General features: G+C 72.4%; 43 protein-coding genes (2 of these 43 cut by a window edge). 30 read left to right on the top strand and 13 right to left on the bottom strand.

Annotation, left to right across the window (positions count from 1 at the left end):
• The 3 genes in view from ACZ6S6_RS12865 to ACZ6S6_RS12855 are tightly spaced (at most 58 nt apart) and all read right to left on the bottom strand, a layout consistent with a single transcriptional unit that may run on beyond the window.
• A protein-coding gene (locus ACZ6S6_RS12865; protein ID WP_362959975.1) for a sugar phosphate isomerase/epimerase family protein crosses the window boundary here: on the bottom strand, positions 1 to 233 show its 5' portion. It extends 610 nt beyond the left edge of the window; the window shows 233 of its 843 coding nt (coding positions 1–233); it begins with the start codon at positions 231 to 233; its stop codon lies beyond the left edge, outside the window.
• Entirely contained in the window at positions 230 to 1,378 is a 1,149-nt protein-coding gene (locus tag ACZ6S6_RS12860; RefSeq protein ID WP_469705472.1) for a dihydrodipicolinate synthase family protein, read from the bottom strand. Before ACZ6S6_RS12860 ends, ACZ6S6_RS12865 begins: the two co-directional genes overlap by 4 nt.
• A 58-nt stretch (positions 1,379 to 1,436) precedes the next feature.
• A complete protein-coding gene (locus ACZ6S6_RS12855; RefSeq protein WP_362959969.1) occupies positions 1,437 to 2,588 on the bottom strand; it encodes a Gfo/Idh/MocA family protein in 1,152 nt (383 codons plus the stop codon).
• A 129-nt stretch (positions 2,589 to 2,717) separates the two neighbouring features.
• Between ACZ6S6_RS12855 and ACZ6S6_RS12850 the strand changes: the two genes are divergently transcribed.
• The 5 genes from ACZ6S6_RS12850 (at position 2,718) to ACZ6S6_RS12830 (ending at position 12,500) form a co-directional block, all read left to right on the top strand.
• Positions 2,718 to 3,824: a LacI family DNA-binding transcriptional regulator gene (locus ACZ6S6_RS12850; RefSeq protein WP_362959966.1), complete on the top strand. Its 1,107-nt coding sequence runs from the start codon at positions 2,718 to 2,720 to the stop codon at positions 3,822 to 3,824.
• Between the two features lie 109 nt (positions 3,825 to 3,933).
• Entirely contained in the window at positions 3,934 to 7,029 is a 3,096-nt protein-coding gene (locus tag ACZ6S6_RS12845) for a type 2 lanthipeptide synthetase LanM family protein (protein ID WP_469705468.1), read from the top strand.
• Positions 7,030 to 7,178: 149 nt separating this feature from the next.
• On the top strand, positions 7,179 to 7,373 hold the full coding sequence (locus tag ACZ6S6_RS12840; protein ID WP_362959962.1) for a hypothetical protein: 195 nt from the start codon (positions 7,179 to 7,181) through the stop codon (positions 7,371 to 7,373).
• 70 nt (positions 7,374 to 7,443) lie between these two features.
• Positions 7,444 to 10,362, top strand: a complete 2,919-nt coding sequence (locus ACZ6S6_RS12835; protein ID WP_469705466.1) for a helix-turn-helix transcriptional regulator — start codon at positions 7,444 to 7,446, stop codon at positions 10,360 to 10,362.
• A gap of 221 nt (positions 10,363 to 10,583) precedes the next feature.
• On the top strand, positions 10,584 to 12,500 hold the full coding sequence (locus tag ACZ6S6_RS12830; RefSeq protein WP_469705463.1) for an AfsR/SARP family transcriptional regulator: 1,917 nt from the start codon (positions 10,584 to 10,586) through the stop codon (positions 12,498 to 12,500).
• A 145-nt stretch (positions 12,501 to 12,645) separates the two neighbouring features.
• Here the strand turns inward: ACZ6S6_RS12830 and lanKC are convergent, their stop codons facing one another.
• The 3 genes from lanKC to ACZ6S6_RS12815 all read right to left on the bottom strand — a co-directional run bounded on the left by lanKC (position 12,646) and on the right by ACZ6S6_RS12815 (position 16,820).
• The gene (lanKC, locus tag ACZ6S6_RS12825) at positions 12,646 to 15,210 is read right to left on the bottom strand and encodes a class III lanthionine synthetase LanKC (protein WP_469705461.1); all 2,565 of its coding nucleotides are present in this window, start codon (positions 15,208 to 15,210) and stop codon (positions 12,646 to 12,648) included.
• Between the two features lie 24 nt (positions 15,211 to 15,234).
• Entirely contained in the window at positions 15,235 to 16,500 is a 1,266-nt protein-coding gene (locus ACZ6S6_RS12820) for an MFS transporter (protein ID WP_469705459.1), read from the bottom strand.
• A 161-nt stretch (positions 16,501 to 16,661) separates the two neighbouring features.
• Positions 16,662 to 16,820 carry a hypothetical protein gene (locus ACZ6S6_RS12815; RefSeq protein ID WP_362959948.1) on the bottom strand — a complete coding sequence of 53 codons (159 nt, stop codon included), beginning with the start codon at positions 16,818 to 16,820 and terminating at the stop codon, positions 16,662 to 16,664.
• Positions 16,821 to 17,171: 351 nt separating this feature from the next.
• Here ACZ6S6_RS12815 and ACZ6S6_RS12810 point away from each other — a divergent pair, with 351 nt between their 5' ends.
• From ACZ6S6_RS12810 to ACZ6S6_RS12780, 7 genes are all read left to right on the top strand, one after another.
• Positions 17,172 to 18,278: a radical SAM protein gene (locus ACZ6S6_RS12810; protein WP_469705456.1), complete on the top strand. Its 1,107-nt coding sequence runs from the start codon at positions 17,172 to 17,174 to the stop codon at positions 18,276 to 18,278.
• Positions 18,279 to 18,337: 59 nt separating this feature from the next.
• Positions 18,338 to 19,057 carry an iron-containing redox enzyme family protein gene (locus tag ACZ6S6_RS12805; RefSeq protein WP_469705627.1) on the top strand — a complete coding sequence of 240 codons (720 nt, stop codon included), beginning with the start codon at positions 18,338 to 18,340 and terminating at the stop codon, positions 19,055 to 19,057.
• A complete protein-coding gene (locus tag ACZ6S6_RS12800) occupies positions 19,054 to 19,254 on the top strand; it encodes an aroma-sacti cluster domain-containing protein (protein WP_362959942.1) in 201 nt (66 codons plus the stop codon). The genes ACZ6S6_RS12805 and ACZ6S6_RS12800 overlap by 4 nt, the downstream gene beginning before the upstream one ends.
• A gap of 100 nt (positions 19,255 to 19,354) precedes the next feature.
• A complete protein-coding gene (locus tag ACZ6S6_RS12795) occupies positions 19,355 to 22,552 on the top strand; it encodes an adenylate/guanylate cyclase domain-containing protein (RefSeq protein ID WP_469705453.1) in 3,198 nt (1,065 codons plus the stop codon).
• Between the two features lie 3 nt (positions 22,553 to 22,555).
• Positions 22,556 to 23,437 carry a S8 family peptidase gene (locus ACZ6S6_RS12790; protein WP_362959935.1) on the top strand — a complete coding sequence of 294 codons (882 nt, stop codon included), beginning with the start codon at positions 22,556 to 22,558 and terminating at the stop codon, positions 23,435 to 23,437.
• Complete coding sequence (locus tag ACZ6S6_RS12785; protein ID WP_469705452.1) at positions 23,421 to 24,026, top strand: GAF domain-containing protein; 606 nt, start codon at positions 23,421 to 23,423, stop codon at positions 24,024 to 24,026. The genes ACZ6S6_RS12790 and ACZ6S6_RS12785 overlap by 17 nt, the downstream gene beginning before the upstream one ends.
• 50 nt (positions 24,027 to 24,076) lie before the next feature.
• Positions 24,077 to 24,865, top strand: a complete 789-nt coding sequence (locus tag ACZ6S6_RS12780) for a sugar phosphate isomerase/epimerase family protein (protein WP_469705451.1) — start codon at positions 24,077 to 24,079, stop codon at positions 24,863 to 24,865.
• A 5-nt stretch (positions 24,866 to 24,870) separates the two neighbouring features.
• On the opposite strand, the gene ACZ6S6_RS12775 is transcribed toward ACZ6S6_RS12780, so the two are convergent.
• The gene (locus tag ACZ6S6_RS12775) at positions 24,871 to 25,782 is read right to left on the bottom strand and encodes an EamA family transporter (RefSeq protein WP_362959927.1); all 912 of its coding nucleotides are present in this window, start codon (positions 25,780 to 25,782) and stop codon (positions 24,871 to 24,873) included.
• A 100-nt stretch (positions 25,783 to 25,882) separates the two neighbouring features.
• Between ACZ6S6_RS12775 and ACZ6S6_RS12770 the strand changes: the two genes are divergently transcribed.
• Both ACZ6S6_RS12770 and ACZ6S6_RS12765 read left to right on the top strand, forming a co-directional pair.
• Positions 25,883 to 26,815, top strand: coding sequence for a LysR family transcriptional regulator (locus ACZ6S6_RS12770; RefSeq protein WP_469705450.1), 933 nt, complete (start codon positions 25,883 to 25,885; stop codon positions 26,813 to 26,815).
• A gap of 171 nt (positions 26,816 to 26,986) precedes the next feature.
• Positions 26,987 to 28,837 carry a glycoside hydrolase family 3 protein gene (locus ACZ6S6_RS12765; RefSeq protein ID WP_469705449.1) on the top strand — a complete coding sequence of 617 codons (1,851 nt, stop codon included), beginning with the start codon at positions 26,987 to 26,989 and terminating at the stop codon, positions 28,835 to 28,837.
• Positions 28,838 to 28,892: 55 nt separating this feature from the next.
• Here ACZ6S6_RS12765 and ACZ6S6_RS12760 read toward each other — a convergent pair whose 3' ends face one another.
• Complete coding sequence (locus ACZ6S6_RS12760; RefSeq protein WP_362959919.1) at positions 28,893 to 30,365, bottom strand: S28 family serine protease; 1,473 nt, start codon at positions 30,363 to 30,365, stop codon at positions 28,893 to 28,895.
• Between the two features lie 118 nt (positions 30,366 to 30,483).
• On the bottom strand, positions 30,484 to 30,924 hold the full coding sequence (locus ACZ6S6_RS12755) for a hypothetical protein (protein ID WP_469705625.1): 441 nt from the start codon (positions 30,922 to 30,924) through the stop codon (positions 30,484 to 30,486).
• A gap of 163 nt (positions 30,925 to 31,087) precedes the next feature.
• Between ACZ6S6_RS12755 and ACZ6S6_RS12750 the strand changes: the two genes are divergently transcribed.
• Positions 31,088 to 31,585, top strand: coding sequence for a hypothetical protein (locus ACZ6S6_RS12750; RefSeq protein WP_469705448.1), 498 nt, complete (start codon positions 31,088 to 31,090; stop codon positions 31,583 to 31,585).
• A 30-nt stretch (positions 31,586 to 31,615) separates the two neighbouring features.
• Here ACZ6S6_RS12750 and ACZ6S6_RS12745 read toward each other — a convergent pair whose 3' ends face one another.
• From ACZ6S6_RS12745 to speB, 4 genes are all read right to left on the bottom strand, one after another.
• A complete protein-coding gene (locus tag ACZ6S6_RS12745; RefSeq protein WP_469705447.1) occupies positions 31,616 to 35,356 on the bottom strand; it encodes an ABC transporter ATP-binding protein in 3,741 nt (1,246 codons plus the stop codon).
• A 141-nt stretch (positions 35,357 to 35,497) separates the two neighbouring features.
• Positions 35,498 to 36,382, bottom strand: coding sequence for a serine hydrolase (locus ACZ6S6_RS12740; RefSeq protein WP_469705446.1), 885 nt, complete (start codon positions 36,380 to 36,382; stop codon positions 35,498 to 35,500).
• A gap of 236 nt (positions 36,383 to 36,618) precedes the next feature.
• Complete coding sequence (locus tag ACZ6S6_RS12735; protein WP_362959908.1) at positions 36,619 to 38,304, bottom strand: thiamine pyrophosphate-binding protein; 1,686 nt, start codon at positions 38,302 to 38,304, stop codon at positions 36,619 to 36,621.
• On the bottom strand, positions 38,301 to 39,284 hold the full coding sequence (gene speB, locus ACZ6S6_RS12730) for an agmatinase (protein ID WP_469705445.1): 984 nt from the start codon (positions 39,282 to 39,284) through the stop codon (positions 38,301 to 38,303). The genes ACZ6S6_RS12735 and speB overlap by 4 nt, the downstream gene beginning before the upstream one ends.
• A 179-nt stretch (positions 39,285 to 39,463) precedes the next feature.
• Here speB and ACZ6S6_RS12725 point away from each other — a divergent pair, with 179 nt between their 5' ends.
• The 15 genes from ACZ6S6_RS12725 to ACZ6S6_RS12655 form a co-directional block, all read left to right on the top strand.
• Positions 39,464 to 40,918, top strand: a complete 1,455-nt coding sequence (locus tag ACZ6S6_RS12725; protein ID WP_469705444.1) for a PucR family transcriptional regulator ligand-binding domain-containing protein — start codon at positions 39,464 to 39,466, stop codon at positions 40,916 to 40,918.
• Between the two features lie 98 nt (positions 40,919 to 41,016).
• Positions 41,017 to 41,325, top strand: coding sequence for a hypothetical protein (locus ACZ6S6_RS12720; RefSeq protein ID WP_362959899.1), 309 nt, complete (start codon positions 41,017 to 41,019; stop codon positions 41,323 to 41,325).
• Between the two features lie 172 nt (positions 41,326 to 41,497).
• Positions 41,498 to 42,838: a type VII secretion integral membrane protein EccD gene (gene eccD / locus ACZ6S6_RS12715; RefSeq protein ID WP_469705441.1), complete on the top strand. Its 1,341-nt coding sequence runs from the start codon at positions 41,498 to 41,500 to the stop codon at positions 42,836 to 42,838.
• Between the two features lie 62 nt (positions 42,839 to 42,900).
• A complete protein-coding gene (locus ACZ6S6_RS12710; RefSeq protein WP_362959893.1) occupies positions 42,901 to 44,061 on the top strand; it encodes a nucleotide-binding protein in 1,161 nt (386 codons plus the stop codon).
• 127 nt (positions 44,062 to 44,188) lie between these two features.
• Complete coding sequence (gene eccCa, locus ACZ6S6_RS12705; protein WP_469705438.1) at positions 44,189 to 48,196, top strand: type VII secretion protein EccCa; 4,008 nt, start codon at positions 44,189 to 44,191, stop codon at positions 48,194 to 48,196.
• A gap of 67 nt (positions 48,197 to 48,263) precedes the next feature.
• A complete protein-coding gene (locus ACZ6S6_RS12700; protein WP_469705435.1) occupies positions 48,264 to 49,685 on the top strand; it encodes a DUF6177 family protein in 1,422 nt (473 codons plus the stop codon).
• A gap of 127 nt (positions 49,686 to 49,812) precedes the next feature.
• On the top strand, positions 49,813 to 50,145 hold the full coding sequence (locus ACZ6S6_RS12695; RefSeq protein ID WP_123471228.1) for a hypothetical protein: 333 nt from the start codon (positions 49,813 to 49,815) through the stop codon (positions 50,143 to 50,145).
• A 106-nt stretch (positions 50,146 to 50,251) separates the two neighbouring features.
• Positions 50,252 to 50,572: a pore-forming ESAT-6 family protein gene (locus ACZ6S6_RS12690; protein WP_123471229.1), complete on the top strand. Its 321-nt coding sequence runs from the start codon at positions 50,252 to 50,254 to the stop codon at positions 50,570 to 50,572.
• A 97-nt stretch (positions 50,573 to 50,669) separates the two neighbouring features.
• Positions 50,670 to 51,095, top strand: a complete 426-nt coding sequence (locus ACZ6S6_RS12685) for a DUF6507 family protein (protein WP_362959881.1) — start codon at positions 50,670 to 50,672, stop codon at positions 51,093 to 51,095.
• Positions 51,092 to 53,881 (top strand): hypothetical protein, encoded by a 2,790-nt coding sequence (locus ACZ6S6_RS12680; RefSeq protein WP_469705432.1) that lies wholly within the window; start codon positions 51,092 to 51,094, stop codon positions 53,879 to 53,881. The genes ACZ6S6_RS12685 and ACZ6S6_RS12680 overlap by 4 nt, the downstream gene beginning before the upstream one ends.
• Before the next feature lie 2 nt (positions 53,882 to 53,883).
• Positions 53,884 to 54,732: an immunity 49 family protein gene (locus tag ACZ6S6_RS12675; RefSeq protein ID WP_469705623.1), complete on the top strand. Its 849-nt coding sequence runs from the start codon at positions 53,884 to 53,886 to the stop codon at positions 54,730 to 54,732.
• 1,016 nt (positions 54,733 to 55,748) lie between these two features.
• Positions 55,749 to 56,246, top strand: coding sequence for a hypothetical protein (locus tag ACZ6S6_RS12670; protein WP_469705430.1), 498 nt, complete (start codon positions 55,749 to 55,751; stop codon positions 56,244 to 56,246).
• Positions 56,247 to 56,257: 11 nt separating this feature from the next.
• Positions 56,258 to 56,545: a hypothetical protein gene (locus ACZ6S6_RS12665; RefSeq protein ID WP_469705428.1), complete on the top strand. Its 288-nt coding sequence runs from the start codon at positions 56,258 to 56,260 to the stop codon at positions 56,543 to 56,545.
• Between the two features lie 200 nt (positions 56,546 to 56,745).
• Positions 56,746 to 57,255, top strand: coding sequence for a hypothetical protein (locus ACZ6S6_RS12660; RefSeq protein WP_469705426.1), 510 nt, complete (start codon positions 56,746 to 56,748; stop codon positions 57,253 to 57,255).
• Positions 57,209 to 57,671, top strand: partial view of an immunity 49 family protein gene (locus ACZ6S6_RS12655; RefSeq protein WP_469705423.1) — the 5' portion only. It continues 353 nt past the right edge of the window; the window shows 463 of its 816 coding nt (coding positions 1–463); the start codon lies at positions 57,209 to 57,211; its stop codon lies beyond the right edge, outside the window. The genes ACZ6S6_RS12660 and ACZ6S6_RS12655 overlap by 47 nt, the downstream gene beginning before the upstream one ends.

Raw genomic sequence — 57,671 nt, 5'->3', positions numbered from 1 at the left:
GGGTCGAGGGCGGTGAGGAAGCCGCCCCGGCAGAGGCTGGTGACGGACAGGCCCGAGTCGGAGAGGAGTCGGGCGGTCCGCTCGACGCCGTACTCCTGGACGGGGGCCCGCCACAGGCCGACCTGGCCGATGCCCGCCTTCACGCAGCCCTCGGCGAGCTCGGGCAGCGACCACTGCTTGATGGTCTCCTGGTTGAGGGAGAGCCGGGAGAGGTTGGCAGGGGTGTCGGTCATCGAGAGCCTCCTTGCACGGCGAGCAGGGCGCGCATCCGGGATTCGGCCAGCTCCGGGTCGGGGAACAGGCCCAGGCGGTCGGCCAGTTCGTAGGCCTTCGCCAGGTGCGGCAGCGAGCGGGCCGACTGGAGGCCGCCCACCATCGTGAAGTGGTCCTGGTGGCCGGCCAGCCAGGCGAGGAACACCACGCCCGTCTTGTAGTAGCGGGTCGGCGCCTGGAAGAGGTGGCGGGACAACTCGACCGTGGGGTCGAGGAGTTCGCGGAAGCCCTTGGTGTCGCCCGTGTCCAGGACCCGGACCGCGTGCGCGGCCAGCGGGCCGAGCGGGTCGAAGATGCCCAGCAGCGCGTGGCTGAAGCCGCGATCGTCGCCCGCGATCAGCTCGGGGTAGTTGAAGTCGTCGCCCGTGTAGCAGCGCACCCCGCTGGGGAGGCGGCGCCGGACGTCGATCTCGCGCTCCGCGTCGAGGAGGGAGATCTTGATGCCGTCGATCTTGTCCGGGTGTTCCGCGATGACGTGGAGGAAGGTGTCGGTGGCCGCGTCGAGGTCGGCGGAGCCCCAGTAGCCGTCCAGCGCCGGGTCGAACATCGGGCCGAGCCAGTGCAGTACGACCGGCTCGGTGGCCTGGCGCAGCAGATGGGCGTACGTCTCCAGGTAGTCCTGCGGCCCGTTGGCCGCGGCGGCGAGCGCGCGGGAGGCCATCAGGATGGCCTGGGCGCCGCTCCCCTCGACGAGGGCGAGCTGCTCCTCGTACGCGGCCCTGACCTCGGCCAGCGAGGCGGGGCCGGGCGGGAGCTGGTCGGTGCCGACGCCGCAGGCGATGGCACCGCCGACGGACTTGGCCTCGGCGGCGGAGCGACGGATCAGCTCGGCGGCGCCCGCCCAGTCCAGGCCCATGCCGCGCTGGGCGGTGTCCATGGCCTCGGCGACACCGAGGCCGTGCGACCAGAGGTGGCGGCGGAAGGCGAGGGTGGCGTCCCAGTCGACGGCGGCCGGGGAGTCGGGGCTGATGTCCGCGTACGGGTCGGCGACGACATGGGCGGCGGAGAAGACCGTACGGGAGGCCAGGGCCGCCCCGCCGGGGGCGAGGTCGAGCGGGGTGGCTCGGGGCTCGTACGGCCCCTGCGGGAGGTGGATGGTGGTCACGGTGTCTGCTCCCATGCGACGGCGACGGCGACGGGGGCGACGGGGGTGGGGCGCGGCGTCACAGGGTCAGCTCCGGGACGTCGAAGCGGCGGCCCTCGGCGGAGGACTTGAGGCCGAGCTCGGCGAGCTGGACGCCGCGGGCGCCGGCCATCAGGTCCCAGGCGTAGGGCTCGTCGAGGACGATGTGGCGCAGGAACAGCTCCCACTGGGCCTTGAAGCCGTTGTCGAAGACCGCGTTGTCGGGGACTTCCTGCCACTGGTCGCGGAAGGACTCGGTGACCGGGAGGTCGGGGTTCCAGACCGGCTTGGGGGTGGCCGAGCGGTGCTGGACGCGGCAGTTGCGCAGGCCCGCCACGGCGGAGCCGTGGGTGCCGTCGACCTGGAACTCGACGAGTTCGTCGCGGTTGACGCGGACCGTCCAGGAGGAGTTGATCTGCGCGACGGCGCCGCTCTCCAGCTGGAAGATGCCGTACGCGGAGTCGTCGGCGGTCGCGGCGTACGGCTTGCCGTGCTCGTCCCAGCGCTGCGGGATGTGCGTCTGGACGTGCGCCTGGACGGTGCTGACCCGGCCGAACAGCTCGTGGAGCACGTACTCCCAGTGCGGGAACATGTCGACGACGATGCCGCCGCCGTCCTCCGAGCGGTAGTTCCAGGAGGGGCGCTGGGCCTCCTGCCAGTCGCCCTCGAAGACCCAGTAGCCGAACTCGCCGCGCACGGAGAGGATCTCGCCGAAGAAGCCGCCGTCGATGAGGCGCTTCAGCTTCAGCAGGCCCGGCAGGAAGATCTTGTCCTGGACGACGCCGTGCTTGATCCCGGCGTCCCGGGCGAGCCGGGCCAGCTCCAGGGCGCCCTCGACGTCGGTGGCGGTGGGCTTCTCGGTGTAGATGTGCTTGCCCGCCGCGATGGCCTTCTTGATCGCGTCGACGCGCGCCGAGGTGACCTGGGCGTCGAAGTAGATGTCGATGCTCTCGTCGGCGAGGACCGCGTCGAGGTCGGTCGACCACTCGGTCAGGCCGTGCTGCTCGGCCAGCGCCTCCAGCGCGTGGGCCCGGCGGCCGACGAGGACCGGCTCGGGCCAGAGCACGTCGCCGTTGCCGAGGTCGAGGCCGCCCTGCTCCCGGATCGCGAGAACCGAGCGCACCAGGTGCTGCCGGTATCCCATGCGACCCGTGACGCCGTTCATGGCGATGCGCACTGTCCTGCGTGTCACGAAAGTTCCTCCATACAGCCGTAGCAAGCGCTTTCTATCCGGGATGACGCTAGCCTGCCGACAGCGGCCTGGACAAGAGGGGGCACGCTGATTGGCTCCGCTCCCCTCATCACTCCTCGGAGGAATGCGATGACAGTCACCCTGGCGGACGTGGCGGCTCGCGCCCGGGTGTCCCCGGCCACCGTCTCCCGAGTGCTGAACGGCAACTACCCGGTGGCCGCGTCCACTCGGGAGCGGGTCCTGCGTGCGGTGGACGACCTGGACTACGTACTCAACGGGCCCGCCAGCTCGCTCGCGGCCGCCACCTCCGACCTGATCGGCATCCTGGTCAACGACATCGCCGACCCGTTCTTCGGGATCATGGCGGGCGCGGCCCAGACGGAGATCGGCGGTCCGGGCGACGGTTCGGGCCGGGCGGGCGGCGAGAAGCTCGCCGTCGTCTGCAACACCGGCGGCTCCCCGGCCCGCGAACTCACCTATCTCACCCTGCTCCAGCGCCAGCGCGCCGCCGCCGTCGTCCTCACCGGCGGCGCGGTGGAGGACCCGGCGCACCGGGCGGCGATGTCCGCGAAGCTGGCGAAGCTCGCGGACGCGGGAACCAGGGTGGTGCTGTGCGGGCGGCCCCCGCTGCCGGACAGCGAATCGGTCCTGGCCGCGCTCGCCTTCGACAACCGGGGCGGCGGCCGGCGCCTGACCGAGCACCTGATCTCGCTGGGCCACCGCAGGATCGGCTACGCCGCGGGACCCGAGGAGCGGACCACGACCCGCCACCGGCTGGAGGGCCACCGCGACGCGATGAGGGCGGCGGGACTGTACGGGGGCGGTACGGGCACGCGGGAGCGGCCCGCGCACGCCGGTGACGAGGAGCGGCTCACCGTGCACGGCTCCTACGACCGCAGTTCCGGCTACGACGCCACCGTCGAACTCCTGCGCCGCGAACCGGAGATCACGGCGGTCGTCGCCGCCAACGACACGGTGGCCCTGGGCGCGGCCGCGGCGATCCGCGACCGCGGACTGCGCATCCCCGAGGACATCTCGGTTGCGGGCTTCGACGATCTGCCGTTCTCGGTGGACGTGGTCCCGGCGCTGACGACCGTACGGCTGCCGCTCTTCGAGGCGGGGGCGCGGGCGGGCCGGCTGGCGATGGGCAAGGAGATCCCGCCGCCGGGCGGCATCGCGACGATCCCGGCGGAGCTGATGGTGCGGGGGTCGACGGCGGTACCGCGGGTGGGGTGAGCGCCAGGGGCAGGAAGATGGGGGCGCTGCCCCCATGTCCGCCGGGCGCCCCGCCGGGAGTATGGGTCGCGGCGGACCGGTGGTGCCGGCGCCGGACCGAGGAGGTGCGATGGCGGAGAACGATCCGGGCGGCCGCGAACGGGTGCGCGTCGCTTCCCCGGCAGGCCCGGCCACCGCACGTACGACGGCCCCGCATCCGGCCGCGGCCCTTCCGGGCGCCACACCTTCCGCCCCCGGCCCCGCCCCGGCCGACGGCCCCTGGTGGCGTCCGGCGCTGGCCTTCGAACCGTCGCCCGCCGGTACCCCGGACTGGGTGGAGTTCATCGAGGACGTGATCTCCACCGCCCCAGAGAAGGCGGACATCGAGAAGGCGGACGCCGAGAAGGCGGACGTCGGGGGCGGGGACATCCGCGACGGAGACATCCGCGACGGGGAGGCCGGGGACCGGGACGGGCGTCCGGGGCTGCGCGGGTTCGCACGCGTCCTCGCCCCGCTCACCGCCCGCGCGGCGGTGCGGATGCTGGACGTCCTGCCCGAGCGGCTTGGCCGCTGCGCCGACCTGGACACCGTACGGAACGACTTCGAGCGGCACCTGGCCCGGCGGCTCGCCCGGCTCGCCGCCCGCACCCTGGTCCTGGAACTGCACCTGGCTCGGCGCTCCGGGCGGCTCGCCGGGGAGGACTCCGAGGGCCGGTTCACGGACTTCCTGCGGCAGACCGGCGCCCGGCCGGGGCTGGCCGCACTCCTCACCGGCTACCCCGTGCTGGCCCGGATCCTGGCGCGGACCGCGCTCGACGCCGCCGCGGCGCTGGCCGAGATGCTCGTCCGGTTCGCGGCGGACCGGCCGGCGCTGCCGAGGGGCCACGCCGCTTCGGCAGCGGCGGCGGACGATGACCGGGGCCCCCGGCTGGTGGGCGTGGAGCCCGGCGCCGGAGACAGCCACCGGGGCGGGCGGACCGTGATGCTGCTCCGCTTCGACGACGGCTCGCGGCTGGTCTACAAGCCGCGGCCGCTCGCCGCCCACCGGCACTTCAACGAGCTCGTCAACTGGTTCAACGCACTGCCCGGCACCCCCGGACTCCGTTCGCTCGCCCTGCTGGACCGGGGGTCCTACGGCTGGGTGGAGTTCGCCTCGGAACGGCCCTGCCGCTCGGCCGGCCAGGTCGAGTCCTTCTACCGGCGCCAGGGCGCCCTGCTGGCCCTGCTGCACGCGCTGGACGGAACCGACCTGCACCACGAGAACCTGATCGCAGACGGGGAGCACCCGGTGCTCGTCGATGTCGAGACGCTGTTCCACCCGCCGCTGCCCGCCTCGGCCTCGGACGATCCGGCGGCCCGCGCCCTGCACGACTCGGTGCACCGGGTGGGTCTGCTGCCGCAGTTGCTCGTCGGGGAGGAGACGGCGCTCGACATGTCCGGGATCGGCGGCGGGCAGGCCGCCGCCTCACCGGTGCGCAGTGCCGACTGGGCGGACGCGGGGACCGACCGGATGCGGCTGGTGCGCCGGACGGCGCAGTTCGGCGAGTCCGCGAACCGGCCCCGGCTGGCCGGGGCACCCGCCGACCCGTCCGCCTACGTCGGCCCGCTGTGCGAGGGGTTCAGCGCCGGGTACACCGCGGTCAAGGAGGCCCGCGCCGAACTCCTGCGTCCCGGCGGGCTGCTGGAGCGGTTCGCGCACGACGAGGTGCGGGTGGTGGCCCGGCCCACCTGGGTCTACACCTCGCTCCTGGACGAGTCCACGCACCCGGACCTGATGAAGGACGCCGCCGCGCGGCACGAGGTGCTGGCGCTGCTGGGCACCGATGTCATGGGCGCCGCCGCGCTGCCCGGCCTGCTGGACGAGGAACTCGCCCAGCTGTGGTCGGGGGACGTGCCCCTGTTCACGGCCCTGCCCGAGCGCACCGACCTGTGGAGCGGGGGCGGCCGGCTGCTGTCCGGACCGCTCGCCCGGACCGGACTGTCCCTGGTCCGGGAGAAGCTGGCGGGCCTGGACACGGTGGACCGCCAGGACCAGGAACGGATCATCTGCGCCGCGATGGTGACCACCTCGCGCGAGCCCGCCCACACGTGCGGATCAGGGCCGCGCCGGGTCCGTACGGCCGCTACCGCGCCGGAGCCGGAACAACTGCTCGCGGCGGCCAGGTCGGTCGGTGACGAACTGGTGTCGCAGGCGTACTCCGGACCCACCCGGCTGAACTGGATCGGCCTGGAGCTGCTCGGGGAGCGCTACTGGCGGCTGGGGCCGATGGCCGCCGACCTGGCGAGCGGCTACACCGGTACGGCGCAGTTCCTGGCCCAGCTCGCCTCGCTCACCGGGGCCGACCGCTACGCCACCGCCGCCCGGGACGCGCTGGCGCCCCTGGCCGGACTGCTGGAGGTGCTGCACTCACGCCCGGACGACCTGGGGCCCGTGGGCTCCGGCGCGTTCGCCGGGCTCGGCGGGATCGCCTACGCGCTGATCCAGGTCGCGGAGACGCTCGACGACCGCCGTCTGCGCGAACTGGTGGTTCCGGCCCTGCGGTTGACGGGTGCGGCGGCCGTCGCGGAGAGCGAGCACGGGGTGCGCGGGGGCACGGCCGGCGGGCTGGTCAGCCTGCTCGCCGGGTACCGGGCCACCGGACGGGCCGACGTGTGGCGGCGGGCGGAGCACTGCGCCGGGCTGCTGCGCGAGGCGCCGCTGCCGGACACCGCGGGATTCGCCGACGGGGCCGCCGGGATCGGCTGGGCCCTGCTGCGCTTCGCGGAGGCGGGCGGCGGCGAGCCGTACCGGGCTCCGGGGCTCGCGGCACTGCGGTCCGCGACCGGCGCCGTGGACGCCAGGGTCTCCTGGTGCCGGGGCCGGACGGGCGTGGCACTGGCCGTGCTGGACAGCGCGGCCGCCCGCGCCGATCCGCTGCTGTCCGCCTGGGCACGCGAGGCGGTGGCGGACATCGCGCGGGCCGAGCCGCCGCTCGACGACAGCCTGTGCCACGGGGAGCTCGGGGTCCTCGAACTCCTGGGCCTGGCAGAGCCGTTCGGCGCCCGCACCCGGTGGGTGGAGCGCGCGGGGGCCCTGCTCGCGGCGGCCGACCGGGCCGGTCCGCGCTGCGGGACACCGGGCCTGGTCCCCCATCCGGGGCTGCTGACCGGACTCGCCGGGATCGGGCACGGGCTGCTGCGGGCCGGCTTCCCCGACCGGGTGCCGTCACTGCTGCTGCTCGCCTGACCGGCCGCGCCCCCTGATTCACACGCACCGAAGGCACCTCCCGGTTCTCACGCATCACGAACGCATCACGAACGCACCACGAACGCACCACTGACGCACCACCGCTCGGCACACCGCACCGGCACCTCCCACGAGAAGAGACAGAAACCATGCAGAGCAACGACGCTTCGGCCTTCCTGACCACCGAATTCACGGACGACTCCGCCACCGAGCACCCCGCCGGACAGATCGCGCTGGGCGCGGTCGGCGGACTCGGGCTGCGCAGCAGAATCCTCAGCGCCGCGGACGGGAACACCGGATACACGCTGGATCTGCCGTTCACCACGATGACCGCGCCGTTCTGAGCCAAGTCGGTTACCGCCCAAGCGATTTGGTGCACTACCCGGCGGGGTTCCGCTCAAGTAACCTGCGCCCATGCGTGCCACTTCGTCGGTGATGATCGGGCGAGCCGCCGAGACCGGTCTGCTGAGCAGCGCCCTGGACACCGCGTCGCGGCGTTCGGGGCGTGCGATCTTCTTCGTCGGGGACGCCGGCATCGGCAAGTCCCGGCTGGCCGGGGAGTGCGCGTACCGGGCGTACGAGCGGGACATGCCGGTGCTGCGCGGCAGAGCCACCTCGACCGGCCTCGTCGTACCGTTCCGGCCACTGGTCGAGGCGCTGTCCTCACGGTTCCGGGCGGCCGGCACACCCACCGACCCGGAGCTGGACCCGTACCGCCCGGCACTGGCCCGGCTGGTGCCCGAGTGGCGCCAGGGGCCGTCGCCCGGCTACCCGGAGACCGTCGTCGAACTGGCGGAGGCACTGCTGCGGCTGCTGTCGGTGCTCGGGCAGGAACACGGCTGCGTGATCCTGCTGGAGGACCTGCACGACTCCGACACCGAGACGATCGCGGTGGTGGAGTACGTCATCGACAACGTGGCGGACCTGCCGGTGCTGCTGCTGGGCACACTGCGGCCGGAACCCGGCGTCGCCCTGGACCTGGTGCGCTCCGCGGAGCGCAGGCAGGTCGCCACCGTGCGTGAGCTGGCACCGCTCAGCGACACGGAGGTGCGCGGGATGACCGCGTCGTGCCTGGAGGCCACGCCGGACGAGGTGCCGCAGGCCACCCACGAGCGGCTGGTCGACCGGGCGGGCGGCAATCCGTACCTGATCGAGATACTCCTGGCCGACCTGCTCGACTCCGGTCAGCTGCGGCGCACCGGCGACCGCTGGCAGGCGTACGGGAACCCGGACGCGGCGGTGCCCACCGGAGTCGTACGCAGCTGGTCACGGCGGCTGGACCGGTTCGACGAACCGGTACGCGAGTTACTCCTGTGCGCGGCCACGCTGGGCAGTCAGTTCTCGGTCAGCGTGCTGCAGACCGTCACCGGGTTCGACGACCGCACGCTCTTCAGCCACCTGCGCTCGGCCGTCGAGGCCAGCATCATCGCCCCCGACGGCGCCAACCCCGACCGGTACACCTTCCGGCACGCGCTGACCGCCGAGGCGCTGGTGGCCTCGCTGGCCCCGGCGGAACGGGCCGCGACCGCCCGCCGGGCGGCTGCCTCGCTGGCCGCGGTGAAGGACGAACTGGGTGACGAGCAGCTCCAGTTGATGGCGACCCTGCAACTGGCCGGGGGCGACGGTCACGGCGCCGCCCGGCAGTTCGCCGCGGTCGGCCGGCGGATGCTGACCGCGGGCGCCTCCGGCTCGGCCGTCATCCTGCTGGAACGGGCCCGCTCCCTGGCGCACGCGAGCGATCTGAGGGGCGTCACCGAGTCGCTCGCCGTCGCGCGGGCCGAGGCCGGCGAACTCGACACGGCCCTGGCGCTGACCGCGGAACTGCCCCCGGTGCCGCCCCGGTCCGAGGCCGCCGAACAGCGCGGCGAGACCCATGTCCGGATCGCCTGGGCGGCGGTGATGGCGGAGCGCGTGGACGAGGCGGCCGAGCAGATCCGGACCGCGCGGAGCCTGCTCGGTACGGCCGTCCGCCCGGAGCAGGAGGCCGCGCTCGATGTGGTGGACGGCCATCTGGCTCTGCTGCCCGGCCAGGTACCGCGCGTACAGCAGCGGTCCGCGCAGGACGCGGCACGACGGGCGGCCGCCGTCGCGGAGGAGCACCACCTCCCCGTGGTCGCCTGCCAGGCCTGGCAGTTACTGGCCCTGCTGTCACGGGAGCGCGGCTTCGACGAGGCGGACGCCTGTCTGGAGCGGATGCTCGCCGTGTCCGAGCAGCACGACCTGCCCGTGTGGCGGGTGGAGGCGCTGGTCCGGCTCGGGGCCAACACGTTCATGCGGACCGGTGACCCCGCCCGGCTGGAGACCGCCCGGACGGCCGCGCTCTCGCTGGGCGCGCTGGTGCCGACGCAGACCGTGGACGGGCTGCTCGCCATGAACGCGGTGATGCGCGGCGCCTGGGACGGGGCGCACGAGATCATCGAGCGGTCGGTGGCCGCCAGCGCACGGGTCCGCAATCTGGGGGCCCACCGGTATCTGCTGCTGGCCTCGGCGGCCCTGGCGGCGCACCGGGGGCGAAGACGGGAGCTCGACCGGGCGCTGGTCCGGTTCCGCCGGGCGGGCGGCGAGGAGTCCTTGCTCGTACCGCTGCAACTGGGCCTGTGCCGCGCCTTCGCGGCGCTGCTGGAGGAGGACCGCGGCCGTGCGCTGGCCGATCTGGACTGCTCGCTGGCCTGGGAGCGCGAGCACCCCAGTTTCTTCTATCTGAGCGGGCGCTACGGGCTGCGCCCGCTGCTGCGGGTCCTCGACGGGCAGGACGGCCGGGCGGAGCTCTCCGCCGCGCTGGAGAGCCCCGGCGCCGACCTGGCCTGGAACCAGTTGTTCCTGCGGCTGGCCGATGCCGTCCTGCAAGGCCGGGAGGGCGATTCGGCGGCGGCCGCCCGGTCGGTCGGCTCCGCGTTCGCCGACGCCGCCGCCTTCCCGCTCGCCCGCCACCTGGGACTGCGGCTGACCGCGGGGGCGGCGCTCGCCGAGGGCTGGGGCGAGCCGGTGAACTGGCTGCGGGCGTCGGAGGAGTACTTCTACGGGGCGGGCATCCAGCCGGTCGCCGCCGCGTGCCGGGCAGCGCTGCGGCAGGCGGGGGCCAGCGTCGGACAGCACCGGGGTGGCTGGGACCGTATCCCGGCCCCGCTGCGGACGAACGGGGTGACGCCGCGCGAGTACGAGGTCTTCGTCCTGCTGCCGGAGCGGCCCGGCAACCAGCAGATCGCCCGGCGGCTCTCCATCTCGCCGCGCACCGTCGAGAAGCACATGGCGAGTCTGCTCAGCAAGACGGGGCGTCAGGACCGGTCCGCGTTATGCGACTTCGCCGCCGAGTACGCGGTGGAGGCCGACTGACCGGCGACGGCCTCCCCCCGGCGGGCGGGATACGGGGCGGCGTACGAGGCGGAGTACGGGTCCTGCGTGCCCAACATGGGGGTGCGGGGCGGATTTGGTCGGGTCGTGGGACGGAACATGCGGGCCCGGCACCGATGCGGGGGCGCCGTCCCCGGCGGACGATCCAAGGGTGCGACCGGCAGACCGCCACCCCCGTCCCCCGGTTCTTCGGAGGCTCGCCCATGACCCGACCCCCCACTCGCACACCTTCGCCCGGTGCGCTGAGCCTCTCGCTGCTCGGCCCGCTCTCCGGATGGGCCGACGGGCGGCCGCTGCCACTCGGGCCGCGCAAACAGCGGCTGGTCCTGGCCATGCTGCTCAGCCGCCCCAACACACCGGTGCCGGTGGACGTCCTCACCGACGCGTTGTGGCCGGACGCGCCACCCAGGACCGCGCGCAAAAACCTCCAGGTGTACGTCAGTTCGGCCCGGACGCTGCTCGGTACCCGGTGTCCCGACGGGCCGGACGGCGGCCAGGAACGGCTGGTGCACTCCTGCGGCGGCTACCTGCTGCGGATCGGCCCGGCCGAGCTGGACACCCTGCGCTTCCGGTCCCTGGCGGCGGCGGGCCGGCGGGCCGCCGACGACGGTGATCCGCGCGCCGCCGCCGGTCTGCTGCGCAGGGCGCTGGACCTGTGCCAGGGCCCGCCGCTGCACGATCTGCGCGACTCGCCCGAGGTGGCCGCCGAGGCGGAGCGGCTGGAGGCCAGGTGTCTGACCGTGCACGAGGACTGGGCCGAGACGGAGATCTCGCTGGGCCGGGCGTCCGCCGTGGTGGACGGGCTGCGGGACCTCGCCGAACGGCATCCGCTGCGCGAGCGCGTCCGGGCCGCGTGGATGGACGCGCTGCACCGGACCGGCCGCCGGGCCGAGGCCCTGGCCGTGTACGACGACTACCGTCAGCTGCTGGCACGGGAGTTGGGGCTGGAGCCCGGGGCGGCCATCGTCGCCAGGCAGCGCGCGATGCTGACCGGCCGGGACGGCGCGGAACGCCCCCGCGCGGACGGGACCGCGCAACGGACACCCGCCCTGCGGGCGGTACTGCCCGCTGCCCTCCCCGACTTCACCGGCCGCGGCGAACAGCTGCGGGAGCTGCTCGACGTCCTGGGCGGGGCGGACGGCCGGGTGGTGGCGGTCACCGGGGCCGCCGGAACCGGGAAGACGGCCCTGGCGGTACAGGCGGCGCATCTGCTGGCGGACCGGTACCCGGACGGCCGCATCCACATCCGGGTCCGCGACGAACTGGGGGCGGTGCGCCCCGCCCCGGCGGTCGTCGGCGAGCTGGCCCGGCTGACCGGCGGCCCGCACGGGGCGGAGCTGATGGCGGACGCGGAGCACTGGCGGCACTGGCTGGCCGGGCACCGCTCGCTGGTCGTGCTCGACGACGTACCGGACGAGGCGGCGGTGCGGGCCCTGCTGCCGGGCACCGGCGGCAGTTCCTTCGTACTGACCGCGCGGAAACAGCTGGCGGGGCTGTCGCCCGTGCACCGGATCGCGCTGCCGCCGCTGGCCCCGGCCGAGGCGCTGGAGCTGCTGGGGCGGCTGATCGGCGCGGGGCGGGTGGGTCTGGACCGGGCCGCCGCCCTGCGGATCGCCGACGCCTGCGGGCTCCTTCCGCTGGCGGTACGGGTGAGCGGGATGCGGCTGGCGGTGCTGCGCCATCTGCCGCTGGCCGAGTACGCGGAACGGCTGGCCGATCCGGCCGGGGCGCTGGACGAACTGGTGGCCGGTGACATCTCGGTGCGCGCCCGGCTGATGTCGGGCTGGCAGGACCTCTCCGCGGGGAGCGGGCTGGCGCTGACCCGGCTGGCGTCCTCGGTCCGCGAGGGGCTGTTCACCCTGCCGGAGGCGACGGCGGCGCTCGGCTGCGACGAGCGGCAGGCGCTGCGGACGGTGGAGTCGCTGATCGACGCGGGGGCGGTGACCTCCCCCAGCGGTGAGGTCACCGCGCACTCCGTGCTGTACGAACTGCCCCGCCTGGTGGGCCTGTACGTCCGCGAACTGATGGCCCTCCCGGCGGCGGCCGTCGACGGGACGGGGGCTCACCGCACGGCGCTGCCGGCGGGCGTGGCGACGGTGATCGGCGCGACGGGCGCGTAACCGCCGTACCCGCCGTACCGGCGCACGTGAATGCGGCACTTCCGGGGGCCCGGAAGTGCCGCATTCACGTGGTGCCGCCGTGCCCGTAGGGCCTGTGCGGAGTTGTCACGGCGACGCCGCGTGACAACTCCGCACAGGCCCTGGGTCACCCCAGGGTCAGCACGTCCAGCAGGTCCGGCCGTTCTTCCGGTGCGGCCGACAGCGTGTGCAGGGCGAGCAGCACTCCCGCCGCCCCGGTCGCGAGATCGGCGGAGAAGCGGCGCAGCCGCGCCCCCGGCACCAGCAGCCGGTCCCCTTCGGCGACCAGGTGCCAGGAGAGGTTGCGCACGGAGTCCAGCACCTCGGGGTCCGGCCGGCCGCCGGACAGCTGGTGGGCGGTGGCGACCAGTCCGGACCGGCCGGTGAAGAGCCCCGGTTCCCGGATGAACTCCAGGACGCAGCCCTGCCGGACGCCGGGCAGCAGCGCGGCGAGCGCGGGGGCCTCCCGGTGGGCCAGATAGCGCTGGGCCACCAGGGCGACGCCGCCGCTGCCCTGGTCCAGGTAGAGCAGGTGGCGTTGGCCGTCCTTGACCTGCACGCTGCCGCCCTCCATGGTCACGCAGTGCTCGGCCTCGCGGGCGAGCGTCGTCCCGGCGGCGTCGAGCAGCCACTCCTCACCGGTGTGCGCGTGCAGTTCGAGCTGGAGCAGCGCGGCCCCGGCGAAGCCGCGCAGCAGTCCCGCCGAGGGCGGGGCGGGCGGGCCGCCGGTGGCCTCGCCCCGGACCAGCGCGTCGAGTTCCCAGGCGGTCCGCAGGGCCCGCTCCAGCAGTTCCCGGTCGGGCGGTCCGTCGCCGTCCGTGGCGAGGCGGAGGGCCGCCAGCGCCGTTCCCGCGGTGCCCGTGAGCAGGTCGGCCGATGCGGGGGCGGCTGCGCGGAGGGCCCGGTCGAGCAGTTCGCGGCCCTCCTCGCGGCGGCCGAGCCGGGCCAGTACCACTGCGACGCCGGGCAGTCCGTCGAACAGCCCGCCGGGGGCGTCCGGGTCGCGGCGCAGGGCGGTCCGGGCCAGCCAGTCGACGTACTCGGCGGGGACCGGGGCGCCGACGCGGTGCAGGGCGTACAGCACCCCGGCGGCGCCGTGCGCGGCGCAGATGCCGCCGGTGGCGAAGCCGGCCAGGTCGCCGGGGAAGAGCCGGTCGGTGCGGTCCGGGGTGGCGTCGGCGTGGATGCCGGCCAGGAGCCGTTCCCGGATGCCGGTCCAGTCGGGCTCCGGGCCCCGCAGCAGCAGGTCCACCGTCGGCTCGCCGCTGTCCGCCGGGAGCCCTTGGGAGAGGGCGGCCGGCCGGGGCGGTCCCGCGTCGGGGCCCAGCCGGTAGCGGGCGCGGGCCCAGCGTTCGGTGGTGAGGGCCTTGCCCCGGTCGTGCTCGGACACCTCCATCAGCGGCATCAGGATGTGCAGCCAGATCGCCCAGAGCGCGTAGTCGTCCGCCTCGGCTCCCCCGGTGCCGAGCGGCGCCTGGAGGCCGGGGGCGCCGGCCTGCGGGGTGTCCTCGTCGTCGAGGTCGGTGGCGTACTCGAAGTCGATCAGGGCCACCCGGCCGTCGGGGCGCAGGATGACGTTGGCGGGGTGGACGTCCGCGAACCGCAGCCCACGGGCGTGGATCCGGTCGAGGGCGCGGCCGAGGCCGGCCGTCACGGACTCGGCCCACCGGGAGTAGGCGTCGAGTTCGGCGGGGGTGCGTTCGCCGCGCACCAGCACGAAGCGGTCGACGATCTCGTCGAACAGGGTGGTGCCCTCGATGTACTCCTCGATCAGGAAGTGGTGTTCCCAGACCGTGCGGACGCCGTACACCTCGGGCACGCAGTCGAGTCCGGCGAGCCGGGTCAGGGCCCGGTGCTCCCGGTGCAGCCGGGTGACGGCGTCGTGCCCTGCGGGGTCGAGTCCACAGTGCGGCCGGGCCTCGCGCAGGACCACCCGCTGCCCGGTGGTGCGGTGCTCGGCGAGGTAGATGCCGCCCGCGTTGGAGAACTGGAGCGCCTTGGTGACGACGTAGGGGAAGCCGTCGTCGCGGGCGGCGGCGCGGGCGGCGAGATGGGGGCGCAGCTGTTCGGGGACGGTCACCCACTCCGGTATCCGGAAGACCACGCCCCTGGTGTCGGGGACGAGTTCGCCGGAGGGGTGGCGCATCGCGCGGACCCTGGTCCCTTCGGTGTCCTGGCACCAGAGTTCGACGAACGCGCCGTAGCGGACGTGGACGGGGGAGTTCCCGATCCGCAGATCGCTCAGGATGTACGGTCCGCTGCGCCCGTCCAGAGCCGGTGTCAGGGCGTCGAGCAGCCGCAGGAACGCGGGCTCGTCAGCGGGGTAGAGGGTGAGGAACTTCCCCGCGCCGGACCGGTTCATGTACTTGGCCGACATCAGCCGCAGGGCGCGCTCGCTGCGCAGGAACTTGAACGGCACCCCCTGCTCCAGGCAGATCCGGGCGGTGTCGGCGAGGGTGCGCTCGGCGTCCGCCGCCACGGTGGAGATGTGGATTTTCCAGCCCTGTTCGGGGAGTCCGGCGGAGTCGGGGTGGAGCGCGGTCCACAGCCCGCCCCTGCCGCGCCGCCAGCCCTCGGGCGGTTCGGCGCGGTCGAGCGGGTAGCGGGTGTCCTCGTCGGGCAGCCGGGCCGGGGTCTCGTAGTAGCGGCGGTCGGCGATGCAGTACAGCTGGGTCTCCTGGATGCCGGGCACGGCATACCTCCTGGGGGCTCGTGATCAGGGGCGGGGGCTGCCGGCCCCGGTACGGTCCGCGAGGGGCTCGTCGGCTGCGGGCTCGCCCGGTGGCGGGGCCGGCCGGGCGGACGGAGCGAACGTGACGACGGCGGCGGACACGGCGAGGACCCCGGCGATCGCCCCGAAGGCGGCGCGGCTGCCGAAGGCGGTCAGGAGCGCGCCGCCGGCCAGCGGCCCGAACGGCTGGACCAGCGAGGAGAGGAACCCGGCGGCGCTCTGTACCCGCCCGACCCGGTCGCCCGGGGTGACGGTCAGCAGGGTGGACAGGAAGCCGATGCTGGCGACCGTGGACAGGCACATGCAGGCGGCGCAGAGCAGCCCGGCGAACAGCGGGACCCGGATCCAGGCCAGCGCGAGGGCGGTGCCCACGCAGAACCAGCAGGTGGCGGCGGTGAGCGCCCAGGTCCGGCGTTCGGGGCGCAGCCGGGGGGCGAGGAGCGCGCCGGCGAGGGCCCCGACCGAGATGAAGGAGATGACGGTGCCGCCGCCGAGGCCGGACCTCCCGCCGCTGGAGAAGACGGTCAGCGCGGTGAAGGTCAGGGCGCCGAAGGCGAAGTTCATGCCGAGCCCGAAGACGAGGAGCACGGTCCGCAGATAGGGCAGCTTCCACAGGAAGGTGACACCGGCGGTCAGCTCGGCCCGGCTGAACACGGAACCGGCCCTGGCCTCCGCCCTGGAGCGGGTCCGTACCAGGGCCACGCAGCACGTGGACAGCAGCAGTCCGACCGCCTCGGCGAGGAACGGCAGCACGGGGTGCAGGCTGAACAGCCCGCCTCCGACGAGCGGCCCCACCAGCCGCGCGGTGGCCGTGCGGGCCTGGAGACGGGCGGTCGCGGTCCCCATCTCGTCGGCGGGTACGACGCTGCGCATCAGCCCGAAGACGGCGGGCCCGTAGAAGCTGCCGATGACGGCGCCCGCGCCCGCGACGAGCAGCACCAGGATCAGCGGGACATGTCCGGTCCACACGGCCACGACCAGGGCGCTGACGACGCAGAAGCTGCCCACGTCGCACAGGCGCATCAGCCTGCGGCGCTCCACCCGGTCGGCCATCACCCCGCCGGGCAGCATGGTGATCAGGACCGCGGCGACGGACACCGTGCCGATCGCTCCGGCCTGAACGGCCGATCCGGTCTCGCGCAGCACGAGCAGCGGCAGTGCCAGCGCGGTCATCTGGGTACCGAGGACGGCGAACAGTCCGCTCATCCAGAGCAGTCGGAAGTCCCGGTTGGTTCGAAGCGAGGTGGCCATCGTCGGCTCCCGGTCGGTGAGCGGGGACAGGGCCCGGACAGCGGCCCGGGAAATCGAGGCGGGGCGGTCCCCGTGGTCACGGAGCCGCCCCGTTTCGTCCGGCCGGGCGCCACGGGGAGGAGTCCCTCCCCGAGGCGGCGCCGCGGCCCGGTCGTCAGTCCTTACTGCTCCGACAGGATGAGGCTGACGGTGCTGACGCAGCTGCCGTCCAGCGAACGCTCCTGCACACCGGCGGTCTCCTGGAGGTCCAGCACCGAGTGCGCCTCGACCTCGGGGGTCTCGTTGTTGTCGTCGGCGGCGGGCTTCGTGTTCTCGGACATGGTGGTCTCCGTCCACTCGTCTGACTCGGTCATCTCCGGCCGGTCCGGGGGTGAGCCCGGTCCTTCCGGTTGCGGTCGGCGGGTGCCTTCCGCTGACCAGAAAGTTAGGAGTCCGGGCCTGGCAAACGGCTCGGCGCCGGTATGGCCCCGGTATCACGGCAGTTCAGCGGGGGGTGACACGGCCGCGCGGGCGGCCGCCGGGCCCGCCGGCGGGCCGCCGCGGACCGCCCGGCCTGCGGCCATACCGGTGGCGAACCGGTCGCGGACCGGTGCCGAACCGTGCGGACGGACGCTGTGTTCGCGCATCGCGGCCGCGCGCCGCACCCCACTACGCCCGGAGGAGACGGCCGAATGGAGCTCGCCGAACTCATCGGACTGCGGCCGGTTCCGGCCGCCGGAGTGCTGATCACTCTGACCCGGCGCTGCCCGCTGCGCTGCGCCCACTGTTCCACCGGCTCCGCGCCGGAGGTGCGCGAGGAGCCGGAGGCGGACGACCTCCAGCGGTTCGTCTCCTCGTTCACCGCGGACGACCGGCCCGAGGTGATGATGCTGACCGGTGGCGAACCCCTGCTGCGGCCGGGCCTGGTGGCCTCGCTCGCCCGCTGCGCGCGGGAGTCCGGCACCCGCACCGCGCTGCTCAGCGGAATGTTCTTCGCCCGCTCGGGCCCGCTGCCGCCCGCGATAAAGCGGGCGGTGGGCACGCTCGACCACTTCTCCGCCAGCCTCGACCTGCCGCACGAGCGGGAGGTGCCGCGCGCCGGGGTGTTCAGGGCCGTGCGGGAGATCCGCGAGCTGGGGGTGGCGGTCAGCTTCCACCTCACCGGGACCGGGCCCGACGACAGCTATCTCGCCGATGTCACCGCGGACATCCACCGGACGTTCGGCGGCACGGTGCCTGCCCTGGTCAACGAGGTGCGGCCGTTCGGCCGGGCCGCGTCCTGGGCCCGCCCCGCCCGTACCGCGCCGGACGGGGAGGGCGCGCTGCCGTGCGCCATGGCGGCCTGGCCGGTGGTCGCCTTCGACGGCACGGTCCTGGCCTGCTGCAACCAGGACACGGTGGACCGCCGCCCCGCCCCGGCCCATCTGCGGCTCGGCCATGTCGCCGAGGACGGCTGGGCCGCCGTGCGCGCGCGTACGGCCCGCTCGCCGCTGCTGCGGCTCGTGCGCACGGTGGGCCCGGCTCACCTGCGCGCGCGCTGGTCGCCGGGGACGCCCGCCGGCTCGTACTGCGGGGACTGCCGCGAGCTGAGCGACCGGCCGGAGGTGGTGGCGGCGGCCGACGCGGTGGCGGGCGGCGCCGCGGGCGCGCTGCTCGACCTGACGTCGGCCCGGCGCCAGCACGAGGACGGGCCGGTGGCCCTGGTACGGCGCCACGGCTGCGCCCCGTACGCGGACCTGGTGGCGACGCCGGACCAGGTGCGCGGCCCGCATCCGGAACCGGAAGGCACGGGACCGTGACCGCCGCCGGACAGACCCCGGGGCCGGCCGGGGGCGGCGCCGAGCCGCACGAGTGCGGGCTGCCGGCCTCCGAACGGCTGCGGGTCAAACTCGCCTTCGCCGAACCGGCGTTGCGCGCATCGGCAGCCGTGCTGTGGCGGGCCGAGGGGCTGCTGCCCCGCTACCGGGCGTACCTGTGCGCGATGCACACGGTGATCCGTGCCTCCGTACCGCTGATGGAACTGGCGGCGGAACGGGCCACGTTGATGGCGCGGCACGGCGATCCGCTGGGCGCGCCGCTGGCCGCGTACCTGCACGACCACATCCGGGAGGAGGCGGAACACGACTCCTGGCTGCTCGATGACCTGACCGCGGCCGGCAGCGGCCCGCGGGCCGCGCTGGACCCGGTGCCGTCTCCGCTCGTCGCCTCCCTGGCGGGCGCCCAGTACTACTGGATCGCGCACCACCACCCGGTGGCGCTGCTCGGCTACATCGCCGTCCTGGAGGGCCACGCCCCGGACTCCGGACTGGCCCCCCGGCTGGCCCGGCTGACCGGGCTGCCTGCCCCGGCCTTCCGCACCGTGCACGAACACGCGCGGCTCGACGACGGCCACGCCGGCGAACTGTACGCACTGCTCGACCGGTTGCCGCTCTCGCGGGGACACGAGGCGGCCGTCGCCGTCAGCGCCCTGCACACCACGGACGCGCTCACCCAGTTGTTCGTCCGGCTCGGGCGCACCGGACCGGCGCCGCCGGTGCGGGGAGCGGGGCGGTCCGTCCCGACAGGAGGCCAGGTATGAACGAACCACCGGACCGGCTCGCCGTGCTGTACGGCGCCGGGTTCGCCGTCGATCTGCTCACCGATGAACAGCGTCAGGTCCTCACCGAACTCGCACCCGAGGAACTGACGCTGCTGCTCGACATCAAGAGCCGGCTGGACGACGTCGGACCCGAGGTGCAGGCACACGGCGAGATCGCGGGCGGCGCCCTGTTCTGAGGGCCGTGCCCGCGAAGGCCCGCCCGTGGCCGCGCGGCGGGCCGGCTCCCCCGTGACCCGGCCCGCCGCTCCGGCCGGACCAAGCAGAGAGGAATCGCTGATGAACTGCACCTCGTGCCGGCACGAACTGCCCACCGCCGCACGCTTCTGTCCGGCCTGCGGCACCCCTTGCCCGGCGCCCGTCGCGGCGGCGCCGGAGGACGAACGCAAGCTGGTCACCGCGGTCTTCTGCGATCTGGTGGGCTCCACCGCGCTGTCCGGAGTGCTGGACCCGGAGACCCTGCGCACCGTGACGCTGCGCTATTTCGCGGCCATGAGCGAGCAGATCGAGGCCCGTGGCGGCACCCCGGAGAAGTTCATCGGTGATGCCGTGATGGCGGTGTTCGGGGTGCCGGTGATGCGGGAGGACGACGCCCGGCGGGCGCTCTCGGCGGCGCTCGGCATGCGCGAGGCGCTGGCGGAGCTGAACACCGAGCTCGAAACCACCCTCGGCATCCGGCTCAGCATCCGGATCGGCGTCAACACCGGTCAGGTCGTGGCGAGTTCCGATGCCAGCACCCGGCAGGCACTGGTCTCGGGCGAGACCGTGAACGTGGCGGCCCGGCTGGAACAGAACGCGGCGCCCGGCGAGATCCTGATCGGCCCGCAGACGGTGGAGGCCGCCGGGCCGACCGTCGTCGTGGAGGGGACCGGCCCACTGCGGCTGAAGGGCAAGAGCGGCAGCGTGCACGCCTACCGGCTGATCGCCCTCGGCGCCGACGACCCGGAGCTGCTGCGCCGCTTCGACGTGCCGTTCATCGGCCGCGCCGCGGAGAAGGCGGTGCTGGACGAGGCGCTGGACCGGACGGTGAGCGGGGCGGGTCCGGGGCTGGTGCGCCTGGTCGGCGACGCCGGGGTCGGCAAGACCCGGCTGGCGCGCGAGTGGCTGGCCGGGCTCGCCGGGCGGGGCGGCCCGGTCGTCGGCACCGGACGCTGCCGCAGCTACGGCGACCACGGCACCCTGACACCCCTGGCCGACGCGGTACGGGACGTGCTGGACGCCCCGGCGGCGCGGGAGGCCCTCGACGCGGCGTCCGGGCGGGCCGGGGCCTCGGTGGCGGACGCGCGGGCCCTGCTGCGTGACGGGCTGCTGCACGACGGCACGCCCAACGCCCCTTTCGAGGACATGTGCGCCGCGCTGATCACCGTGCTGGCCCGGACGGCGGGGCGTCCCCCGGCGCTGCTGGTCCTCGACGACTGGCACTGGGCCGAACCGCTGCTGGTGCGGACGGTGAACCGGCTGGCCGGACCGCTCGGCCGGGCGGGGGTGCTCATCGTGTGTCCGGGCCGTCCGGACGGGCCCTCGTCCGCCGCGGACCCGGCCGCCCGCCCCCCGCAGATCCTGCCGCTGACCGGGCTGCCGCGCGCCGAGGCGGACCTGCTGGTCCGCGAGCTGGCCGGACCCGGCACCAGGACCGCCCGGATCGACGGCGACCTGTACGACCGTGCCGAGGGCAACCCGCTCTACCTGGAACAGCTCCTGGTGCCGGCCGGTCCCGACCCGGCCGGCGCGGGGACCGAGGAGGGCGCGGCGGTGCCGCCGACCCTTCAGGCGCTGCTCGGCGCCCGGATCGGCGCGCTGGAGCGCACCGAACGCAGCACCCTCGATCTGGCCGCCGTCGTCGGCCGGGACTTCACCGCTCCGGAACTCGTCCGGCTGACGCGGGCGGTGCGCGAGACGGAGGACCCGGCCCGGCCCGCCCCGGCCGCGCCGGAGAGCTCGCCGGACGACGACCGCGGCCGGGTGGTGCGGGCGCTGGCCCGGCTGCGCCGCCGCCGGCTGGTCGAGACCACGCCCGGTGGCGATCCGGGCGCGGGGCGGCACCGGTTCAGCAGCGGTCTGGTCCAGGAGGTCGCGTACGCCTCGCTGTCCAAGCGGTCCAAGGCCGACCGGCACGCCTGGGCGTCGGAGCTGCCCAGTGTGACGGCGGCGGGCGAGGCGGCGGTGGGCGGGCATCTGGAGCGGGCCTACCGGTACCGCGCCGAACTCGGCCTCGCCGACGACCGGGCCGCCGCCCTGCGGGGCCGGGCCGCCGCCGCGCTCGCCGCGGCCGGTGCGCAGGCCCTGGCCCGTTCCGATCTGCACTGGGCGCAGGGCCTGTTGGAACGGGCCGTGGACCTGCACCCGCACGGCGACCCGGCCGCGGCGCCCGCGCTGCGCCGGCTCGGTGAGGTGCGGCTGGCGCTCGGCCGTACCGAGGACGGGGAGCGCCTGCTGCGGCGGGTCCTGGCCATCGGGACCGCCCCGGTGGAGGCCGCGCACGCCCGGCTCGCGCTGGCCGTGCTCGACCCGGCGGCGGTGAACGTCTCGGCCACGGCCCGCTCGGTGCTGCCGCTGTTCGAGTCCGCCGGGGACTCCGTCGGGCAGGCACGGGCCCGGCTGCGGCTCGCGCAGCGCTTGCAGCTGGCCGGGCGGCACGAGGAGGCGGACCGCGACCTGACGCTGGCCTTGGACCACGCGGTGCGGGCCGAGGCGGAGCCGGAGCGCGCGGCGGCGCTCGGAGCCATCGGGATCTCGCTGTGGCGCGGCCCGGAACCGGTGCCGGTCGCGGTGGCGCGCTGCCGGGACCTCCTCGCCGCGCACGGCGCCGGGCGGCCGGCCGTACGGACCACGCTGAACTGCCCGCTGGCCGTGCTCTACGCGCTCAACGGCCGGGCTGACCGGGCCGCTGAGTGCCTGGCCGAGGCGGAACGGCTCGCCGATGAGCTGGGGTACGCGGAGGCGGCGGTCTTCCTGCCGGTGTTCCGGGCGACGGTCGAGACGCTGCTCGGGCGCACCGGGCCGGCCCTTGACCTGCTCGTGCGGGCCGACCGGGCGGCCGCGCGCTCGGGCGCCCGGTCCATGCGTCCGGCCATCGGGCTGGAGGCGGCCCGGCTGCTGCTCGACGAGGGCCGGCCGGAGGGTGCCGGTCCGTGGCTCGAAGCGGTCGGGGCGCCCGAGTCGCTGCCGCACGCGGACCGGGTGGACCTGGCGGGGCTGCGTGCCCGGCTGGCGGCGGGGGCCGGTGACACGGCCCCGGCGCTGCGGCACGCGGACCGGGCCGTACGGGATTCCCTGCTGACCGACTCCCCGCTGGTGCGGGCCACCGCGTCGCTGGACCGGGCGCGGACGCTGGCGCTGCTGGGCGATCAGGCGGGTGCGACGGCGGCGGCGCGGGAGGCGCGGGACCGGTTCGCGGAGAAGGGACATCTGCCGGGTGAGCGGTGGGCCGCCCGGCTCGTCGCCGGACCGGCGGCGGCCACGACGGAGATGAGCTGACGGATGGCTACCACGGACACGACACCGGGGCCGGGACTGACGTGGAGTCTGCGCGGGCGCGGCCCGGACGACGTGGCGGTCCTCGCGGACCCCGGTCCCGGACCGGGCGACGGCGCGGCCGTACCGGGCACCGGGCGGGGGGTACGGGTCTGCGTGGTGGACTCGGGGGTCGAGCGCGATCATCCGGGGGTGGGCCCGGTCGACGGGTCCTGGGTGGTCGTCAAGGACCCGGAGACGGGTGAGACGGAGGTCAGGGCGACCGGCACCGGGGACTCCTGCGGACACGGCACCGCGTGCGCGGGCATCATCCGCCGGACGGCACCGGAGTGCGAACTGCACAGCGTCCGGGTGCTGGGCGAACGGTTCTCCGGCACCGGGGACGTACTGCTCGCCGGGCTGCGGTGGGCGGTCGAGCAGGGCTTCGACGTGGTGAACCTGTCGCTGTCCACCACCCGCGCCCGGTTCGCCGAGGAACTGCACGCTCTGGCCGACCACGCCTACTTCAACCGCACGGTCGTCGTCGCCTCGGCGCACAACTCGCCGGTGGAGAGCTATCCGTGGCGGTTCGCGTCAGTGATCTCCGTGGGCAGCCACCAGGAAGAGAGTCCGGACATGCACCTCTACAACCCCGATCCGCCGGTGGAGTTCTTCGCTCCCGGCCAGAACGTGACGGTTCCCTGGCTGGGCGGCACCTCGATACGTACCACCGGGAACAGTTTCGCGACCCCGTACATCAGCGGGCTGTGCGCGCGTCTCCTCTCGGCGCACCCGAGGATGACGGCCTTTCAGCTCAAGAACGCCCTCTATCTCTCCGCGGCCAACGTGCGCTTCGGCCCGCGGCTTTCCATCCCGGCAGGAGAGGCCTGTGATGACTCCGAGAACTGAACCAGCGTCCGCCGCGGGAACGGTACCGCCGGCGAGATCGCCCCGGCACGAGCTTCTCCAGTCCGTCGTCGACGTGGCCCGCGCGATCTTCGGCGCGGCGGCCAGCTCCGTCTTCCTGCTGGACGAGGAGACCGACGAGCTGGTCTTCCAGGCGGTCTCCGGCCAGGGCGAGGAGTTCCTGGTGGGCCGCCGGTTCCCGGCCGGGCGCGGGATCGCGGGCTGGGTGGCGACCTCCGGGGAGCCGATGGTGGTGGACGACCTCAGCGTCACCCCCTCCTTCGACCGGTCACTCGCCGAGTCCACCGAGTTCGTGCCCAGCGCGCTGATGGCGGCGCCGCTGATCAGCGAGAGCCGGGTGCTCGGCGTCCTGGAGGTGCTCGATCCGTCCCCGCGCGCCCGTACGGAGATGCGGGAGCTGGACCTGCTCGCGATGTTCGCCCGGCAGGCGGCCGCGGCGCTGCGCGTGGTGTCGTTCGCACCGGCCGACCGCGAACGGCGGGAGGGTGGCGAGCGGCTGGGGCCCCGGCAGCGGGCGGACGCGCTGAGACTGCTGGGTAACCTGGAGCAGTTGCTCCGGGAGCCCTGCTGAACCCGGCTCCACGAGCCACGGCCGGCGCAGACGACGGAAGGAACACACACGTGAAGCTCGCTTTCTCCACCCTCGGGGTGCCGGGGCTGCCGATACCCGAGGTCGTCCGGCTGGCCGCCGAGCACGGCTACCAGGGGGTGGAGCTGCGCGCCCACCCGGAGGAGCCAGTGCATCCGGGGCTCTCGATGCTGGAACGGGCCGATGTGGTCGAGGAGTTCAAGCGGGGCGGGATCGAGATCCTGACCGTGGCCGGCTATGTCCGGGCCGCCTCCGAGGGCGAGGACCAGCCGGTGCTGGACGAGCTCGCCGCTCTGGTGGAGCTGGCCCGGGACCTGGGCGCGCGGAACGTCCGGGTCTTCCCCGGCGGCGGCGACCAGGACCCCGCCACCGCGGACGCGACCGCCGCCCGCAGGCTGGCCGCCGCCGCTCCGTACGCCGCGGACATGGGCGTGCGCATCCTGCTGGAGACCCACGACTCGCACCGCGCGGGCGCGGCCGTGGCCCGTGTGGTGGGCACGGTGGGGCACGGGAGCGTCGGCGCGCTGTGGGACATCATGCACACCTGGCTCGCCGGTGAGGAACCCGCCGCGAGCCATGCGGTGCTGGCCCCGCACCTGGGCTACGTCCAGGTGAAGGACATCGCGTCGGCGCAGGCCACCGAGCCGATCGCCCTGGGCGCCGGGGTGCTGCCGCTGCGGGCCTGCCTGGACACCCTGGACCCGGACAGCTGGGTCTGCTGGGAGTACGAGAAGCGCTGGCACCCGGGGGCGGCGGAGCTGCCCGGACTGCTGAGCGCGGGGCGCGAGCACCTGCTGCGGCTGGGTGCGCCGAAGCAGTAGAGCGCTCAGGCGGCCCCCGCGGCCTGCGGCTCCGCACGCTCCGGGGCGGCGGGGCGGGGGCGCCGCGCCCCGGCGAGCGAGGTCAGCGCCACCCCGCCGACCAGCAGCGCCGCCGCGCACCACCGCAGCGGGCTCACCGACTCGTCGAGCAGCAGGGCGGCCGACGACATCCCGAAGACGGGGACGAGCAGGGTGAACGGGGCCACCGACGACGCCGGGTACCGGCTCAGCAGGAAGCCCCACGCCCCGAAGCCGAACACCGTGGTGATCCAGGCGACGTAGACGATGATTCCGGCGCCGCTCCAGTCGAGCGCGGCGAGCGCCCGCGTATCGCGGTCCCACCCCTCGAAGAGGAGCGAGAGCCCGAGCAGCGGCAGCACCGGGACGGTGGAGACCCAGACCATGAAGTTGAGGGCGTCGGGCGGGGCGGCCTTCCGGGTCAGCACGTTGGACACGCCCCAGCAGGCCGCCGCCGCGATCACCAGGACGAAGGCGAGCACGGGCCCGTCCGCCCCCTCGTCCACGGCGGCGACACCGATCCCGGCCAGCGCCACCGCCATCCCCAGCACCCTTGCCCTGCCCGGCCGTTCACCGAGTGCGAGCGCCGCGAAGAGCGCGGTGAAGACCGCCTGCACCTGGAGCACCAGGGAGGAGAGCCCGGCCCCCATGCCCCGGTCCATGCCGATGAACAGCAGCCCGAACTTGGCGACGCCCAGGGCCAGTCCCACCCCCACGATCCACTTCCGGGCGACCTTCGGCCGGCCGACGAGGAACACCGCTGGCAGTGCCGCGACCAGGAAGCGCAGGGCGGAGAAGAGCAGCGGCGGGAAGTGGTCGAGCCCGAGCTCGATGACGACGAAGTTGACACCCCAGACGGCGGCCACCAGGGCGGCCAGGGCGATGTGGAGGGGAGGCATGTCCCGAGGATCACCCGCACCGACCCTTTAGCACCAGCGCGGATTTCTTCATGGTGGAATTGAGTGCCGCTAATGAATCGATGGGATCCAGGAGGCTCCGGTGCTCGATCTCTCCCGGCTGCGCGCGCTGCACGCCATCTCCGTCCACGGCTCCGTCGCGGGCGCCGCCGCCGCGCTCGGCTACACCCCGTCGGCGGTCTCGCAGCAGATCACGAAGCTGGAGCGGGAGACCCGTACGACGCTGCTGGAGCGTCGCGGTCGCGGTGTCGCGCTCACCGAGGAGGCTGTCCGGCTGGCCGCCACCGCACAGGAGTTGCTGGCCATCGTGGAGCGCGCCGAGACGAGCCTGGAGGAGCGCAGGGGGCTGCCGACGGGGCGGCTGTCGATCGGCGCGTTCGCCTCGGCGGCGCGCGGGCTGCTGCCCGGAGTGCTGGCGGAGCTGGACCGGGAGCATCCGGCCCTGGACGTCCGGATGACCGAGGTCGATCCGCACCTCTCGGTCGACCTGGTGGCCAAGGGCGTCATCGACCTGGCCGTCGCGCACGACTGGGACATCGCCCCGCTGCCCGCCCCGGACGGCGTGGCGCAGGCGGTGATCGGGGAGGACCGCTGCGATCTGCTGGTGCCCGCGGACCACCGGCTGGCGGGCCGGGACGGGGTGCGGCGCGAGGAGCTGGCGAAGGAGCGGTGGATCTGCCAGCCGCCGGGGACGGTCTGCCACGACTGGCTCGTACGGACGCTGCGCACGGCCGGCTACGAGCCGGACATCCGCCACCGGGCCGAGGAGAACCACACCCAGCTGGCCCTGCTCGCCGCCGGTCTCGGCGTCGCGATGATCCCCCGGCTGGGGCGCGGGCCGCTGCCGGACGGGGTGGTGGAGGTGCGGATCGAGCCCGTACCCGTACGCCGGCTGTACGCGCTGTGGCGTACGGAGGCGGCGCGCCGTCCCGCGATCAGGACGGCGGTCGCGGCGCTCCAGGCGCACGGGGCGGGCGCGGGGCTGCACCGGCCGGGACCGGAACGGGCGGGATGACGTGAGGGGGTGAGGTGGGGTGAGGTGAGGGATTCGTCCCCCTCCCCCACCCGTGCGGGACGCGCTCAAACGGTCGGGGCCCTTGACCGGAAGTTATTTTCTGGATATCCGTGATCCTTGGAAGTTTCTTTCACCACCCCCTCGTCACCGAGTACGGCCGAAGGAGCTCACGTGCACCACCGCCCCTCCAGACGCACCCTCCTCACCGCCACCGCAGCCACCGCAGTCGTGGCGGCGACGGGTGCGGCAGTCGCCCCCGGCGCCGTCGCCGCCCAGAAGTCCGCGGGCGGCGGTCACCACTCCGCAGCCACCACCCGGCGGCTGAAGCGGCTCATCTCCCGGATGAGCCTGGAGGAGAAGATCGGCCAGCTGTTCGTCATGCGGGTCTACGGGCACTCCGCCACCGACCCCGACCAGGCCGACATCGACGCCAACCTCGCCGAGATCGGTGTGCGCACCGCCGCGGAGATGATCGCCAAGTACCACGTCGGCGGCATCATCTACTTCACCTGGGCGCACAACACCCGTGACCCGCACCAGATCGCCGATCTCTCCAACGGCATCCAGCGAGCCGGTCTCGCGGGCCCCACTCCGCTGCCGCTCCTCGTCTCGACGGACCAGGAGCACGGCATCGTCTGCCGGGTCGGTGAGCCCGCCACGCTGATGCCGGGCGCGATGGCGCTGGGCGCGGGCCGTTCGCGCTCCGACGCCCGCAAGGCGGGGCAGATCGCGGGCGCCGAGCTGGCCGCGATCGGAATCTGCCAGAACTACGCCCCGGACGCGGACGTCAACGTCAACCCGGCCAACCCGGTGATCGGGGTGCGCTCCTTCGGCTCCGACCCGCAGTCGGTGGCCGGGATGGTCGCCGCCCAGGTGAAGGGGTACCAGAGCGCCGGGATCGCCTCCACGGCCAAGCACTTCCCCGGCCACGGCGACACCAGCACCGACAGCCACACCGGTCTGCCGGTGATCAGCCACACCCGCGAGCAGTGGGCCGAGCTGGACGAGCCGCCGTTCCGGGCCGCGATCGCCGCCGGCATCGACTCGATCATGACGGCGCACATCGTGGTGCCCGCGCTCGACCCCTCCGAGGACCCGGCGACCCTGTCCCGGCCCATCCTCACCGGAATCCTGCGCGAGGAGCTGGGTTACGACGGCGTCGTGGTCACCGACTCGCTCGGCATGGAGGGCGTACGGACGAAGTACGGGGACAAGCGGGTCCCGGTGCTCGCCGTGCGGGCGGGCGTCGACCAGCTGCTCAACCCGCCCAGCCTGGACGTCTCCTGGAACGCCCTGCTGGATGCCGTCAAGAGCGGTGAGATCAGTGAGGCCCGGATCGAGGAATCGATCCTGCGCATCCTGCGGCTGAAGACGAAGCTGGGGCTGTTCGAGGACCCGTTCGTCAGTCACCGGGGCGTGGACCGTACCGTCGGCACCCGGTCGCACCTGGCCGCCGCCGACCGGATCGCGGAGCACACGACCACGCTGCTGGCCAACGAGGGCGCGCTGCTGCCGCTGTCGCGCCGCTCCCACCGCAACCTGCTGGTGGTGGGGGCCGATCCGGCGTCCCCGTCCGGCACGACGGGACCGCCGACGGCCACCCTGGCCGCGGAGTTCAAGGCGCTGGGGTACGCGGCCACCGCCCTGTCCACCGGTACCGCGCCCGCCCAGGCGGACATCGACGCGGCGGTGGCGGCCGCGCGGGGCAAGGACGCGGTGGTCGTGGGGACGTACAACGTCACGGCGACCGGTTCGCAGCGGACCCTGGTGAGCGCGCTGGCCGCGACCGGCGTCCCGGTGATCACGGTCGCGATCCGCAACCCGTACGACATCGCCCAGCTGGCCGGGACGGGGCACGCGGCGAGCCTGGCCGCGTACTCCTGGACGGATGTCGAACTGCGGGCGGCGGCCCGGGTGATCGCGGGCCGCGCCGAACCCGAGGGCACCCTGCCGGTACCGGTCCAGCGCGCGGACGACCCGGCGCAGGTGCTGTACCCGGTGGGCTACGGGCTGTCGTACTGACGGAGGTTCCCGCGCCGGCGGCCGCCCGAGAGGGCGGCCGCCGGCGCGCGTCCCGCTACGGGCGCCGGTGGCCGAGCCGGTGCTCGGTCGTCAGGTCCCGCTGGTCGAGCACCGCGTCGAACTTCGCGAGCGGCTTCGCCTTCGCCGGGTCCGCCTGGACGGCGGCCGGGGCGACGCCCGCCCAGCGCAGAATGGCCGCGGTGGCCGTGGCGTTCTCGGCCGGGACCAGACCGGCGACGGTCGCCCCGTGGTTGCCGCCGGGCACCGTGAAGACGTGACTGTCACGGGCGCCGGCGCCGAGCCGGAAGCGCTCCGCGCCGTACGGGTCGTTCTCCCCGTACACGTACAGCATGTGGTCGGCGTGGTGCTTCACCCAGTTGTCGATGTCCCGCATCACCCCGGTCTGGAACTTCATCGGGATGGAGCGCGGCACGAAGGTGCGCGGCGGCTGGTAGCCGTACCTGCTGAGCTTGCCGAGCCAGGGCTGCTTGATATTGGGCGAACCGAGCTGGGTGCCCGCCTGGTAGTAGTACGGCGTGTACGTCTCCAGGCCCTGGTCGGCGTAGGCGGAGAAGCCCGAGATCGAGTCGACCGAGTCCCAGATCGCCTGGTCGGTGGCGGTCCTGGCGGCCGGGACCGAGTCGCAGTCGGTGAGCAGGCCGTACTGCCAGAACGCCCAGACGTAGTCCATGACCACGGCCTCGTACGCCCTGTCGAGCGAGCCGACGGTGGTGAAGGTGTAGCCGTTGTCGGCGGCGTACTGCCGGTACTTCTTCTCCAGCGGCTCCCGGCGGATCAGCGCCTCGCGCTGCACGCCGTTCAGCTTGTCGCGGCACTCCTTGGTGCCGACGTTGGCCAGGAACCGGTCGTACGTCGAGTCCTCCTTGTCGACCACGTCGTTGGGCGCGACATACGCGACGACGCCGTCCATGTCCTTCGGGTAGTAGCGCTCGTAGTACGTGGCCGTCATGCCGCCCTTGGAACCGCCGGTGGTCAGCCAGTTCTTCGAGTAGATCCTCTTCAGCGCGGTGAAGACCCGGTGCTGGTCACTGGCGGCCTGCTGGATGTCGAGCTTGGACCAGTCGGCGGGCGACGGGCGGGACGGGGTGAAGAACCGGTACTCCAGCGAGACCTGGTTGCCGTCCACGATCCGGGTCGGCTCGGAGCGGCTGGGATTGGTGGAGACGTTGTATCCGCTGGTGAAGAACACCGTCGGACGGGACGTGTCCTTGTGCAGCAGGGTGATCCGCTGCTGGAACGTTCCCTTGGACGGGTGCCGGTGGTCGACCGGCTGGGTGTAGTTCAGGACGAAGTAGCGGTAGCCCGGATAGGGCTTCTCCTCGATGAGGCTCATTCCCGGGATGGCCAGGATGCGGTCCTTGATGTCCGTGCCCGTACCGCTGTCACTGACGGCGGAACGGAGCGCGGCCGGTTCAGCGGCGGTGGCCGCCCCGGCGGAGGCACCCGTCGCACTCACTGTGCCGATGAGCATCGCGAGCGACAGGAAACCTCTGAGCGCCTTGCGCATACACCCTCCCCTTGATTCACGACAGACGACGTGAACCTAGCGGGGCAACACCGGTGCCGCCAGACCTCATTGCCGCCCGGTCAGCTCGAATCACCCGGTCAGCACAGGGCTCACCCCGTCAGCACAGGATCCAGCCGGTGGATCCCGTCCGGCCCGAGATGGTGCCGGAGACCCGGACGCAGCGGTTCAGCGCGTGGACCGTCACCGGTCCGGCCTGCCGGGTGAAGCTGCCGCTGTCGACGACGGGGCGCCCGCCGCGCGGCTGGATCTGGACGGACATCCGGCGGCGCGCACCGGGCTTGGCGGCGACCGCGAGGGCGCAGGCGTAGGAGCGGGTCTTGTAGACGCGCAGTTCGCCGGTGCCGAACCTCAGCGTCTTCGCCGGGCGTCCGGCGCAGACCGACGCGGCGGTGGCGCCGGTCGCCCCGATCCCGCCGATGAGCAGTCCGATGGCGGTGGTCAGGGCCAGTACCAGCAGCCGCGCGGAGCCCCCGCGCCCCGCGCGCCCGTCCGGCGCCCCGGCCCGTCCGATCGTCGCTCTGTTCACCAGCCACCCCATCGCCTCATCGAACACATGCGTGTCCATTCAACACATGTGCGTATCTGCGTACGACGCGGGAGGCCATCCGGAGGTTGCGCGCGGCGTGCTCCACATTCCGGGCAACCAAATCACCACACGATGGCTCCAACAGGACATAGCCACACGAAAGGGAGGCACCGCCATGACCCGACTCCGCACCAACCGGCACCCCCGCGGCCGCCGCGTCATCGGCCGCACACTGCTCGCGGCCACGCTCCTGACCGCGGTCGCCGCCGTCCCGGCCGCAGCCGCCGTCGCACCCCAGCGGGCGTCCGCCTCGGCGGCACGCGACGACGTCTCCGACGCGGAGGCCCAGGAGGTCGCCCACTTCTACGGCGCGTACCTGGACGCGGTCGCCGCCGAGGACGGCGGCAACCTCGCCACCGCGCTCCGCGGCTTCTACCTCACGTCCGATTTCCGCCAGGAGCTGCGCGCCTGGGAGACGGCCAACCACGCCGACGGCGTACTGCGCGCCCAGGACGTCCCGGCCGCCTTCAGCGTCACCGCGGGCGACAGCGGCGCCGGTCACGCCTGGACGCACGTCCGGCTCACCTGGGGCTCGGCCGCCCACCCGACGTACACGAACCTGACCGTGCAGTCGGAGCTGGGCACCGGGAAGATCTCCGGTATCCGCGACTGACCCCGGGACGGGGGCGCGCCCGCCGCCGTCTCAGACACCGGCCGGCTCGTCCTCCCCGATGAACGTGCGCCACAGCATGGCGTACTTCCCGTCCAGGGCGAGGAGTTCGTCGTGCGTGCCGTCCTCGACGACCCGGCCGTGGTCCATCACCACGACCCGGTCGGCGCGGGCGGCCGTGGTCAGCCGGTGGGCGACGACCAGGGTGGTGCGCCGACCCGCGAGGCGGTCGGTCGCCTGGTTGACCAGCGCCTCGCTGGCGAGGTCCAGGGACGCGGTGGCCTCGTCGAGCAGCAGGATGTCCGGGTCGACGAGTTCGGCTCGGGCGAGCGCGATCAACTGCCGCTGTCCGGCGGAGAGATTACGGCCCCGCTCGGCGACCTCGTGCAGATAGCCGCCCTCCAGCGTGGCGATCATGTCGTGCGCGCCGACGGCCCTGGACGCCGCCTCCACCTCCGCGTCGGTGGCCTCCGGCCGCCCGTACGCGATGGCGTCGCGCACCGTACCGGCGAAGAGGTACGCCTCCTGCGGCACGACTCCGAGCCGGTGCCGGTACGAGGTGAGACCGAGGCTGCGCAGATCGGTGCCGTCCGCCGTGACCCGGCCGGCCGTCGGGTCGTAGAACCGGGCGACGAGCTTGACGAGGGTCGACTTGCCCGCACCGGTCTCCCCGACGAACGCGACCGTCTGCCCGGCCGGGATACGCAGGTCGACATCGGTGAGCGCGGCCTCCTCGCCGCCGTACGCGAAGGACACGTCCTCGAACGCGATCTCGCCGCGCAGCGACAGCACGTCCAGCGGTTCGTCCCCGTCGGCGGTGGACGTCGGCTCCTGGAGGAGCTCCTGGATCCGGCCGAGCGAGACGGTGGCCTGCTGGTAGCCGTCGAAGACCTGGGAGAGCTGCTGCACGGGCGCGAAGAACAGGTCGATGTAGAGCAGGTAGGCGACGAGCGCACCCGTGGTGAGCGTGTGGTTGTCGATCCGGCCGGCCCCGACGATCAGCACGGCGGCCGCTGCCACCGACGACAGCAGCTGGACGAACGGGAAGTACACCGAGATCAGCCACTGGCCGCGGACCCGGGCCTCGCGGTAGTAGCCGCTGCGCCCGGCGAAGCGGTCGGCGCCGTCCCGCTCGCGGCGGAAGGCCTGCACGATCCGCAGCCCGGAGACGGACTCCTGGAGGTCGGCGTTGACGGCGCTGATGCGCTCACGGGCCAGCTCGTACGCCTCGACGCTCTTGCGGCGGAAGAAGAACGTGCCGATGACCAGCACCGGCAGGGTCGCGAAGACCACCAGCGCCAGTTCGACGTCCAGGACCAGCAGCGCGACCATGATCCCGAAGAAGGTGACGACGGAGACGAAGGCCGTGACCAGACCGGTCTGCAGGAACGTGGACAGCGCGTCCACGTCCGTCGTCATCCGGGTCATGATCCGGCCGGTCAGCTCGCGCTCGTAGTAGTCGAGACCGAGGCGCTGGAGCTGCGCGAAGATCTTCAGCCGCAGCGAGTAGAGCACCCGCTCGCCGGTGCGGCCCGTCATCCGGGTCTCACCGGTCTGGGCCACCCACTGCACGAGGACGACGAGCAGGCCGAGGGCGGAGGCCGTCCAGACCGCGCCCAGCGCCAGCTGGGTGACGCCCTTGTCGATGCCGTTCCTGATCAGCACCGGGAGGAGCAGTCCCGATCCGGCGTCCACGGCCACCAGGGCGAGGCTCACCAGCAGCGGAAGCCCGAAGCCGCGCAGCAGCCGGCGCAGTCCGTAGGACTCCTCGGCGCGCACGGCGCGGGCCTCGTCGATGTCCGGGGTGTCGGTCGCCGGGGGCAGGGCGTCGACCTGGGCGAGGAGCTCGGCGGTGGCGGGCGTGCCGGCCGCGTCGGTCTCCCGGGCCCCCTCCTCCCGGACCCACAGCTCGGGGGTGATGCCGCGCTCGGCGTCGAACTCGGCGTCCAGCTCCTCCTGGAGCGCACGGTCGTCCACGGAGCCGGCGGCGGGGCCGGCCGGCTGGTGGCCGGGCGAGGTGCCGCCGAGCTCGTCCGGGTCGGTGAGCAGGCGCCGGTAGAGCGCGCAGCGCGGCTCCAGCTCCTCGTGCGTGCCGATGTCGGCGAGCCGGCCGTTCTCCAGGACGGCGATCCGGTCGGCGAGGTTGAGGGTGGAGCGGCGGTGGGCGATCAGCAGCGTCGTCCGGCCCGCCATCACCTGGCGCAGCGCCTCGTGGATCTCGTGCTCGACACGGGCGTCGACGGCGGAGGTGGCGTCGTCGAGGAGGAGCAGCCGGGGGTCGGTGAGGATGGCGCGGGCGAGGGCGACGCGCTGGCGCTGGCCGCCGGAGAGCGTGAGCCCGTGCTCGCCGACCTCGGTCTCGTACCCGTTGGGCAGTTCGGCGATGAACCGGTGGGCCTGGGCGGCGCGGGCGGCCCGCTCGATCTGTTCGTCGGTGGCGTCCGGGAGCCCGTAGGCGATGTTGGCGCGGATGGAGTCGGAGAACAGGAAGCTGTCCTCCGGTACGAGCCCGATGGCGGCCCGCAGCGAGTCGAAGGTCAGCTCGCGGACGTCGTGGCCGCCGACCAGGACGGCGCCGTGCGACACGTCGTAGAAGCGCGGGAGCAGCATCGAGACGGTGGACTTGCCGCTGCCGGACGCGCCGACGACGGCGACGGTCTCGCCGGGCTCGATGGTCAGCGAGAAGCCGTCGAGGACGGGGCGGTCCTCGTCGTAGCCGAACCGTACGTCCTCGAACTCGACGCTGGCCGGGGCGTCGGTGGGGAGCTGCTTGGTGCCGTCCCGCATCGTCGGCTCGGTGTCGATCAGTTCCAGTACGCGTTCCACTCCGGCGCGGGCCTGCTGTCCCACGGTGAGGACCATGGCGAGCATCCGGACCGGGCCGACGAGCTGGGCGAGGTAGGTGGAGAACGCGACGAACGTACCGAGGGTGATCTCGCCGCGGGTGGCGAGCCAGCCGCCGAGGGCCAGCATGGCGACCTGGCCGAGCGCGGGAACGGCCTGTAGGGCGGGGGTGTAGCGGGAGTTCAGCCGGACGGTGCGCAGCCGGCCGGCGAAGAGCTTGCGCCCGACCTCGCGCAGCTTGCCGGTCTCCTGGTCCTCCTGCCCGAACCCCTTGACGACGCGGACGCCGGTGACGGCCCCGTCGACGACTCCGGCGACGGCCGCGGCCTGCGACTGGGCGTACCAGGTGGCGGGGAAGAGCCGGGTGCGGGAGCGGCGGGCGATGTACCAGAGGGCGGGGGCGACGGCTACGGCGACGAGGGTGAGCAGCGGCGAGAGCCACGCCATGATCACCAGGGAGAGCAGGAAGAGCAGGACGTTCCCGATGGTCATCGGGAGCATGAACAGCAGCCCCTGGATCAGCTGGAGGTCGCTGGTGGCACGCCCGACGACCTGTCCGGTGGACAGCTCGTCCTGACGCTTACCGTCGAGGCGGGTGATCGTCCCGTAGATCTCGGTCCGCAGATCGTGCTGGACGTCCAGGGCCAGCCGGCCGCCGTAGTAGCGGCGGATGTACGTGGAGACGTACACCAGCGCGGCGGCCCCTATGAGCAGTCCGGTCCAGACGGCGAGGGAGCGGGTGTGGTTGCCGACCACATCGTCGATGATCACCTTGGTGATCAGCGGGACGAGGGCCATCACGGCCATTCCGGCGAGCGAGGAGCCGAGCGCCAGCAGCACATTGCGCCGGTAGCGCCAGGCGTAACCGATCAGCCTGCGCGCCCAGCCACGAGGCTGTCGCCCGTCGCCTGTCTCCCCTGCGTCCGACACCCGATGCCTCCCGTTCGACCCTGCTCTGCCGCAAGGCACCAACGCGGCCGGTTGCGGATTTCATCCCTCCGCAACAAATTACGGGACCATCGGCGTAGGCCGCTCCTCAATAGAGCGACCACGGGCCCGGACCGGTCGCGGCTACTGGTTCGCGGGCCTCGACCTGAGGATGCGCGGGTTCAGGTCCTTGTGCACGGCCCGCGCGACCGCCTGGATGGTGTTGACGCCGTCACTCATCGTCTTGTTGTCCTGGGTGAGCACCGTGAGCACGTAGTCGTGGCCGTTGCCCGTGAAGGCGCCGATGCTGTGCACCCGCCAGCCGTGGGTGGCCCGCTGGAGCCAGCCGTTCTTGAGCTGGACGGTGGCCGTGGCCGGGGCTCCGGCGGGGGTTCCCCAGCGCTGGGAGGGGATGACCCTGCGCATCAGCCCGAGCTCGTAGGCGCGTGCGTTGTCGCTGAGCACGGTGTTCTTGGCGGTGAGCAGGGTCAGCAGCCGCTGCTCGTCCTGCGCGGTGATCTGCGTGAGCCCCCAGTAGCCGCCGGAGCCGGGTGTGGTGTGCGTCATGCCGGCCGCCTTGAGGAACGCCGCGACCTTGGTGGCGCCGAGCTGCTTCCACAGCTTGGTGGTGGCGTTGTTGTCGGACTTGGTGATCATGGCGGTGCTGAGGTCGGTCTCGCGCTGGGTGAGGTGGCGGTTGTGCTTGGCGCTGTCCCAGAGCAGCGTGGCCAGCACGGTCGCCTTCACGACGCTCGCGGAGTCGTACTTCGACGTGGACCGCAGCGTGCACGTCGTCCTGGTCGTGCGGTCCTGGAGCGCCACCGCGGTGGTGGACTTGCGCCCCTTGAGCGCCGCGGTGATGTCCTTGGACAGCTTGGCGGCGAGTCCGGCCCTGCCCGAGGTGCAGCTCGCCGTCGGCGTCGCGGCGGCGGCGGGCGCCGCGCCGAGCGCCACGGGTGCGAGCACCCCGGTGGCGAGCGCGGCACAGAGCGTGCCGCGGGCACGGCGGGATATCTGGGATGTAGTCATGGCGCGTCCCCGTCCCCTGAGTGATTCCTGCGGGCTCCGAGTGAGTCCTGCGAGCCCTGAGTGAGTCCTGCGGGCCCGGGTGAGTCCTGCGGGCCCTGAGTGAGTCCTGCGGGCGCGCCCCCCGGCACCCCCGTCAGAGATGACTCGCGGACGGCCGGAAAGTTGTATGCGACGGGATCAACGCAACGCACCCGGAGCCCGTTACGGCTCCGGGTGCGACACGACCGCCATCGAAGTCAGAGGTGCGTCGGCTCGAACGTCCTTAGTAGCGCCGGGAGTACGACGACCGAGGGGCCCGGTTGCGCGAAGGACTTGGCCAGGTCCTCCGCGAGCGTCTCGGGGCTCGTACGGACCGCCGGGACGCCGAAGGACTCGGCGAGTGCGACGAAGTCCGGGCGGGACAGCTCCGTCCCGGTGGTCTCGCCGAAGGCGCCGGTCAGGTACTCGCGCAGGATGCCGTAGCCGCCGTCGTCCACGATCAGCCAGGTGACCGGGAGGTCGTACTGGCGGGCGGTGGCGAGTTCCGCGATGGAGTACATCGCGCCGCCGTCGCCGGAGACCGCCAGGACCGGCTTGGTCCTGTCGGCGGCCGCCGCGCCGATGGCCGCCGGGAATCCGTAGCCGAGGCCGCCGGCGCCCTGGGCCGAGTGCATGGTGTTGGGGTGGCGGGCGTCGAAGGCGGACCAGGCCCAGTAGGCGAGGATCGTCATGTCCCAGAAGCTGGGGGACGTGTCGGGCAGGGCCGCCCGGATCTCGGCGACGAGGTGCTGTTCCAGGGTGAGCCCCTGGGCGGCGATCCTGTCCCGTACGAGGCCGAGCACGGCTGCGACGCGCTCGGCGGCGGCCGGGTCCGCACGGGGGGTGACCGCTTCGAGGAGGTCTGCCAGGGCGTCCCGGGCGTCGGCGTGGATGCCGAGCGCGGGGTGGTTGGACTCCAGTTTCCCGGCATCCGCCTCGATCTGCACGACCCGGCCGCGCGGGGCGAACGTGTAGTAGTTCGAGGAGAGTTCACCGAGTCCGGAGCCGACGACCAGGACGACGTCGGCGTCCTCCAGGAAGTCCGTGGTGTGCCGGTCCTCCAGCCAGGACTGGAGCGAGAGCGGGTGCTCCCACGGGAAGGCACCCTTGCCGCCGTAGGTGGTGACGACCGGGGCGCTGACCTTCTCTGCGAGGGCGCGCAGCTTGCCGGAGGCGTCGGAGCGTACGACTCCGCCGCCCGCGATGATCGCCGGACGCTCCGCGTTCGACAGCAAGTGGGCGGCCACCGCGATGAGTTCGGGGCGGGCGTGCAGTTCGCGCGGGGTGGCGTCCATCGCGGTGACGACCGGCAGCGTCGTTGCGGCGATGAGTACGTCCTGCGGGATCTCGACCCAGACCGGGCCGTGCGGGGCCGTCAGCGCGGACTCCCAGGCGGCGGCGATCGCGGACGGGATCTGCGAGGCGGCACGCACCGTGTGGACGGACTTCACGATGTCGCGGAACGACGCCTGCTGGTCGCGCAGTTCGTGCAGGTAGCCGTGGCGTCCGCCGCCGAGTCCCGCCGTCGGGATCTGGCTGGAGATGGCCAGCACGGGGGCGGACGCGCTGGCCGCCTCCTGGAGCGCGGCGAGCGAGGTGAGCGCGCCCGGTCCGGTGGACAGGAGGAGCGGGGCGACCTCGCCGGTGATTCGCCCGTAGGCGTCGGCGGCGAAGCCCGCGTTGTTCTCGACGCGCAGGCCGATGTAGCCGAGGGACGAGCGGCGCAGCGCGTCGAACATGCCCAGCGCGTGCTGTCCGGGCAGCCCGAAGACGGTGGTCGCGCCGAGGCCCTGGAGGGTCTCGACGACGAGGTCGCCGCCGTTGCGTCCGGGCGGGGGGTTCAGCGCGGCGGCGATCTGCCCGGGGGTGAGCTCGGGGCGCTCGTCGTGGTGGTCGTGGCTCACTTCTGCCCGGCCTCGTTCTGCCCGGCCTCCGCGATCTGGCGGGCCATGATCGTCGTCAGCTCGTACGCGGTGTGCGAGGCGGCGACGGACGTGATCTCGGCGTGGTCGTACGCGGGGGCCACCTCGACCAGGTCGGCGGAGACCAGGTGGCAGGAGGAGAGCCCGCGCACGATTTCGAGCAGTTCGCGGGAGGTGAGGCCGCCGGCCTCCGGGGTGCCGGTGCCGGGGGCGTGCGCCGGGTCCAGGACGTCGATGTCGATGGAGATGTAGAGCGGCCGGCCGCCGATGCGCTGCCGGAGCTGGTCGGTGATCTCGTCGACGCCGCGCCGCATGACGTCGGCGGAGGTCACGATCCCGAAGCCCATCTTGGCGTCGTCGGTGAGGTCCTGCTTGCCGTACAGCGGGCCTCGGGTGCCGACGTGGGAGAGCGCGGAGGTGTCGAGGATGCCCTCCTCGACGGCCCGGCGGAACGGGGTGCCGTGGGTGTACTCGGCGCCGAAGTAGGTGTCCCAGGTGTCGAGGTGCGCGTCGAAGTGGAGCAGCGCGACGGGGCCGTGCTTCTTGGCGACGGAACGCAGCAGCGGCAGCGCGATGGTGTGGTCGCCGCCGAGCGTCATCAGGCGGGCGCCGGTGCCGAGCAGATCGTCGGCCGCGGCCTCGATCGTCTCGACGGCCTCGTTGATGTTGAACGGGTTGGCCGCGATGTCACCGGCGTCGGCGACCTGCGCGAGGGCGAACGGCGAGGCGTCCTGTGCCGGGTTGTACGGGCGGAGCAGCCGCGAGGCCTCCCGGATCGCGTTGCCGCCGAACCGGGCGCCGGGCCGGTAGGAGACCCCGCTGTCGAAGGGCACGCCGACCACGGCGACGTCGGCCCGGCCGACCTCGTCGAGCCGGGGCAGCCGGGCGAACGTCGCCGGCCCCGCGTACCGCGGGACGCGGGAGGAGTCGACGGGTCCGCGCGGCGTTTCGGTGCTGCTCATGGGGTGGGTGGCCTTTCCTTCGATTCCTTCGGCAACGCGCTGCCTCTTCGAGTGTGCCGGATCTCCCGGAACGACACGGAAGCACGCACACGGGTCCACCGATGACGCTAGGCGGCCGGACCGCCGGCCTGAAGTGTATGTTTCATCCATTCTCGCCGCACCGAACGGATGAACCATCCATGCCGGAACTCCCCGCCGGACCGACTGCACCGCCGACCCCGCCCATCCGGCTGACCGAGCTGCTCGCCCGGGAGGAGCTCGGGCTGCGCGGCATCGCGGGACCGGCCGAGGCGGAGCTGCTGTGGGTGCACACCTCGGAGATGGCCGACCCGTACCCGTATCTGCTCGGCGGTGAGCTGCTGCTGAGCGCCGGGGTGCTGCTCACGGACCCGGACACCTATGTGTCCCGGCTGGTCGAGGCGGGGGCGGCGGCGCTCGGTTTCGGGGTGCGGCCGGTGCACGAGTCGGTGCCCGCGGAGCTGGTCGCAGCGTGCGACCGGTACGGGCTGCCGCTGATCGAGGTGCCGCCCAAGACCCCGTTCACGGCGATCGCCCGCGCGGTGTGGCGGCTGATGGCGGAGGCCCGGCTGCGCGAGCTGCGCCGGGTGACGCGCGCCCAGCAGGCCCTGGCGACGGCGGCGGCCAGGACCGATCCGGTGCCGGCCGTGCTGCACCAGCTGGCGGCCCAGCTGGAGGGGAGGGCGGTCCTGCTCACGGCCGACGGCGAGGAGCTGCACGCGGCGGGCCGGACACCGGCCCCCGATGTGCGGGCCGCGCTCACCCGGCTCTCCCGGGTGGTCGCGCCGGTCGTACGCCCCGCGCCCGCCTCGGCCACCGACACCCTGGGGACCACCCATCTCGCCGCGTACGCGCTCGGCGGCGGGCAGGGGCTCGTCCTGACGCTGGCGACGGAACGGCGTGAGCCGGGCGACCACACCATCGCCGGGGTCGCGGTCGTCCTGCTCTCCCTGCTGGCCGCCCCGCACCAGGGCGCCGACGCCGCGGGCCGCTCGGCGGCGCTGGTCCGGCTGCTGCTGGGCGCGGACCCGGCGGGCGTCGCCCCGCTGCTGGGCGGCGCGGAGCAGTGGACGGTGGTGCACGCGCGCCGCGGCGGCGGCGACCCGGTGGACCCGCTCACGGCCGGGGCGCTCGGCGCGGCCCTGGGCTCGGCGCTGGTCGACGCGGGCCGGGGCCGCGACGCGGTACGGGTGCTGGTGCCCGGCGGCGACCGGATCACCCCGCAGCCCGGCTGGACACTCGGCGCGTCCGCCCCCGCCGCGATCACCGCACTGGACGTGGCCGACGCCCAGGCATCCCGCTCGCTGGGCCGCGCGGAGGCGACCCGCACCCCCCTGGCGGTGGACGCGCCGACTTCGGGCCTCGCCGCACTGCTCCCGCCCGGCCCGGCCGCCGAACACGCCCGCGCCCTGCTCGCCCCGCTCACCGAGCCGCTCGCCGAGACCCTGCGGTGCTGGCTCTCCCTGCACGGCAACTGGGACCGCACGGCGGTGGCCCTGTCCGTCCACCGCAACACGGTCCGCCAGCGCATCGCGCGGTGCGGGGTGTTGCTGGGAACGGATCTCGACGACATGGACGTACGTACGGAGTTGTGGCTCGCCCTGCGCCAGGAGTGATCCCGCACGCACCAGGCGTACGGAGGTCCCGTTCCGGCCACCCTGATGTGTCCCGCCCGTCGACACTGACATATGTTGCAGTGGCAAAGGGGGGCCGAATGGCACGGGATTACGACAGCCAACTGCTGGAATCGGTGGGGGTACGCCGACGCCGGATGCGGGACGCGCTCCTGTTCGGCGCCCAGCGCGCGCGGCGGACGGCGGACGAACGCCTCGGGAAGGTGTTCGCGGGGATCGCGATCACGGCGGTGCTGTGTGCGGGGTGCGTGGGGTGGTCGTTCCTCCAGCACACCCTGGACAAGCAGAAGGCCGAGCAGGAGAAACAGCAGCGGCAGGCGCAGCAGTACGAGCAGCCCTCGCCGACGCCCTCGGCCCCGGCCGGTTCGACGAAGCCGACGAAGCCGTAGGCAGCGCTCGTGCTTGCACCGGGATTCACCGGCACAGGATTCCACGGGACCGCGGACCGCTTTATTCGCTTGGTTCGCTTGGTTCGCTTGGTTCGCTTGGTTCGCTTTGCCCAATTGGCCCGAAATTCCAGGAAATCGCGATGATAGGTTTTCGTAAGTGGTGAGTACAGCAATGACTTCCCGGGCGGAAATGAGCCGGGTGACCCTGGTGGGTGAGCGGCGTCGGGCCGACATCGTGCTGCCCTCCGACACTCCTGTCGGTCAACTTCTTCCGGACATCCTGCAGTTGCTGGACGACCGGGCCGCATCGCGGCCGTTGACCCGGCAGTTGCTTACCGCGGACGGCTCGGCCCTTCCGCACGACAGCACCCTGGCGTCGGCCGGGATCGGCGACGGCGCCGTGCTGCGGCTCGTCCGGACCCACGCCGCGCCGCCCGCACCGGTGGTCCACGACGTCACGGACCAGGTGGCCGACAACCTCGACATGCAGGCCTGGCGCTGGCGTCCGGCCGCACGGCGGGCCGCTGCGGGGGCGACGACTGTGGCCTTCGCGGTGATCGCCGCGCTGCTCGCCCGCAGCGAGTTCCCGCTCACCGTGCTGGCGGGCGCCCTGGCGGCCGTCACCGTCGTCCTCCTGGTGGCCGGTGCGCTCGTCGCCCGGCTCGGGCGGGGCAACCGCGGTCTGGCGACCGCGCTGTTGCTCGCCTCCAGCGTGCTCGGGATCCTCACGGCCTGGACGGCCGCCGACGCGTACGACTGGTCCGGGGCGCTCCGGCTGGCCGCCGTGGCGGGCGCGGTGACCCTGTCGCTGGCGCTGCTCGGCTTCTTCTCACCGCTGGGCCGGGGCGGCCTCATCGGCGCCATGGCGACGGCCTCCCTGACCGTGGTCTGGGAGGCCGTTGCCGCCGTCACATCGGACGTCGCCCGGCTCGGTGCCGTGATGGCCGTGATCTCCGTGGTGCTGCTCGGCCTGCTGCCCCGGATCGCCCTGATGGCTTCGGGGCTCACCGCGCTCGACGACCGGCGCTCGGGCGGGGTGTCCGTCAGCCGTCACGATGTCGGCAACGCGCTGGCCGCCACGCATCGCGGGCTCGCCCTCGCGACCCTCGCCACCTCGGTGTCGGCGGCCGCCGCGGGCTGGCTCCTCACCCTGGCCGGCCGGCCGACCGTGTGGACCGTGCTGCTGCCCTCGCTCGTCGCGGTGGTGCTCCTGTCGCGGGCGCGGGCGTTCCCGCTGGTGGCCGAGGTGGTGGCGCTCTTCGCGGCCGCCGCGGTCCTCGTCGTCCGTCTGGTGATGCTCTGGATGGATCACGCCGGGGGCGCCGGGCCCATCGCCGTGCTGTGCGCGGCGGCGCTGCTGCCCCTGCTCGCGCTGGCGGTGGAGCCGCCGGAGCACGTACGGGTCCGGCTGCGGCGCACCGCCGACCTCGTCGAGTCCATCGGCGTGGTGGGGCTCTTCCCGCTCACCGTCGGCGTGTTCGGCATGTACGGGCAGCTGCTCAACAAGTTCTGACGACTGACACCACATGCGCGGGCGCTCCGGGCGGGGCATCGAAGCGGAGATGAAGGACGGACATGCCGAACGCGGACAACTGGCAGAGCGATGTGCTGCGCGACCTGAGCGGCACCGCCGCCCCGCAGGGCACAACGGGCCCGACCGGCAGGCCGGGCACGACGGACACCGGCGAACGGACGGCACCGGCGCCGGTCCAGGCCCGGATCCAGGCCCAGGCCCCCGCGCCGGCGCAGGTGCCGCGCACCCCCGCCTACACGGAGAGCGCCCCCTACGCGGCGCAGGGCGCCCGGCCCCTCGGCACACCGGACTCGCGGGCGGTGGTGGACCGGGAGCTGGCCGGCGCGGCGCGGCGGCCGCAGCAGGGTGAGTCGCTCGCCGTACGGGCCTCGCGCGCCCTGCGCCGAATCGTTTCCTCCTCTGCCGCGCGCGAGGTCGCCGAGATCACCCGTACCGCCGAGGTGCTTCAGCGGCCGGTGACGACCGGGCGGCAGATCGCCGTCACGTCCATCCGGGGCGGCGCGGGCAAGACGACCGTCGCCGCGCTGCTCGGCACGGCGTACGCGCACTACCGCCAGGACCCGGTCCTCCTCGTCGAGGCCGATCCGGCCCTCGGCTCGCTGCCGTTGCGGCTCGGTGCCGAGACGCTGCGGTGGACCACGGCCGATCTCGCGGACATCGTGGAGCCGCAGATGTCGCTGCTCGACGTCACCGGCTATCTCGTCCAGCTCCCCGACAACGCCTGGCTGCTGCCCGGCAGCCAGGGCCGGATCGGGGCGATGCTGGACACCGCCACCTACGAACGGGTCATGGTGGCACTGCGCCGCTACTTCAGCGTGACCGTGGTCGACTGCGAGACGCTTCCCGCCGAGGTCGCCCGGGTCGCCCTCACGGCCTCCCAGGCCCGTGTGCTGGCCGCCCCCGCCACGCTGGACGGCGTCACGAGCACGTACGCGGTGCTGCAGTGGTTGCAGGGGCTGCCCCGTCATGTGATCGCCGGGACCGTGGTCGTCCTGTCCAGCACGGTGGCGCGGCCCGGCATCGACGTGGAGGCGGCCGCGGACCGGCTCCGGTCCACCGGTGCGAGCGTCCACGTCCTGCCCCACGACCGGCATCTGGCGGCGGGCGGGGCCCTGCGCACCGAACTGCTCGCCCGGCCGACGCGGCTGGCCGCAACCCGGCTGGCGGCCGAGGTGTTCGAGCTCTCCCAGAAGCGCCGGTGACCGCAGTGAAGCCGTCCCCGAGTCCCCGAGTGACACCGGCACCAGCACCACCGCCGATACCGGGGCCGATGACACCCCCGAGCCCACGCACGCACCACGAACCGGCCGTGAACTCCGGACGGAGCCGATGAGTACCCGCCTGATCCACCGCCCCGCCCGGACCACCCGCCCGCCGGCCGTGACCGCGCCCCGCACCATCGAGGCGCCGCCCAACCTGCCCGAGGGCAAGGCGGGCAACATCGCGATGTCGCTGCTGCCGGTCGCCGGGGTCATGTCGTCCGTCGTGATGATGACGGTCGTCCGCAACAGCCAGTTCGCCGGACTCGGCGCGATCATCCTCGTGGTCACCGTCATCGGCTCCGCGGCCCTGCTCCTCTCGCAGCGCGGCAAGGCCCAGCGCACGCGCCGTACGCAGCGCGAGGCCTACCTCGCCTATGTGGAGGACCTGCGCGAGGAGTTGTCGGCCGAGGAGCGCGAACGGCGGGGGCGGGCGGATGTGCTGAACCCGTCGCCGTACTCCCTGTACGACATCGTGCGCGACCCGGCCCGCCTCTGGGAGCGGCGACGGGTCGACGACGACTTCCTGCGGGTACGGGTCGGCACCGGCGAGATGCCGGTGCGGGACCTGCGGATCGCCGAGCAGGGCTCGTCCGTCCTCACGCCGCCCGACCTCTTCATGCTCAACGAGGCCTCGGCCCTGGTGAACCGGTTCCGCGACGGCACCGAGCTGCCGCTGACCGTCCCGCTCGACCGGGCCGGCAACATCAGCGTGATCGGACCGCGTGAGGACTGCCTGCGGGTCGCCCGCGCCCTGATCGTCCAGGCGGCGGCCCTGCACGCACCCGACGACGTGGCCATCGCCCTCGCGGCACCTGGCGGGCGAATAGCGGACTGGGAGTGGGCCAAGTGGCTGCCCCACCTGCTCGATCCCGAGCAGTTCGACGGCCCGGTCGCCGCCCGCCGCATCGCACCGTCCGCACCCCAGCTGGCCCGACGGCTCGACGCGGAACTGCGCCGCCGGGCCTCCTACGCCGCCGAGGTCCGCCGCGGACTGGCCGGCAAGGACGCGCTGTCCATGAACTCCCGGCTGCTCGTGGTCACCGACGGGCACGGCGATGACGCCGTCGACCTGCCGCGTCCCGACGACGCCGTCGGACTGCGCGAGATGGGCGTCAGCGTGCTGCACCTGCTCGAACAGCGGGTGCAGGAACCCGGACACGTCAACGTACGCATCACCGTCGACGGCACCGACGTGACCATCGAGGACCTGCGCGAGGCCGAGCCGGTCCAGGCCCACGGCACGGTGGACGAGGTCGGTGTGCCGTTCGCCGAGGGCCTGGCCCGGATGCTCGCCCCGATGCGGCTCTCCGCCGAGTCCCTGGCGGACGCCCCGCTGTCCGGCCCGGTCGAGTTCGCCGCGATGCTCGGCATCGACGACGTGGCCCGGCTCGACCTGGACCGGCTGTGGGCGCCGCGCGGGGAGCGGGCCTTCCTGCGCGTCCCGATCGGCATCAGCGACTCCCACGAGCCGGTGCTGCTGGACCTCAAGGAGTCCTCCGAACTCGGCATGGGCCCGCACGGGCTGTGCGTGGGCGCCACCGGATCCGGGAAGTCGGAGCTGCTGCGGACCCTGGTGCTCGGCCTGGTGGCCACCCATCCACCCGAGGACCTCGCGCTCGTCCTGGTCGACTACAAGGGCGGCGCCACCTTCGCCCCGTTCGCTGACCTGCCCCATGTCGCGGGCGTCATCACCAACCTGGAGAACCAGGCGGGCCTCGTCGAGCGGGTCCACTCCTCGCTCGCGGGTGAGGTCAAGCGCCGCCAGCAGGCCCTGAAGGACGCGGGCAACGTCGCCGACATCGGGGACTACGCGGCCCTGCGCGCTTCGAGGCGGCCGGACCTCGACCCGTTGCCCCACCTCTTCGTCGTGATCGACGAGTTCGGTGAACTGCTCACCGCCAAGCCGGACTTCATCGACCTGTTCCTCTCCATCGGCCGGATCGGACGCTCCATCGGCGTCCATCTGCTGCTGTCCAGCCAGCGCATCGAGGGCGGCAAGCTCAAGGGCCTGGAGACCTACCTCTCCTACCGGCTCGGCCTGCGGACCTTCTCCGCCGACGAGTCGCGCACGGTCCTGGACACCACGGACGCCTTCCACCTGCCGCCGCTGCCCGGCTTCGGCTATCTCAAGGTCGACACCAGCCACTACGCCCGGTTCAAGGCGGGCTACGTCTCGGGCGGATACCGAGGGCCCGCCCGGCGCACCGACGAGGAGGAGACCGGGCCGCTCGCCCTGGAGTACGAGGCGTTCAACACCCTGGCCGGACCGGACAGCACGCAGCGGGACCGGGAACCCGCGTCCCGCCGCCGCGAAACCGGCCCGACCGAACTCGGCATCATGGTCGACCAGTTGACCGGTGCCGCCCCCGGCGTACGCAGCATCTGGCTGTCCCCGCTGCCCGCCGCGATCGCCCTGGACGCGGTCGCCGGCCCGCTGGACGTCGGCCCGCGCGGCATGCGCCTGGCCGGGACCCGCACGGGTGGCGGCCGGGTCGGTACGCGGCAGCAGGGTCCGCTCCGGGTGCCGCTCGGCCTGCTGGACGACCCCGCCAAGCAGTGGCAGGGGCAGTGGTTCCTGGACCTGACGGTGGCCGGCGGCCACGCGGCCGTGATCGGCGGCCCGCAGTCCGGCAAGACGACGCTCCTGCGCACGCTCGTCCTCTCCCTCGCGCTGACCCACACCCCGCAGGAGGTCGGCGTCTACGGACTCGACCTGGTCGGCGGCGGCCTCCAGGCGCTGGCGGAGCTGCCGCACGTGGGTGGCATCGCGGGCCGCGCCGACCGGGAGCGCGCGGCCCGCACCGTCGAGGAGGTCCGCGCCATGCTCGCCGTGCGCGAGGACCTCTTCCGCGAGCACGGCATCGACTCGGTCGAGCAGCTGCGCACCCTGCACGCGGCGGGGCGGCTGCCGCAGCTGGCGTCCGCCGAGATCGTGCTCGTCATCGACGGATTCGGCGCGCTGCGCGACGACTTCGACGACCTCGACGACGCGGTCGCGGACATTCTCAAGCGCGGCGGCGGGTACGGCATCCACGTCGTCGCGGGCATGCTGCGCTGGAACGACGTACGCATCGCCATCCAGTCCAACTTCGGCACCCGCGTCGAACTGCGGCTGAACGATCCCAGCGAGTCGAGCGTCGACCGCAAGCTCGCCGCGACCCTGTCGCCCGACGAGCCCGGCCGGATCCTCACCGACGGGAAGCTCTTCGCCCAGGTCGCCCTCCCCCGCACGGACGGGGCGACCGAGACGGCGGACCTGGGTGCGGTGCTGGAGCGCGCGGCCTCGACGGTCCGCGCCACCTGGCACGGCGAGGTCGCCCAGCCCGTACGGGTGCTGCCGCACATCCTGGAGCCGAAGCTGCTGCCGGGTCCGGTCGCCGAGCCGCATCGGGTCCCGCTCGGCCTCGACCAGTCGGCGCTGGCGCCCGCCCTGCTCGACCTGTTCGGCCACGACCAGCACCTGCTGGTGCTGGGGGACAGCGAGTGCGGCAAGACGAACCTGCTGCGGACAGTCGCGCACGGCCTCGTCGACCGTTACGGCGAGGACGACCTCGTGTTCGCCGTGATGGACCCCCGGCGTTCCCTGCGCGGCGTGGTTCCGGAGGAGTTCAACGGCGGCTACGCGTACAACTCCAAGCTGTGCGCCGGTCTTTCGGCCGGGATCGCCACCGAGCTGGAGAAGCGGCTGCCCGACGAGAACGCGCGCCTGGAGGACCTGGAGCCGGGCAGCTGGGGCAAGGGCCCGCGCATCGTGGTCCTGGTCGACGACTACGACGTACTGACGACCGCCGGTCAGTCGCCGCTGGCCGCGTTCCTCCCGTACATCCCGTCGGCGGTCGACATCGGCCTCCACTTCGTGCTGACGCGGCGGGTGGCCGGTGCGTCACGCGGCATGTACGAGCCGCTGGTACAGGGCCTGCGGGAGTCGGGCGCCTCGGCTCTGGTGATGTCCGGCGACCGGAGCGAGGGCCAGCTGTTCCCCGGGGTGTACGCGTCACAACAGGCCCCGGGCCGCGGCACGTTCATCCAGCGGGGCCGCCCGAACCGGCTGGTCCAGACGGTGTACGCACCGTGAGCGACCCGGTGAACCACCGTAACGACCGTAACGACCGCTGCCGAACGACGAAGGGCTGGACGACTCCATGACGAAGGACGTCATCGCGCTCACCGCCCGTATGCCCGACCCGTGGACCGTGCTCGCGGGCCTGCTCTCCGGCGGCCCGGACAAGCTGGTGGGCGCGCGGGGCGACGGCGCCGTGGTGCAGCTCTGCGACACGCAGGGGCGCCCGCTCGTCTCGGTCGAAGCACCGCTGCTGGTCGCGGTGGAGGGCGAGGCGGAGCGGCTGCTCGGTGCGACACCTCCGCCCGTGCCCTACTGGTGGACGGAGGCCCGCGCCACCACGGGGGTCGCGGAGGCGGAACAGCTCGCGGGTACGTTCGCGACCCGGCTCACCGCACTGGTGGGCGGCTCGGCCTGGCCGCCGGACGCCGCGGGCTCGCTCACCGTGGTGCCGTCGGACGGGGTGAGCGTCGCCCCGGCACCGGCCGCCGCCCAGCCCGCCGTCGACGTGCTCACCGAGAGGGTCGCCGTCGTCATCCAGGACCGCCCGGTTGTCGCGATGACGGCCTGGCTCTCGGACGCCTTCCGCGCGGCCGCCGAGGCGGGGCTCGGCCTCCAGATCGTCAGCCCGGCGGGGACCACGCTCTCCCCCGCCGTACGCGACAGCCTCGGCGGATGGCCGTCGCGCTGGATCGTCCAGGACGAGCGGGACGGGTACTACGACGGCCTCACGGGCGCCGTACTGCGTTGGCAGGACGGCGCGTTCAGCCCGCCGGCCTCCCCGGACGCTTCGGAGGAGGACCCGCACACGCCGGTGGCGGCCGCCTACCAGGAGGTAGCGGACACGGGCGAGCGCCAGCTCGGCCTGACCTTCCGCATGGTCCACCCGGCGGACGACCGGCTGGTGCTGGGCGGCGGCCTGGAGACGGTGTGGCGGCAGCTGACGGGGAGGCCCCCGGCCGGCTGGGGTACGTCAGAGCCGGCCAACCTGCCTTGGTCGCTGCGCCAGTTGACCGACGTGGCTCATCGCAGGGCGCCAGAACCGACGTGGCTCGTCGTGGTCGGCAGCCCGGACCGGCCGGGCCTCGCCACCGTACGCATCACGCGCACGGAGGGGGGCGTCGAGGAGCACGTCACGATGGCGCTCGGCTATGGAAGCGGCGAGGCGGTTCCGACCGACACCCTGCCGGCCCTCGCGGAGGCCCTCGCCACCCGGCACCACCTCCAGTCGATGCTCGTACAACTTCGCAAAGCAAGACGTGACATGGCGGTACCTGCGCGCTTCGAAGGGCCGGGCGTGCCCCTGGCCTTCGTGCTCGGCGCGGAGGAGGTCCGCACCCTTCCGGGCGACCGCGCCCGCCGCACGCCCCTGCCGGAGGCACCCCTCCCCCTCGGCCCGAAAACGCGCCCCGCGCTGTACTACCCGCTGCCGGGCGACCCGTCGGACCTGTCGGGCTGGCAGGACTTCGAGCGGCTGATGCGCCATCTCAAGGGGGCGCCGTGACCGCGCCCGATGTCATGGCTTGGCAACAACGACAATCTGTCCGATTGCTGATTGCAGGAGCGATGCGTGAGTTGATAGACATGCATTCGATCAAGAAGGCGTTCGTTCGAGTGGGCGGGGGAAGCTGATGAAGTTCAACATGGGGGCCTCGGTCCTTTCGACCCTGATGTCGAAGTCGCAGGGATCCAGCACGGATCTGGGCACGCTGATCCGGCAGTTGATCGCTGCGGCGGAGCCGCTGGAGGGCAAGTTCCACGGTTCGGGCAAGGTCGCGTTCGACGACTTCAAGAACCGATCCGACGAGATCACCGCGGCGTTGAACGCCTCGCTCTCCGGAATCCTGGGCGGCCAGTCCGGGATGGACGCGGCGTTCGGCTCGGGTGACCAGGAGCAGGGCGAGAACGCGAAGACGCAGATGGCGTCGGCCAACTTCGACGCGGCGCGGTTCTCGGGCCGCTGACACCGGCCTGCCCGACCGCCGGACGGCAGGTTTTCGTGTCGCGGGCTTTCGTATGACGGGTTTTCGTATGACGGGTTTTCGCATTTCTGACGGGGAGTGATGGGTGATGGCAGGAAACGCGGGCGACACCGACCGGCGTGCGTACGACACGGGCGCCTCCACCGAGGTCCAGGGCAACATCCAGGTGGTGATCGCCCAGCTGGAGATGGTGATCACGGCCCGGGACACTCAGGTGAAGGCGGCGATGAGCGACTTCGCGGCCGACGGCGTGGCGGACGAGTACCACGGCAAGGAACTGCGGTGGAACACGACCTCGCAGGAGGTCAAGAACATCATCCAGCTGCTGCGTTCGACGCTGGAGAAGAACGACGGCACCGCCCAGCAGACGCTGGCGCGCGCCAAGGCCGCGGTCGACAACATCGGCTGAGCGGTCTCGCTGTGACGCCCACCGGAAGAATCGTTCCTTCTTCTCCCGGTGGGCGTGGTGGTTCGGCATCGGGTACGGGTACGGGGGCGGGTTTTCAGTGACGGCATGGGACATCAAGCCACAGGGTGTGCAAGGCAGGCTGAAGGTGGTCGGCACGCACGCCGGTGACCTGGAGAAGGCGCTGAACGCGATGGTCACCGCGATGTCGGAGGCGGCGACGCATGCGGGTACGGCGGTACCGGGCGCGGCGGCGTCACTGCCGGTGGCCGGGCCGGTGGCGGTGGGGGCGGAACCGTTGTCGCATCCCACGCTGGGGCCCGTCGCGGCGGCGCTGGGCGAGTACATGACGGCGCGGAAGCCACAGCTGAAGTCGATGGCTGAGCGTATCCAGGCCGCTGTGCTGGGCGCGGCGACAGCGACGAACGAGTATGTGGAGGGCGACCTGGAGGCGGCCAAGCAGGCCCAGGATGCCGCCAAGTCCGTCCGCCTGGACCTGCTGAAGGACATGGGGGCGGGCAAGTGAGCAAGAACGAGGCGGTCACCCCGTCGGGCATACCGGTCTTCACCGGCAACCTCGCCCTGCTGGACCGCAGTGTGAGCGCGCTGGCGAAGAGCGGGGAGTCGATCGCCACGGCCACCAGTGACGTCCACAGCAGCTTCGGCGGCCTCCAGGCCTTCTACAAGGCGCCCGAAGCCGACCAGTTGTTCGCGACGACGAAACCGGTCGCGGATCACGGGGCCTCCCTGAAGTCGGACCTGACCACGATCACCGGCGCGCTGAGCACGTACTCGGACGACGCCTACCCGCTGATCGAGAGGCTGAAGGAGCTCAAGCGCGAAGCCGACGCCTTCGTCGTCCAGATCAAGGACGACGACAAGTGGCGCGAGGACGGCGACCTGGCCGACGAGAACAACCACCGCCACGACGAGATCATCGAGACGTGGACGGCGTTCCAGGCCGTGGAACGGGCCTGCCACGACAAGATCGTCGCCCTGGTCGGCGGCCCCGCGCTGAAGATCGACGACGGCTCCGGCAAGAAGGGGACGTACGGTTACGACGCCGAGACCCTCAAGCACGCCGAGGGCCTGCCCTGGGGCGACCCGGTCGAGGAGTCCAAGCCCTGGTGGCACGTCCACGAACACGCCTGGGACTTCGTCAAGGGCTTCTTCGTCGACGGTGTCTTGGGCACGATCAAGGGCCTGGGCACCCTGGTCGGCACGGATGGCTGGGACTCCGCCAAGCAGGCCTGGTCGGGCCTGGGCAAGCTCGCCACGGGCCTGGCGATCACCTCCACCCCACTGGGCGGCCTGTTCTGGGCCCTGCCGGACGACAAGCTCCCCTCCTACCTGCGTGATTCCCGCACGGCGATGAAGGAGACCGGCAAGGCGCTGCTGGCCTGGGACCAGTGGGGCGAGAACCCGTCCCGCGCCGCGGGCGCGGTGACGTTCAACGTCGTCACGACCATCTTCACCGGCGGCACGGGCGGCGCGGCCTCCGGCGCCGGAAAGGCCGCCCTCGCGGCGAAGGCGCTGTCCACCGCGGGCAAGGTGGGCCGGTTCGTCGACCCGATGACGTACGTCTTCAAGGGCGCGGGCATGGGCCTGACGAAGATCAGCGACGTGATGGCCGGCTTCAAGGGGCTCGGCACCTTCGAGGTCCCCGCCCTCCCGGAAGGCGTGGTCACCCTGCCGGAGGGCGCGTTCAAGCTCCCTGACGGCACACTGCACCTGCCAGAGGGCGCGGCGGTCCCGGAGGGTGCGTTCGCAGTCCCCAATGGCGCGTTCAAGCTGCCCGAAGGCACCACCGCCCTGCCTGAGGGCGTGGTCAAGGCCACCGACCTGGACGGCAAGACGGTCTACCTGGACGGCCAGGGCAACCTCCTGAAGGAGGACGGCACCCTCCAGCAACACCACACCGCGGCCCGACAGGAAACCCCGGCGTCCGGCGCGGCCACCTCGCCGGCCAGGCCCTCGGCCGGACAACCAGCGCTTGTCGGCGCCAACCGAGCGCCGGGCGGTAACCGCATGCCGAGCAACAGCCTCGACGGTGGCGCGCGGGGCGGCAGCGGAAACGGCCTACCCGGCGGAGCCGGAGACAAGGGCCTGTCGGTGAACCGTCTTGACAGCGGTGGGCGTGGCACCGCTTCCACCGACTCGGCTCCTACGGGCGGGAGCGGTCGAAACGGGTCCACCGGCTCCACGGGCGACAACGGCTACCCGTCCGGCCACCACCACCCTGATACGCCTGACATGGCGGGCCGGGATGACGCGGCCCGTGCCGGTCACGACGCAACGACGCCGAGTGGCGATGCGCCCGGCCCTGGCCGCGTTCAGGCCCCTCCGAGCTTCATGCAGCACGGGAATAACCCCTACGGCCCTCCTGGATCCCTCAGCCCGGAGCAGGTTACGGAGATTCAGGCCTACAGGGCCAATCACGAGGACGGGTATTTCAAGAAGTACTACGAGAGGCATGGCTATCGCCATGATGTGGACCTTGCCGACGAGAGCGGCTTCCCGCCCCCGCAGCTGATAAAAGACCCCGCTAATCTACATGTCTGGATCGCGAAGGACAAGGCCCCACCAGCCTTCCCGACGAAGTACCACCCGGGCTGGGACCGCACAGGAACAGCCAAGGATCTCGATGGCACGCCGGAGAAGACACTCCTGGATCACTCCGCCAGGACGCGATACGTGTCGATCCAGTCCGATATCCCTCTGCACGATCCGCTGACGAAGGCCAAGAGGGATTGGGAAGTAAACAAGACTCCTGAAAACAAGGCGATCTACGACGACCTCAAGGCCGACCACGCCCCGATCCACCACACGATGTCGAAGGCTACGGAGGCGTACGGTGAAGCCGTCGCCCGCCATCACGTGATCCCGAAATACTATGAAGGGGCGACTCGGGAGCCGACTGCCGGACCAAAGAACGGAAACGACCAATTCGACCAAGTCTGGCGACTCAGTGATAAAAAAAGTTTCGTCATCGTGGAGGCAAAAAGCGATGTCCGAACGGCAATTAACGAGCGCACACTGCCGAGTGGGTACATGGCGAAGCAGGGTTCGCGCGAATACCAGCTCGACATCATGAACGAGATGTGGAAGCGAGCACAGAAGGGGAATGCAGCCGAGTTGAAATTGTACACCGCCCTGAAGAATGCACTCATAGCGAACAAGGTCGAGTACATACTCGTCAAGGGTGTTTCCGACGGGCCAATTCACGGCGGATTCAAGAGTCGCCGATTTGACATCGGAAATTTCAAAGAGGAAGATTTTTCCTTCGAACTCACCACCAGGAGTGACCCGTGACGATGACGGTGGAGCGGCACCCCGTTCCTGCGATCAACGAGCAAGTCACCGAGCAGTTGGCCGAAGAATTCGAAACCAGCCTAAATAATCTGAACGCCTCGCCCGCCGTCTTCGGCATGGCACTGAACGAAGCGCTACTACAGGTGCAGGTGCACCAGGCTCTCAACCCACGCGGAAATCGCTTTTCCACGTGGGATTCCACCGTTTCCGCCATGCAGGTGGGCGCGGCGGCCTTCTCTGCCGCCTGCATCACCGAAGGTTCGATCGAGACACGCATTGCACACGAGATGCGGACCATCAGCGCAACAGGACCACAGTTCTACGCGAATGCAGGAAACTGGCTGACCGCCCTCTGGTTTGTCATTATCTGCCGGGATCAGAACCGGATGGGCCAGCTCTGCCGGGTTCCGCTCGATACCCTTCGGACATCTGGTGTCGTAGGCGATGATTACGTCTATCACTGGGTGGATGCCCTTCAGACGTACTGGCACGAGCAGCCGGGCCTGCCTGAAAGGCTGACGGAAGCGATCGAGCAGTCCCACCCCGACATCGCCACGATTGCGCCGCGCGATCTGCTGCAGTGCGTGCTTTACCCGCCGATCAACCTCTTCTACAAGTTCCTGCGCAGGGATCACGATGGCTTCAATGAGGCTCTCGCAGAGGCCCTGGAACTCCACAGGGCGTACTGGAGCACACCGGAACGTGCGGACGACATCGCGGGGTTTCTGGCCCTCGGGCCACTGGCCGTGGCATGCCTTGCGCACGATGCCGGATTCCCCATCGAGGTCGAGTCCGAGTATCTGCCGGTCTGCCTGCTGGACCGTTCCTGGCTGGGCGAGTTCGATACGTGATGGGCACCCGCGACGCGACGCCGGACGGAGAACCCGTCCCGCGCTGCGGGTGCGGTGACGTTCAACGTCGTGACGACCATCTTCACCGGCGGCACCGGCGGCGCGGCCTCCGGCGCCGGCAAGGCAGCCCTGGCGGCGAAGGCCCTGTCCGCCGCGGGCAAGGTGGGCCGGTTCGTCGACCCGATGACGTACGCCTTCAAGGGCGCGGGGATGGGCCTGACAAAAATCGGCGACGTGATGGCCGGCCGGCTTCAAGGGCCTGGGCACCTTCGAGGTCCCCGCCCTCCCGGAAGGCGCGGCGATCCCGGACAGCGCGTTCGAGGTCCCGAGCAACTCGTTCAAGCTCCCCGACGGCACCGAGATCCCCGCCGGGGCCATCGACCTGGGCGACGGCGTGGTCCGCCTCCCCGAGGGCACGGCGGCCCTGCCCGAGGGCGTACTCAAGGGCACGGACGAGCACGGCAACACCGTCTACCTGGACCACCCCGGCAACCTCCTGAAGGAGGACGGCACCCTCAAGCAACACCACACCGCGGCCCGACAGGAAACCCCGGTGTCCGGCGCGGCCACCCCGCCGGCCAGGCCCCCGGCCGAACAACCAGCACTCGTCGGCGCCCATACCGTCAGCAACACGGACAGCACGATCCGGATGGGCGACGACCTCGGCGGCGTGGGCCGGGTCGGCGACGACGCCGCCGCCGACACCAACGGGAGGCCGAGCGGCTCGGCGAACAACCTGCCGGGCGGAACGGCCGGCCAAATGCCCCACAACAACCATGCTGAACCCACAAGCATGGGCGACCACAGCGGCGGGGGTAGCCACCCCACCTCGGATAAAGGCCACACAGCGTCCGGATCGGCCGACGGCGCTACAGAATCCGGCAGTGGCCACTCGGGCACAGGGGCGTCAGACGGCACCGGTTCCGGCACGGCCAACGGTAATTCCCCGGCACACCCGCCATTGGATCCTCAGACCGTAAATAACCGGATCAGAGATCTGGACGACCGCCAAGGCGGTGAGGGCCACGCACCGGCGGCACCTCTACCCGGACGACGACGCCTTGCGGAACCGGCTGGGCACTGTACTCGCTGAAACCGATGGAACACCCAAGATCTACGGTCCGAATTCAAGCAACCCAGGACTCCTGAAATCTGAGAACAACGTTGACCCTTTGACTGGAACCACTGTCGACGGTGTGCACGGAGGCGCCCACCGGGTCGGACCGTTCGCCACGAGGTTCGATGACGCCCAGGATATGGTGCGCGCGGATATCTACTTCCGCGACGAAATCGCGCGAACCGGTAAAGTCCCTCCAGAAACCCCTATCGACCAGGTTCTTGGCACCGGCGCAGAGGAGCGGTTGAGCGGCTACTACCGCGACCCCGCCAACCCCAGCACGTTCAAGCAGGTCGACTTCACCGACGGCACGATCGTACCTGTATACAAGCTCCACGACGGAAAATATGTACTACACACCATGTTCGCCAACCCTGCACCCGGCCGACACCCCTAGAAAGAATTGAAATGGACAAAGAATTCGCGGGTTTCCTAAGGATCTATCTCGACGAGGAACAGGCGTACGACAACACTGGCTACCTGCGCCCCACGTTGATGAGCTTCAACGACTCATACGTCCACGTGATCCGCGAGGGTTTCACCGAGATCATCCGGGATGAAAATTTCGGGACAGCAGAGTACGAGCGCTTGACGAATATCGAGTTCCCAGATTACGACTCTCTTCAAGAATATCTCTTGGGTATGTACTCTTACTTGTTCCAAGATGCCATCGTCCAGCCACTCCCTCCCGAATAGGAGTAAGGCAGCAGAGTATGGGACTTGGGTGGCGAAATCGGATCTCGCGCCTCCGCTGCACCCTGACTATCTCGACGATATCCCGGCGGAAAGTGGGCGCAAGACGGCCACTCCAGAGGCGCGCGCAAAGCTCGACGAATTGGCGAAGGTTAGACATGACGCCATTTCCGCAGACCGCCCATTCCACGTGGAACACGGAAATGCCCAGGCTCCACGCCATCCCCAAGATCTTCCCGGGAGCCAAATACGTTGATCTCCCCAGGGCACCAAACGGGGCCAACATGCTTGACGACCTATACGAGATCGGCGATGACGGCAGTTATCTCGTCGTTGAGCAAAAAGGGCCGAAGGCGAATCTGAACCCGCCTCGCCTCGGTGCCGGTCCAGCTGAAAACATGATGGTCAAGCAAGGAACGAGACCATACCTGGAAACAATTTTCCATGAGATGTGGAAGCGAGGCGGAAAGGATAGACGGCTCGCGGAGAAGCTATTCGATGCCCTTGAGGACAAAAAACTGCAGTATGTTCCGGTAAAGGGCAAAGAGAGCGCGGGCTCCTACGACGGCTCCGTGCTTGAGTACTTCAAGATCTACAAGAGGGGAGAAACCAGTGGTCACGAGCGTTCCCCGTCACGACTTCCCAGTAGGAGTGACCCAGGAGGACATGGCTTCGCTCACCGAGAGCACCAATCGGGTCCTCGATCGGCTTGAAGTATCGGAGATGTCCCGCTCCCGGGCCCTTGACTGCTGCTTGACCGTGGCCATGTCGCGCTGTGCCGGCGATCCCCAGGCCGAGAGGATCGAGACCTGGGAGGCGTGGGTCACAGCCATGCAGGTCGGCTCCGCACTGTTCGATTCGGCCACTGTGCCAGAAGGGGCACCGCCCTGCCTTATCGGGATCGCCGGGGATGTGCGGCAACTCCCCGCAACCGGACCGACCTCCTACACACACGCCGGCTCGTGGCTCACTTCGGTCTACCTGGCGACGATCTGCCGCGAGGAGGAACGCCTCGACCGTCTCATGCAGGTACCAGTGTCGTTCCTCCGTGAATCCGGGGCAGTGTTCGACGAGTACGTCTACGAATGGGTCGAAGCTCTGCAGAGCTACTGGGCCCGCCGCTCAAGCG

Source organism: Streptomyces sp. NPDC048671, assembly GCF_055587045.1.
The sequence above is the reverse complement of the archived record's forward strand: the minus strand, read 5'-3'. Positions and strand labels throughout refer to the sequence as shown.

Excerpts from the sequence above, each read along its gene's own strand:
- ACZ6S6_RS12775 (WP_362959927.1), bottom strand. The coding sequence starts at position 25,782 with ATGCCTCCCCTCCACATCGCCCTGGCCGCCCTGGTGGCCGCCGTCTGG.
- eccCa (WP_469705438.1), top strand. The coding sequence starts at position 44,189 with ATGAGTACCCGCCTGATCCACCGCCCCGCCCGGACCACCCGCCCGCCG.
- ACZ6S6_RS12710 (WP_362959893.1), top strand. The coding sequence starts at position 42,901 with ATGCCGAACGCGGACAACTGGCAGAGCGATGTGCTGCGCGACCTGAGC.
- ACZ6S6_RS12690 (WP_123471229.1), top strand. The coding sequence starts at position 50,252 with ATGGCAGGAAACGCGGGCGACACCGACCGGCGTGCGTACGACACGGGC.
- ACZ6S6_RS12660 (WP_469705426.1), top strand. The coding sequence starts at position 56,746 with ATGCCCAGGCTCCACGCCATCCCCAAGATCTTCCCGGGAGCCAAATAC.
- ACZ6S6_RS12695 (WP_123471228.1), top strand. The coding sequence starts at position 49,813 with ATGAAGTTCAACATGGGGGCCTCGGTCCTTTCGACCCTGATGTCGAAG.
- ACZ6S6_RS12835 (WP_469705466.1), top strand. The coding sequence starts at position 7,444 with ATGCGTGCCACTTCGTCGGTGATGATCGGGCGAGCCGCCGAGACCGGT.
- ACZ6S6_RS12665 (WP_469705428.1), top strand. The coding sequence starts at position 56,258 with ATGGACAAAGAATTCGCGGGTTTCCTAAGGATCTATCTCGACGAGGAA.
- ACZ6S6_RS12795 (WP_469705453.1), top strand. The coding sequence starts at position 19,355 with ATGAACTGCACCTCGTGCCGGCACGAACTGCCCACCGCCGCACGCTTC.
- ACZ6S6_RS12815 (WP_362959948.1), bottom strand. The coding sequence starts at position 16,820 with ATGTCCGAGAACACGAAGCCCGCCGCCGACGACAACAACGAGACCCCC.
- ACZ6S6_RS12850 (WP_362959966.1), top strand. The coding sequence starts at position 2,718 with ATGACAGTCACCCTGGCGGACGTGGCGGCTCGCGCCCGGGTGTCCCCG.
- ACZ6S6_RS12800 (WP_362959942.1), top strand. The coding sequence starts at position 19,054 with ATGAACGAACCACCGGACCGGCTCGCCGTGCTGTACGGCGCCGGGTTC.
- ACZ6S6_RS12700 (WP_469705435.1), top strand. The coding sequence starts at position 48,264 with ATGACGAAGGACGTCATCGCGCTCACCGCCCGTATGCCCGACCCGTGG.
- ACZ6S6_RS12840 (WP_362959962.1), top strand. The coding sequence starts at position 7,179 with ATGCAGAGCAACGACGCTTCGGCCTTCCTGACCACCGAATTCACGGAC.
- ACZ6S6_RS12755 (WP_469705625.1), bottom strand. The coding sequence starts at position 30,924 with ATGGGGTGGCTGGTGAACAGAGCGACGATCGGACGGGCCGGGGCGCCG.
- ACZ6S6_RS12760 (WP_362959919.1), bottom strand. The coding sequence starts at position 30,365 with ATGCGCAAGGCGCTCAGAGGTTTCCTGTCGCTCGCGATGCTCATCGGC.
- ACZ6S6_RS12725 (WP_469705444.1), top strand. The coding sequence starts at position 39,464 with ATGCCGGAACTCCCCGCCGGACCGACTGCACCGCCGACCCCGCCCATC.
- ACZ6S6_RS12720 (WP_362959899.1), top strand. The coding sequence starts at position 41,017 with ATGGCACGGGATTACGACAGCCAACTGCTGGAATCGGTGGGGGTACGC.
- ACZ6S6_RS12830 (WP_469705463.1), top strand. The coding sequence starts at position 10,584 with ATGACCCGACCCCCCACTCGCACACCTTCGCCCGGTGCGCTGAGCCTC.
- ACZ6S6_RS12810 (WP_469705456.1), top strand. The coding sequence starts at position 17,172 with ATGGAGCTCGCCGAACTCATCGGACTGCGGCCGGTTCCGGCCGCCGGA.
- ACZ6S6_RS12740 (WP_469705446.1), bottom strand. The coding sequence starts at position 36,382 with ATGACTACATCCCAGATATCCCGCCGTGCCCGCGGCACGCTCTGTGCC.
- ACZ6S6_RS12790 (WP_362959935.1), top strand. The coding sequence starts at position 22,556 with ATGGCTACCACGGACACGACACCGGGGCCGGGACTGACGTGGAGTCTG.
- speB (WP_469705445.1), bottom strand. The coding sequence starts at position 39,284 with ATGAGCAGCACCGAAACGCCGCGCGGACCCGTCGACTCCTCCCGCGTC.
- ACZ6S6_RS12750 (WP_469705448.1), top strand. The coding sequence starts at position 31,088 with ATGACCCGACTCCGCACCAACCGGCACCCCCGCGGCCGCCGCGTCATC.
- eccD (WP_469705441.1), top strand. The coding sequence starts at position 41,498 with ATGACTTCCCGGGCGGAAATGAGCCGGGTGACCCTGGTGGGTGAGCGG.
- ACZ6S6_RS12845 (WP_469705468.1), top strand. The coding sequence starts at position 3,934 with ATGGCGGAGAACGATCCGGGCGGCCGCGAACGGGTGCGCGTCGCTTCC.
- ACZ6S6_RS12785 (WP_469705452.1), top strand. The coding sequence starts at position 23,421 with ATGACTCCGAGAACTGAACCAGCGTCCGCCGCGGGAACGGTACCGCCG.
- ACZ6S6_RS12675 (WP_469705623.1), top strand. The coding sequence starts at position 53,884 with ATGACGGTGGAGCGGCACCCCGTTCCTGCGATCAACGAGCAAGTCACC.
- ACZ6S6_RS12820 (WP_469705459.1), bottom strand. The coding sequence starts at position 16,500 with ATGGCCACCTCGCTTCGAACCAACCGGGACTTCCGACTGCTCTGGATG.